This is a genomic window from Actinocrinis sp. (assembly GCF_035605935.1).
Classification (GTDB): Bacteria; Actinomycetota; Actinomycetes; order Streptomycetales; family Catenulisporaceae; genus Actinocrinis.
Genome location: NZ_DATNGK010000241.1, coordinates 1 through 57,671 on the forward strand (window position 1 = coordinate 1; position 57,671 = coordinate 57,671).

Here is a 57,671-nt window from a genome sequence, read left to right on the forward strand (position 1 = left end):
GGACACGCGTGCACAGGTTTTTCACCCGGCCACGCGCAAACGGGTGAAACACCGAAAACACCCGCCACACAACCCCGAAACCCCAGAAAATAGACACAGGGGAAAACACCCTCCCGCCATTCTATTTCCCGGGGAAAAGAACCATGCACACCACCGACGACCGCGCCGACCTGATCGACGCACTCACCGATACCGAAAGAAGCCTCGCGCAACTCCAAGCGGCACAGATCCGCCTGCTCGCCACCCTCGCCGCCTCGCGCGGCGCGGATCCCTTGGACTGCACGGAAGAGGAGATCACCGCCGCGCTGCGCTGGTCCCCCACCACCACCCGCACCCGCCTGCACACCGCGCACACCCTGGCCACCCGCTTCCCCGAAACCCTGGCGTTGATGGCCGCCGGCCAGATCTCCCACGCCCAGGCCAACGCCCTGGTGGAGATCACCACAGGACTCGACCCCGACACCGCCCGCGCCGCACAGGCACGCATCCTCCCCCGCCTACCCCACCAGAGCGTCGCCGCCACCCGCAAAGCCCTGCACCGCGCGGTCCTGGCCGTGGACCCGCAGGCCGCGCACCAACGCCACCTGCTGGAAACCAGGAAACGCCGCGTGACCCTATGCCCCGAACCGGACGGCATGGCCACCCTCGCCCTCTACACCCCCGCACAAACCGCAGCCGCCGTCATGGCCGCCCTGGACGTGCACGCCAAACCACGCACCCAAGACGACACCCGCACCCTGGATCAGCGACGCGCAGACACCCTCACCCACCTCGTGCTCGGCTCGGTGGGTGTCCCGTCCAGCGGGACACGGCAGGACAGCACCCAGGTTCCGGCCCTGGTGCACGTGGTGGTCGGCATCGACACCCTGCTCGGCGCGAGCGAGGAACCCGCGCAGTTGCGCGGTGTCGGGCCGATCACCGCAGGGCAGGCCCGGGAGATCGCGTACGGGCGCGATGCGACCTGGCGGCGGCTGCTGACCGCCCCGGACGGGGAACTGCTGCACACCGACCCGCACACCTACAAGCCGACCGCCAGCGTGCAGCGCCTCGTGCGGCTGCGGGACCGGCACTGCACCTTTCCCGGCTGCGCGATGCCCGCGGCGCGCTGCGATCTGGACCACATCGCACCGTTCGACCACCACAGGCCCGAAGCAGGCGGCGCGACGGTGCCGGAGAACCTGCACGCGCTGTGCCGCAGGCACCACCGGCTCAAGACCGCGGGAACATGGAAAGTCGTGCGTGGCAGTGAGGGTGAGGTGGTGTGGAGCGCACCGACCGGACACCGCTACCTCACGCGAGCGGAACCCTATGCGGCATGACACGGGAGAACCGGCGGGTCCGCTGGTACCCGCCTTTCTGAAAAATCCGTGCACGCGTGTCCCGCGTTACCCGCAACCGCCGTCGGCGAAGCTATCGCGAGACACCCAGCGCGCAAGGGCGTCTGTGCTCGAGAACCGTTGTGAACGAGACTCGCCGCTGTACTCCAGCCGCGTAGCGGAGATGTCATCGCGGGGGTTTATTGGGGGAAAAGCGGGACGGCGGCCGGCGGTAAGTGGGTGGGAAAAAGCAGGCTGTCCAGTTGAACGGGACAGTAAGACGTCTGATTGCCTCGGGCTGGGCTCAGGGGTCGATCAGGGTCCTACCGGGGCTAACCCCGATGCGCGAGGGTCTGATCGTGAGGAGGGTGGAGGTCACGCTCGAAGAGAGGACATTGCGATGCCCGGACGACGACGGGGACCCGGCACCGACCTCGTACTTTCACTTGGAATTCTCGCTGCGGCGGCCGGTGCCCTGGCGCTGAGCAGTTGCGCAGCCGCGCCGCGCGCTCAGAACGCCGCGGCGGCCGTGGTGCGACCCGCTGCGGTTTTCCGCGGCGGCGATACCGTTCACCTGGTGGATTACACCGACAATGACGGGCCGGACTCGGCAGTGATCCTCACTGGCGCGATCGCCGATTTTGGCAAAGCGGTCAGCGTCAACCCGGACGGCTCGGTCAATCCGGAGCACAACAGTCAACTGGAACTTCAGCTGAGCCGCGGCACCCTCAGGCTCGACGTAGCGGCACTGGATCGCACCTTCGTCGAGGTCATGGCCACGCAGTTCCCGGCGAACATGACCAACTGTTCGGGCAGCGTTTCCGCGTCCCACGCGGTGCCGATCGTGGCGGGCTCGGGTACTGGCGCCTACCAAGGCGCGAGCGGCCAGTTCGACCTGACCATCAAGCTGGATGAGGTGGACGCCACGGGTTCGAACTGTCAGGGGACAGCCTTGCTCAGCCAAATGCTGATCACGTCCGGTTCCGGACACGTGCGATTGCGCTGATCACTGCCCCGCGGCCGTGTAGAGGTGCTCGGGGCGGCCCGTTACGCCGTAGCGCAACTGGAGCCGCACGATTCCGTGCTGGGTCAGATAGCTGAGATACCTCTGCGCGGTGGCTCTGCTCACGCCGACCTGCTCGGCGACTTCGGCCGCTGAGATCGGGCCGGGAGCGGAGCGCACCGCGTCGCGGATCAGCTCCAGCGTCGGCGCGGAGTGCCCCTTCACCGGCACGGAGGGCAGCGTGGCGGGCCCCCGCAGCAGGCCGAACAGCGCGTCCACATCGGACTGATCGGCCTGATCTTTGAGCGCCTCCATCCGTAGTCGCATGCTGCGATACGCGGTGAGCTTGTCGTTCAGGGTGTTGAACCCGAACGGCTTGACGAGGTAGTGCACCGCGCCGAGCTGCATCGCGGTGCGCACGGTGTCGACATCGCGCGCCGCGGTGATGACGACGCAGTCGGGGTGCTCGTCCCGTTCCATCAGCTTGCGCACCACGCCGAGGCCGTCGCCGTCTGGGAGGTAGACGTCCATGAGCACTAGATCGGGACGCAGGGCCTCCACCGCCGCGAGCGCCTCGGCGGCTGAATGCGCGAGGCCGACGGTATCGAAGCCTTCGGTCCGGGCCACATATGCGGCATGGATCTTCGCGACCCGGTAGTCGTCGTCCACGATCAGCGTTCTGATTGGTGCGGCCGTCGAGTTCATGGGACAGCCACCTTCGCCAGGACCGGCGTGGCGTTGTGCGCGGGCTTCGGCAGCCGGACCGTGAACACCGCGCCTGGTCCCTCGGAAACGCTGATCTGGCCGCCTAGTCGCTGCACCAGCCGGTGGACCAGGGCCAGGCCGAGACCACGGCGCTGAGAGCCGGCCTCGGGCTTGGTGGTGTATCCGTCCACGAAGATCGAGTCGGTGGCGCCGGGCGGGATGCCGGGGCCGTCGTCTGCCACTCGAACGGTGATCTCGCTTTCGTCCTCGACGATTGTCACCTCGACCCGGCCAAAGGTTCCCGGAGCCGGCCCGCCGCCTGCCGCGCCGTTTCCGCAGAGGGCGTCAAAGGCGTTGTCGATGAGGTTGCCGAGGATCGTGGTGAGCGCCTGCGCCTTTTCCGGGGCGTGCCCGAGCAACGTATCGTCACTCAACACCAGATCGACGCCGCGTTCGCTCGCGACGGCGGCCTTGCCGAGGATGAGCCCCACGATGAGCGGGGACGCGACGCGTGAGCGCACTGATTCGGCGAACTCGGCCTCGGCGCCGCCCAGGTCCGTCAGGTAGTGCAGAGCCTCGTCGGATTCGCCGAGTTCGAGCAGCCCGGCAACGGTATGCATGCGGTTGGAGAACTCATGCTGTTGGGCACGCAACGCGTCTGTCAGGCCTCTAACACTGTCGAGTTCGCGCAGCAGTCCGGACAACTCGGTGCGATCTCTTAGTGTGACCACGGCGCCGTGCGAGCGACCGGCCAGCGTGACCGGCATCCGGTTGACCGTAAGGAGGTAGTCGTCAGTGAGCACCACTTGGTCCTGACCTTCGATCTCCCCAGAGAGCACGTCACGCAGCCGCCCGGCCGGCACCAGGTACTCGAGCCGGCCCCCTATCGCTGCGGTACCGAGGCTGAGCAGCCGTCGCGCCTCGTCGTTGACCATGGTCACCCGGCCGAGGCGGTCGAAGGCGATCACCCCCTCGCGGATGCCGTGCAGCGTGGCCTCCCGCTCCTGCAGCAGAGTCGTGATCTCGTCGAGTTCGAGCCCGAACGTGCGCCGCTTGAGCCGCCAGGCAAGCAACCAGGACACGACGGAGCCACCCGCGAGCGCGATGGCGAACCAACCCGCGTCGACGGGCAGTTCCTGCCAGAGCGCGCTGGTGATCGTGCTTTCCCGGATGCCTGCGGAGACTTCGCCCACCATTACGCCATCGGGTCCGTAGAGCGGCACTCTCCCGTTCGCGGATCGGCCGGTCGCGCCGTTATCCATCCGCACGTGGACCTTGCGGTCGACCGTAATGATCGACTCTTCGACCTGCTTGCCGATCAGCGCCGGGTCAGGATGCGAATGACGCACGCGGTTCATGTCGATCACGACCACATAGGAAGCGTCGGTCGTTTTCATCACCCGGTTGGCGATCTGCTGGATGCTGTCCCCGCAAGCCCCGCCCTCGGTTTCGAGACAGGCGCCGACCTCGGGAATCCCGGCGACCGTGCCCGCGATGTCCACCGCCCGCTGCTCGGTCTGGGCATCGAGCTGCCCGCGCTGCTGATAGGCGAACAGCGCGAAGCCGCCCAGCACCACCGCCACCAGGATCGCGATCTGGCTGACGAGGATCTGGGTGGAGAGCCTGCGCATCGGTGAACGCCGCATTTGCCCGATTGTGACGAGAAACCGCACGGCCCGACAAGAGGCCGGGAGACGCAGGCCCAAACGTGATGGTGTTGTTACGCGCGCATCCGCTTGATCAGCGGTTTTCCGTGAGCAGAACGCGCAAAACCGCGGTTAACGCGACTAACGCGGGATGTGCGCGAAACAGCGACGTAACCCGGCGCGCGATCTAGCGTCTGACCAATCCACCCGGCCGTAACACAGAGGGAACGGACAGATGGCTTCACGCAACCAACTCGCGAGCAAACCGATCGCCGACGGTTTCGCCCGGGACGCCTCCCGGGTCGAGGTGACCGGCCTCACTAAGCGGTTCCTGACCCCGAAGGGGGACGCGTTCACCGCGCTGCGCGACGTGACCTTCACCGTGGAGCCCGGACAGTTCTGCGCGGTGGTCGGCCCGACCGGCTGCGGCAAGTCCACGACTCTGAGCATGGTCTCCGGACTCGACCGGCCCAGCGAGGGCTCAGTGAAGGTCGGCGGCCGCGAGGTAACCGGGATCACCCAGGGCATCAGCTTCATGTTCCAGCAGGACGCGCTGCTGCCGTGGAAAACCGTGGTCGGCAACGTCGAGATGGGCCCGCTCTTCCGCGGCGTCGGCAAGCGGGACGCCCGCGAGCTGGCCCGCGACTGGCTGCGCCGGGTCGGCCTGGCCGGCTTCGAGGACCACCACCCGCACCAGCTCTCCGGCGGCATGCGCAAGCGCGTGGGAATGGCCGCGGCGCTGATCAACGAGCCGCAGATCCTGCTGATGGACGAGCCCTTCGGCGCGCTGGACGTGCAGACCAAGGCGATCATGCAGACCGAGCTGCTGGGGCTGTGGGAGCAGTTGCGGCCCTCGGTGCTGTTCATCACGCACGACCTGGACGAGGCCGTCGCGCTGGCTGACCGCGTCGTCGTGATGACCTCGGGCCCCGGCTCGGTCAAGGCGATCTACGACGTGGATCTGCCGCGTCCGCGCGGCTCGGTGCAGGAGATCCGGTACGAGTCGCGCTTCCTCGAGATCCAGCACCAGATCTGGGCGTCGCTGCGCGAAGAGGTCGAGCGCGCCTACGCACGCACCGCGGGAGTCAACGCATGAGCATCACATCCCCAGCAACCGAGCCGGTGAGCCCGAATCCAGCGCCCCCGGCCTCGGACACAGCCAACCGATCCGCCAGCGAGGCGGGCCGTCGCGCCCGGCGCAAGCGCATGTTCCTGCTGTGGTCCGCGCGCCTCGCCTTCGCCGTCATCGTGATCGGCGGCTGGCAGCTGTTCACCGCGCTCAAGATCGTCGACCCGTTCTTCTACGGCCAGCCCTCCGGCATCTGGAAGCGCACGATCGACCTGTTCGAGCACGGCACCGAGTTCGGCTCGTTCTGGACCGACATCTTCACCACGATCAAGGAAGCCGTCTTCGGCTTCGGCCTCGGCGCCGCGGCGGGCATCGTGTTCGGCCTCGCGCTCGGCCAGAACCGCTTCCTGTCCGACGTGCTCAGCCCGTACATCAAGATCGTCAACGCGATCCCCCGGATCGTGCTCGGCGTGATCTTCGTGGTCGCCTTCGGCATCGGGATCACCCCGAAGGTACTGCTGTCCGCGGTGCTGGTGTTCTTCGTGGTCTTCTTCAACGCCTTCCAGGGCGTGCGCGAGGTGGACCGCAACATCCTGGCGAACGTCAAGGTGCTCGGAGCCTCGCAGTTCCAAGTAATCCGGCACGTCACCCTGCCCTCCGCGCTCACCTGGATCATCGCCAGCCTGCACACCGCCTTCGGATTCGCCATCGTCGGCGCGCTGGTCGGCGAGGTGCTCGGCGCCGAACACGGCGTCGGCCTGGTCATCAAGACCGCCCAGGGCAACCTCGACCCCGACGGGGTGTTCGCCGGAATGCTGGTGATTTCGGTGATCACGCTGATCGCGGAGTTCCTACTCACCTTCGTCGAGCGCCGGCTGCTCTCCTGGCGCCCGCCATCTCCCTCAGAGGCCATCGCGATCTAGCCGGACCAGCCCCCGAGGAGCGCGCGGCCCCCGCGCCGCGCACGCACCACCGCACCATCCACACCCCGCACATCCAGTCAATTCATCGCCCCAGGCTCACTCCCTCAATGACGAAAGGACCCGAGTCATGATCAAGCGGACTCTCGCGCTTTCCCTGGCCGGCACTCTCGCCCTCGCCGCGGCCGCCGCGTGTGGAAGCAGCGGCGGCAACAGCGGGCAAAGCGCTGCCGGTGGCAACGCCCCCATGCCGACCGTGACGATGATGGTCGGCGGCATCGACAAGCAGATCTATCTGCCGTACGAGCTGGCCCAGCAGCTGGGCTACTACAAGAAGTACGGCGTCAACATGCAGCTGAGCACCGAGGTGGACGGCGGCGTCGGCGCCGAGGACGCGATGGCCTCCGGGCAGGTCAACATGGCCGGCGCCTGGTACAACCACACCATCGACTTCCAGACCAAGGGCAAGAACGTCATCGACGTCGTGCAGCTGTCCGGCGCGCCGGGCGAGCGGGAGATGTGCGGCAAGAACAGCGGCGTGCACTCGGCGGCTGACTTCGCCGGCAAGACTCTCGGCGTGACGGACCTCGGCTCGGGCACCGACTCGCTGACCAAGTTCCTGGCCGCGCAGAAGGGCATCAAGTCCTCGCAGATCCACCGGCTCGCGGTCGGCGCGGGCTCCACGGCGATCGCCGCCGTGCAGAGCGGATCCGCAGCGTGCGTCATGACCACGCAGCCGACGGTCACCGCGATGCAGCAGAAGGGCATCGCGTACTCGGCGATCGACCTGGCCACGACGACCGGCGCCACGCAGGCGCTCGGCGGCGCCTGGCCGGCCGCGGGCGTGCTGACGACGACCGATTGGGCCAACGCGAACAAGGCCACGGTGCAGAAGGTCGTGGACGCGCTGGTTGACACGATGCACTGGATCAACACGCACTCGGCCGCGGACATCGCCAACAAGCTGCCGCAGTCGTACGTGCAGAACAGCCTGGTCAGCAAGGCCGACTACATCGCGGCGCTGACGCAGGACAAGGGTCAGTTCCTGCCGGACGGCATCATGCCCGCCGGTGGCCCGAAGACGGTGCTGGCGATGGAGGAGCTGATCGGCTCGGCGACCTCCTCGGTGAACCTGTCCGCCACGTTCACCAACGACTACGCGATCGCCGCCAACAAGGCGGAGGGCTACACCGTCACCACGACCCCGGCCGGCCCTAACGGCTGACCGGTCAGCGCCGCGCCGGTGTTGGTAGGAACGGTGCCTCGGTAGCCGGGGCACGAAGCGCGGCGCATCCCCTCCGGGTGCCGGGCGCTGGCGACGAGCTGCCTCTCGTCGCTGGCGCCCGGCGCTAGTGTGTCTGGGCTCGTATATGCAGCTTCGCGACGGGCGACGCGGCGAGCGGCAACCAGGGTCAGGACTCTGCTGCCGAGTCGACGTCACAGGCGCAATCCCTCGCGCTCGAAGGCGTCGTCATCCAAGGCACGACGACGCGTGCGAGGCCATGGTGGTCCTCGCACGCGCTGCGCGAATCATTGCGCCGTGTCGGTGCGCATCAGCACTCGCATGCTCACGCGCACGGACACGGCTCGCCGACGTAAGGTATCTGTTAGCAGCTCAGGACCCTGATGGGAACCCGGCGGCCGCGGCCCAGGCGGCGAGTTCGGATTGCGCCGCCGCGCGCTGCGCCGCGGTCGCGCTCGACGAGCCATTCGTGATCAGCGCGAAGTGGAGGGTTCCGGCAGCCGAGCTGTCCGAGAGCAGCAGCCGGTTGGCTCCGGTCGCGCCCGGCAGCGCCGCGTACGCGATCGGCGTGCTCGTCGTCTGACCGTTGGCCGCATAAGCGGGAAGGCCCGTGACCGCGCCAAGGTCGGACACCACGGTGGTGCCTGCGGGTGTGAAGGCGGCCGGAAGGTGCAGTTCAGTCGGCGCGGCCGAGCCGGTGGAGCGCCAGACCAGCACGCCGTACTGGCCCGAGCCGACCAGCGCGGTCGTGTTCGGCAGGCTGGACGGAACCGGGTTCCAGGTCAGCGTGGTCGAACCGTCACGCGCGCGATCCTCATAGGTGAAGGCCAGGGTGTGGCCCGCGACGGCGAGCGGGTAGAGCCGGTCGAGCACCCGCACGTCCTGGCGCAGCTGGACCGCACCGGTCGAGTCGGTGTCGACCACCGAGAAGTCCTCACCGTTCCAGGCGTCGCCGCTCGTCTCCACCTTGCTCGAGTTGCCGTTCATCAGCTCGTTGTGCCGGCCGCTGTAGATGTCCCACTGCCACTCGGTGCTGCTGAGCACGCCGCCGGACTGCGCAGCCTGGGTCCACCAGTTCGCACCGGACACTCCTGAATCCAAGCCCTGATACATCGCCTTGAGCACGGTCGGGGTCTTGTCCGAGGTGTAGCCGCTCTCCGGGCTGCCGAACTCGCTGACCAGCGCCGAGGTGCCGAGGCTTGAACCGCGCTGGCGGATGGTGTCGAAGTTCGAGGTGTACTGGCCGTCCCCGGCCTTGCCGGGCATGAACACGCCCGAAAGCGCCGCCTCGTCGTAGAAGTGCGTGTTGAAGACGTACCGCGTGCCGATCGCGCCGACGTTGGCGAGCCCGCCGGGCTGCTGCTCGAAGGAGAGGTTCGCGTTCCAGAACAGGTTGGGCTCCACGAACGCGGGCTTGCCAGACCAGCCGGCGCCGTCCATCGCGGTGCGGAACTTCTGGAAGAACGGCCAGAGCTGGTCGCGCTCCCAGGTCTGGCTGGTCTGCCCGGAGTCGTACTTGCCGGCGAAGGGCTCGTTGTACGGGTCGGCGCCGAGAACCCGGGTGAACTCGTCGGAGCTGAGATGACCGCGCAGGTACGTGAGCGCCGCCTGCGCCTGTCCGAGATAAGCGTCCTGCTCCGCGATCTGACCGGCCGAGGTTGTCAGCACCCTGTTGTGCCAGAAGTCGTAGGTGGCGTCCTGCACGGCGGCGTTCTGGGTGATGTTCTGGCCCCAGTTGAAGCAGATGCCGCAGCTCTCCTGCGGGTAGCTGCCCGCGTTGATCAGCCATTGCGGCGCGCCGTCGCCGGTGTACCAACTGCCGGAGTTGAACAGATAGCGGGAGAAGAGGTCTTGATGGAAGTCGACGAGCACGTTGATGCCGTCGTCGAGGAACGGCTGCATCTGCGCCGTGACGTTCGCCAGGTAGGTGTAGTTGATCTGGTTCGGTTGCGGCTCGATATACGCCCAGGTGAGCAGGAACCTGATCGCGTTCGCTCCGGTCTGCTGGCGCATCGCGGCGGCTGACGTGCGCGCGTCGGCCACGCTGGCGAACGGCAGGCCGCTGTTTTCAGCCAGCTTCGCCTCGCCAGAGATATTGAATCCGCGCAGCACGACCTGGCGGCCGTAGCCGTCGACGAAGCCGCTCGGCGTGACGGTGAGCGTGGCGCTCGTGGTGTTGTCGAACCACTGCGTGCCGGTCGTCGCGGCGTCGGCCGCCCCGCCGCCCGCGCCCGTCGCCGCACCGGCGGCCGCGGCCAAGCCGATCGCCAGGGCCGTCGCCGTCGTCCTGCCCCGCAGCCGTAGCCGCCCGCCTCGTCCCGCCGCCATCGTTCATCCTTCGCGCCGTAGGTATCCCGGCAGTGTCGAGGAGCCCGGCGGTCAACGGAAGTACGCGGGTTGCCAATCTTGCGCGCATCGGTTGTCGCCCGGCGACAGGCCGGTCGACCGGAGACACGCCGCGGTGGCGACTGCGGTTCGGGCTATTGCGGTTCGGGCGGAAAACCGTGCGGCGGGGTGAAGTCCTGGACGGGCACGCCGGACAAGGCCCGGGTCATCGCCTCATGCCAGATCGGCGCGGAAATCGTCGCGCCGAAGATCTGTCCGGAGTAGTACTGGCCGCCGACCGACATGTTGCCCATGAAGTCGCCCTTGAGCGTGTCGGGGCGGATGAAGCCGGTCCACACGGCGGCGGCCAACTGCGGCGTGTAGCCGTCGAACCAGGTGGCGATGGAGCTTGTGGTCGTTCCGGTCTTGCCCGCGGCCGGGCGGTCGAGGCCGAGCCCGTCCGCGGTCGCGCCCGGCTGGTCGAGCACGCCGCGCAGCAGCGCCGTCAGCTCGTTGGCGAGGTTCGGGTCGAGCACGGCGCGGCAGTTCGGGTGCTGCGCCGCGAGCTTGCGGCCAGCGCCGTCGGTGACCGCGGTGATGACATACGGCTTGCAGTAGGTGCCTTGCGCCGCGATCGTCGCGTAGGCGCCGGCCATCTCGACCGGGGTGATCAGGTTCGTGCCGAGGGTGAAGGACGGGAACTGGTCCAGCGGATGACCGTTACCGCTGTCATTGTCCTGAGTCACGCCCATGGACTGCGCGATCTGCGCGGGCTGACACAGGCCCGTCTGCTCTTCCAGGGTCAGGAAGTAGGTGTTGACGGAGAACCAGAAGGCCTGGTCGAGCGGCCCGGAGAAGGGGTTCCCGTCGTCGTTCATCGGATGGTAATCGGGCGTCCAGAGCACCGAGTGCTGGCCGTTGCCCGGACAGGCGGCGATGCGCGTTCCGGCGTCGTCCATCGGACTCGGCACACTCATTACTTGGCTGGGATCGTGGCCGCCCTCGAGCGCCGCGAGCCCGACGAAGATCTTGAACGATGAACCGGCCTGGTAGCCACCGCTGCCCTCGTGCGCGGGGTCGCCGGCCAGGTTCAGGTAGGTGTCGCCGAGGTTACTGCCCATCGGTTTGGACTGCGCCATCGCCTTGATCTGCCCGGTGCCCGGCTGGATCATCGCCAGCGCGGAGGCGACCTTGTCGGTGGCGTAGGTGTGGCTGGAGATCGCCTTGTCGGCCGCCGACTCGTCCTTCGCGCTCATGGTGGTGTGGATGGTCAGGCCGCCCATGTTCCACAGCTGGATCCGGGCCGCCTTGGTCGGTCCGTAGTCCGGGTCGTTGATGAACGTCTGGTACACGTAGTTGCAGAAGAACGCGGCCGAGGCCTGCGCGACGATGCAACCGTGCTTCGGCGGGGTCGGCTTCAGGCCGAGCGGGGTCTTCTGCAGCTCGGCGACCTGCTGGTTCGTCAGATAGTTGAGCACCGGGCTGGCCATGTCCTGCAGGACGATGTTGCGGCGGGCCAACGCGGCGGCCGGGTGCAGCAGCGGGTCATAGTCGCTCGGGCTGTTGACGAGCGCGGCCAGCAGGGCGGACTGCGGGACGGTCAGCTTCGCGGAGGTGGTGGAGAAGTAGCGCTCAGCCGCCGCCTCCACGCCGTAGGCTCCGTTGCCGAAGTACACCAGGTTGAGGTAGCGCTCGAGTATCTGCTCCTTGGTGAGCGATTTCTCGACCGCCACGGCGTATTTGAGTTCGGTGACCTTCCGGGTGAAGGTGTCGGCGATGGCGGCCTGCTGCTTGGTTTTGTCCGTGCCCGCCTCGAGGATGAGCACGTTCTTCACCAACTGCTGCGCGATGGTCGAGCCGCCCTGCAGATTGCCGCCGTTGGAATTGTGCACGAGCGCGCGCAGGGTGCCTTTTATGTCGATGCCGCCGTGCTGGTAGTAACGCACGTCCTCAATGGCGACCAGCGCCTGCGGCATGCTCGGGCTTATCTGCGACATCGGCACTACGACCCGGTTGCCGTGCAGGTCGTCGCTCCAGGTGTACGCGATCAGGCTGCCGTCGTCAGCGAGTATCGTCGAACGTTGCGGCAGTACCGGCGTCTCGAAATCGCTGGGCAGGTCCTCGAAATGATCGGAGGCTGCCTTGGCTGCCAAGCCGGCGCTGCCGACCACGGGGAGGCTCAACCCGGCGAGCAGGATCCCGCCGAGCGCGCTGATCACGATGAATATCAGCAGGTTGCCGAGCAGCCGGCCCGCCCCCCGCAACCCCGTCCTACCTGCCGCCTTGCGCATGGGGATCAGCGTACTCGGGTCGCGATCTGCAGCAACTGGACTCGCTTGCGTAACGCAGCAGTTGTGTCGGGGCGGCTGGATCGGTCGGCTTCGTGGAACGAGGCGGCGCGCCGCGCAGCGCTATCCGTGACATTTCGGAAGTCACCCGGCTGATTTTCCGCCCCTTTCAGCTCGGAGGTTTCGCGCCCGGGCCGGCTTCGCCGATGCTAGCCTGGCCGGAAAGCGCCAGGTACGGGCTGCAACAGCGCCGGCTGCTCCGGAAATCCGGGCGCCGCCGCGCCGCGGCCGCGGTCACGAAGGGGAGGAGCCGTGGTGTCTGCGCAAGATGGGCCCAGAATCACCATGACCAGTATCGCCCGCGAGGCGGGGGTCTCGGTGCCCACGGTCTCCCGCGTGCTCAACGGCCGCTCAGATGTGGCGCCGGACACCCGCGAGCGCGTCGAGGAGCTGTTGCGCCGGCATGGCTATCGGCGCAGGGTCAATCGCACGCAGGAGCCGGCCGGGCTGATCGACCTGGTCTTCAACGACCTAGACAGCCCCTGGGCGGTGGAAATCATCCGCGGCGTGGAGGACGTCGGGCATGCCGCCTGCGTGGGCACGGTGGTCTCGGCGATCCACCGCCGCCCGACCGCGACCCGGCAGTGGCTGCGCAACGTGCAGGCGCGCAACACCGACGGCGTGATCCTGGTGACCTCCGACGTGCAGTCCCCGCTGCATGCCGAGTTGCGCCGCATCAACGTACCCACGGTCGTGGTCGACCCGGCGGGCGTGCCCGGACACGAGGTGCCGACGGTGGGTGCGGCGAACTGGTCGGGGGCGCTGGCCGCGACCGAGCACCTGATCTCGCTGGGCCATCGGCGCATCGGCTTCATCGCCGGGCCGCGCACGCTGGTGTGCAGCCGAACCCGTCTCGACGGGTACCGGGCCGCGTTGGAGGCTGCTGAGATAGCGGTGGACCCGCAGCTGATCGTGCAGGGCGATTTCTACCACGAGTCCGGTTTCAAGGGCGCCGCGGAACTGCTCTCGCTCGCCAATGCGCCCACCGCGATCTTCGCCTCCAGCGACCAGATGGCGCTCGGCGGCTACGAGGCGGTGCGCCAGCGCGGGCTGCGGGTGCCGGACGACCTGAGCATCATCGGCTTCGACGACCTGCCCGAGGTGCGCTGGTCCTCGCCGCCGCTGACCACGGTGCGCCAGCCGCTCAGCGACATGGGTGCGCTGGCCGCGCGCACGCTGCTGCGGCTGGCCGGGGGCGAGCGGATCGAGAGCCTGCGCTTCGAGTTGCCGACACAACTCGTGGTGCGCGACAGCACCGGACCGTTGCGTGTGTGACTGCGCCGTTGAGGTGTGACGGCTGGAGATCTGGGCACGCGGAACGCGGTTGAGATCATTGCTTAATTCGGCGGATTGCGCGGATCGATTTGTTAGGCAATCCTAAGTTAGGTTAGCCTTGCCGACTGGTCGCCCCGAAATGTCGGGCGGCGAAGGTACCGCGCACGCGCCGTCCAGCGCGCCTGATCCGCCGTGGAGGAATCCGGATGTCGTCGTCGCAGATAACGCTGCTGGGGGCGGTGGCCGGCTTCACCATCTATCTGGGCCTGCCGATCGGGCGGCTGCGCTCCCCCGCGCCGACACTGCGCGCGCTGCTCAACGCGGTCGCCACCGGCATCCTGATCTTCCTGCTGTGGGATGTGCTCACGCACGCCTGGGACCCGATCGACTCGGCGCTCTCCGACCACCGCTACGGCTCCGCGGCCGGCAACGGCGCGGTGTTCTTCGCCTGCTTCGGCCTCGGCCTGGTCGCGCTGGTGTACTTCGACCGCTACGTCGCCCGCCGGGCCACGCGATCGCGCAGCTTCGGGCCGGGCGCGGCGGCGGTCGACGAGTTGAACCCGCGCACCGGCTCGGCCGCGTTCACCCGGTTCTTCGACCTGGCGATGATGATCGCGGTCGGCATCGGCCTGCACAACTTCGCCGAGGGCTTGGCCATCGGCAACTCGGCCGCGACTGGACAGCTTCAGCTCGCCGTCCTGCTGATCATCGGCTTCGGGTTGCACAACGCCACCGAGGGCTTCGGCATCGTGGCCCCGATGGCCGCCGAGGGGCGGATGCCGACCTGGGCGCGGCTCGGCCTGCTCGGGCTCATCGGCGGCGGGCCGACCTTCCTGGGCACCCTGGTCGGCCAGCACGTGGTCAACGACACGCTTTCGATCGGCTTCCTGACCCTGGCGGCCGGCTCGGTCCTCTACGTCGTGATCGAGCTGCTCGCGGTCGCGCGCAAGATCGGCCGCAAGGAGCTGACCACCTGGGGTCTGCTGCTCGGGGTGTTCCTCGGCTTCATCACCGACGCGATCGTGACTGCCGCAGGGGCCTGATCCGCCCGCGGCCGTGCGCCCGAATTAACCGGAAATTAGGACGCACACAGGTTTATGTCGGCAACGAGGGCAAGTTTCACAGGGTTCTGAACTACTCGGGCCTGAGAACCGTTTCGCGCGTGATCCGGCGCTCGCCGGCGTACCCACCTCGAGACGGTGAACAGATGCGCAACGCCCTGTCCCTCAACCAGCACCTGACCTCCGTGTACCGCATCGTGCTCGGCCTTCTGATCTCTTGCCATGGCGCTTCGACGCTCTTCGGCTTCTTCGGCGGCTCCCTCGGCACCGGCAAGACGGTCTCCCCGACCCAGTGGCCTGGCGGCACCGCGGCCCTGATCCAGCTGGTCTGCGGACTGCTGGTCCTGGTAGGCCTGGCCACCAGGCCGGCCGCCGTGCTGCTGTCCGGTGCGATGGCCTACGCGTACTTCTCGGTGCACCAGAAGCACGCGCTGCTGCCGATCCAGAACGGCGGCGAGCCGGCCGCGCTGTTCTGCTGGGGCTTCCTGATGATCGCCATCCTCGGCGCCGGACCGTGGTCCGCCGACGCGGCGCTGGCGCGGCTGCGCGGCAGGTCCGGCGCGACCCGACCGGCCGTCAGCGAGGCGTGAGCGAACCAGTCGTCTGATTTCCGTTCGGCTCCCGGCCGGCGCGCCATGCAGCGCCGGCTGCCGCCGCACCACTGCTGCGCCGCCGCACACCTTGACAGCTTCCGGGCTGGGTCGTTTACTCCGGTGCGAATAAGTTTCGTTCCCTTACGAATTGTGTTCGCACGTGTTGAGTCGCCAGCGGAAGCTGAGAGGTCTGGAGCGGTAAATGCACCGACTGACCGGTCAAACAGGTCGTAAGAGGCGCGCGGCGCTGGTCGCCTTCGCGCTGATCACTTCGAGCGTGGGATACGCGAACCTCGTGTCCTCGCCCGCGTTCGCCGAGGACAACGGCGTGGGATCCGCTCCCGCGTTGGGCTGGAGCAGCTGGAGCTTCATCCGGCATGATCCGACCGCCGCGAAGATCGACGCACAGGCGGACGCCATGAAGAGCAGCGGCTTGGCCGCGGCGGGCTACCAGTACGTCAACGTGGACGACTTCTGGTACCAGTGTCCAGGCAGTCAGGGCCCGAATGTCGACGCGTACGGCCGCTGGGTCACCGATCAATCGAAGTTTCCGCCGAACGGGTCCGAAGACGGCGTCGCCGCGGTCGCCGATCACGTGCACGCCGACGGACTCAAGTTCGGCCTCTACGTCACGCCTGGCATCTCGAAGCAGGCGGTGACGCAGAACACGCAGATCCTCGGCACGCCTTACCACGCCAGCGACATAGCGACCACGGCCGCTGAGAAGAACTACAACTGCAAAGGCATGGTAGGGATCGACTACACCAAGCCCGGCGCACAGGAGTTCATCAACTCGTGGGCCGACCAGTTCGCGTCCTGGGGCGTGGACTATGTGAAGATCGACGGCGTCGGCCTCAGTGACGTGGCGGACATCCAGGCCTGGTCGGCGGCGTTGCAGCAGACCGGGCGGCCTATCCACCTGGAGCTGTCCAACAGCCTGGCGATCAGCGGCGCGGCTACCTGGGCGCAGTACTCGAACGGCTGGCGCACCGGCGGGGACGTCGAGTGCTATGGCTGCGAGAGCGGCGGCAACAGCTACCCGCTGACTGACTGGTCGCATGTGCAGTCCCGGTTCAACCAGGTCGCGAACTGGCAGCCCTACGGCGGTCCGGGCGCCTTCAACGACTACGATTCCATCGAGGTCGGCAACGGCGCGAACGATGGACTCACCCCCGACGAGCGCGAGACGCAGCTGAGCCTATGGGCCCTGGCCTCTTCTCCGCTGATCCTGGGCACCGACCTCACAAACCTCGACGCGGCGGATCTCAAGCTGCTGAAGAACCGCGCGGTGCTGTCGGTGGATCAGGACTCGATCGACGCGGCCCGGATCGCGCAGTCCGCCACCTGGCAAGTCTTCGCCAAGACCGAGAAGAACGGCGACGTCATCGTCGGGCTCTTCAACACCGGGTCGAGCGCCGCAGTCGTGTCCACCGCGTCCTCGGCGCTCGGCCTGCCTTCCGCGAAGGCGTATCTGCTCGACAACCTCTGGACGCATCGGACGACCGAGACGACGGGCACGATCGCCGCGGACGTCCCGTCGCACGGCGTAGCGCTGTTGCGCGTCACGGCGACCAAATTCCCGTACCTCGCGCCACCGGACGTCACTGTCGACGTCAGCGCTCTGACGAGTGCGTCCGCTGGACAGCCCGCCTCGGTCACCGAAACGTTGACGAACAACGGGATCGAGCCGATCGAACTCGCGCAGCTGAGCCTTGCGACACCCGCGGGATGGACCGCGAGCGCGACCTCGGGTAGCCGGTTCGCAATCGTGCAAGCCGGTCAGAGCGTGCAGACCGCGTATCAAGTCGTACCGTCAACACCCACCGCGCTCTTCGAGACCGACACGGTCACCGCGAGCGCCGAATACCGCTGGCATCTGCTGTTCCCAGGCAGCGCCTCGCTCGCCGAATCGGTGACGCTCGGCGCGCCGGTCCAGGCGCCGTATCAGACCTTTTCCTCGACCACGGCGAACTTCGCGCAGCTGGGCGACCGGCTCGGGATCCAGGCCGGCGGCGGCGACGTGTACGGCGGAACGAATCAGTACGGCGCTGCGTATGTGCACGGCGGCGAGCAGGACGGCACCGTGGCGACAGTCGAGATCACCGCTCAGGCGAACACGAACGCGTGGGCCAAGGCGGGGATCATGGTCCGTAACGACATCACGAACGCCAACGCCTCCCCCGGCTTCCTCATTCTCGCCGAGGCGCCCGGCCACGGATATGTCATGCAGTGGGACGCCAACGGCGACGGCCAGCTCGATTCCAACAGCGCGCCCAACAACCAGGGGCTCGGCACGGCCGCGTATCCAAGCTGGCTCAAGCTGGTGCGCAGCGGCACCAGCTTCACCGGCTACTACTCGACCGACGACGTCAGCTGGACCCTGATCGACACCATCTCGGTGCCGACCGCGGCCGCGACGCAGGACGTCGGGGTCTTCGCCACCGCGCACAACACGGGGGCGATCGGCGAGGTCGACTTCCAGGGCCTGACGATCGGCTAGCCGACGCTGGCGCGGGCCGCCTGCCGGCGCAGGCCGGTGAGCACGGAAAGCCGGTTCTCGGCCAGGATCCGCAGCGTGGTGGCCCGCGCCGGGAAGCGGCGCAGATACGTCGTGGTGAAGTGCGTGCCGTAATGCAGAAAGTCGTCACCGTGCAGGAAATCGTCACCGTGCAGGAAATCGTCACCGGACGGCTCCTGCAGCGGCCGGACGCAGCTCTGGAAGTTCGGTGCGTGGAAGTAGACCATGGCGTACCGATCGACTGCCTGCGGCCACAGTTCGCGCGGCGCGGACGGCAGCAGGCCGCAGGTCATGTATTGCATCAGCACCCCGGGAAAGACAGTCAGCGGCTCGGTATCGTCACGCCGCACGACGACGACCAGCAGGCCGTCGTCGATGCGCGCAGCCGCTGCGGCGCTCGCCTCCGGCCGGGCCGCCTGCGCGAACTTCGGCTCGAAATGCAGCGCGCGCAGCGAATGCCAGCCGCCCCAGGTAAGCCTCGCGAACACATCCGGGTCATCGGCGGCCAAGCCGAGCGCCACGAGCCGCAACACCCGATCGGCGACCTCGCCGAGCCGGTCGGAAAGAGCGAGCATGGCGCGGCGGTACTGCGCGTCCGGCCAGGGTACCGGGCCGTGGCAGGGCCAGAACTCCCTTACTCGCGGATCGTGCGGTGCAATGTCCTGGCACACGGTGAACGCCTCGCACCGGTCCGCCTCGGTCGCGTCCGCCTCCTCCCCCGCAGCCGCGTAGCCGGCGTAGGTGAGATTGCTGATATAGCGGGCCTTGGCCGTGGCGGGCCGGGCGAAGAAGCGTTCGCTGGCCGCGAAAGCGGGCCGCAATTCCGCCCGCACTTCGTCGGCGGCGACCTGGAAGGCACCCTGGGTGCGCCAGGACCGCACCAACGCCTCGCCGAGGTCCACCTCACCCTCAGCGGGCTGCGACGCGAACCTGTACGGCGCTTTCACGCCTTCCTCCTTAGACCGGGGCTCCCATGCGGAGGAGCCCCGGCAGTCATGGCGGATCCCAGATCGGCGAAGATCGGCATCCTGCGCTCGCCAGTCAGAACCCTGATGCGGTCGCGCATTGGCCCCGCCGGGCACACCAGCCGCAAGCCGCCGCCGAGCGCGCGGGCCCGGGCGTGCGCGCGCTCCAGCACGTGCAGGCCCGCGGCGTCGAGGAAGGCCACCTCGGATAGATCCACGACCAGGTCGGCGCAGTGCGGGCCGATCGCCCCGGAAAGCTTCCACTCCACACTGCCGGCCGCCGCGCAGTCGATCTCCCCCGACAGCTCAAGCACGGTCCAGCCGCCGATCAAGAGGCAGTGCGCGGTGTGCAGCGCGGGCGCGGGCGCTGGGCGCAGACCGGGGCCGATGATCAACCGAGTCTCCAATATCGCAGGTCAGCGTGCATGTCAGCGCGGTCGGCGAGTGCGCGGCCAGCTGCGCTCTACCTCGAATGCTGATGGTGTATGAGATACGATGGTCGGCCCGATGCGCCTCCCGCATGCTCTTATGCGGAATCGGCATACGCGATCACACGGCGAGCCCACCCCGGTGAGTTAGCGTGAGCTCACGGATTCCAGCCCCGCGGGGAGACCGATGCACAGGTCGATAACTGACGGCCATCAGACGCGGCCACAGCAACAGATCGCCGCGGCGCCGCGCGCCGGGTACCGCCCCGCGGCCGCCGGGCTCAGCCCGCTGCCGGCGCAGTTCTGGAGATCATGGGACGTGGCCCGCGCGGTGGCGGGCAACGCACCGGGCGCGGTCATCGCGCTCACCCGGCAGGCGCACGGCTTGAGCCAGGCCGAGCTGGGCACGCTGGCCGGATTCTCCCAGTCCGCGATCTCGCGGCTGGAGACCGGCGGGAATCTGGGCTACGACATCAGAGTGCTCAGATCGCTGGGCCGGCTGCTCGGCGTGCCGCCGCGGCTGCTCGGGCTGGCCGACGACAGCCCGCCCGCAGCGCTGGAATCGGTCCGGCTGCCGATCGTGGCGCGGCTGGAGGAACTGGCGACCGAGAGCGCCTCGGCGCTGCCGGGCACGGCGGTGGATCGCAGGACCCTGCTGGACGCCTGCATCGCCGCGGTCGTCGGCGCGCCGACTCAGGAGGCCTGGCGGCTGGTGGACGACGGCCGCGTCGCCGACCCGCAGACGGTGCACCGGCTGCTCGTGGTGCGCCGCCTGGTGAACGACGCCGACTCGTGGATCGGCGCGGACGGCCTCGCGCCAGCGGTCGCCGAGCTCTACCGGCTGATCGATCTGATGCGCCGGGCGGCCAGCGGCGGGATGCGGCAATGGCTGCTGGACGTGACCGCGCTGTACGCGGAGTTCTACGGCTGGCTGCGGCAGGAGGTCGGCGACCTGCGCGGCGCCGGCGAGTGGACCGAGCGTTCGCTGCAACAGGCTCAGGCCGCTGATGACCGAGAACTGGTCGCTTACGCGTATGTGCGCAAGGCACAGCTGGCCGAGGCGGACCGCGACGACGACCGGGTGATCGGCCTGTCGCGCGCCGCCTTGCGTGAACCCGGGATCTGCGCGCAGGTGCGCGCTCTGGCGTTGCAACAGGAGGCGCGCGGCCACGCCATCGCCGGGAACGCCGCGGCCTGCTTGAGCAAGCTCGACGAGGCGCGCGACCTCGATCTGCCGGATTCGGCGCCGTGGAGTGACCGCTACCGGGTCGGTTATTACTTCGACGCGAACCACTTGAAGATCCAGCACGCGTCTTGCCTGCTGGAGCTAGGTCGGGTCCGTGACGCGATCGCGTTCTACGAGGACCACGCCGACAGCCGCGAGCACCTGTGCCGCTGGGAGCAGGCGGTGCATGTCGCGCGCCTGGCCCGCGCCTACGCGCTGGTCGGCGAGCCCGACCGGGCGGCGGCGATCGGAACTCAGGCCCTTGAGATGGGCACCGGCACCTCCTCCACGCTGGTGGTCGAGGAGCTGCGCAAACTCGACGTCTGGCACGCGGTGCCGGCAATCGCCAGCCTCACCGCCGAGCTGGACCGGCTGCCGTAGTACGAGGATCGTGCAGTCATAGGATGTTTCATTGTTGTTTCAGCGGAGCATCCGTCGTGAGCTGGGCGAGTTCCCCATTGACGAACTCACTCATCCGATGATTTGTTGACCGCGCCTCGGCTCCGGTGTAAGAAGTCGCCGTGTATACGGCGAGGTCTATACCAGCAGGGAGGCGGCACTCGATGATGCGGCGATCCAGGACAACCGCGAAGCTCCTCGGCCCGCTCGCGGCGGCGGCGCTGTGCGCGGGAGTCGTCCAAGGCACGGCGTCCGCAGGGGCGCTGGGAAACACCTCGCCGTCCGGCGCGCCAAGCTTCGCGGCGCACCAGGACCTGCGGCCGCCGATGGGCTGGAGCAGCTGGAGCTCCTTCCACGGCGGGATCAGCGAATCGCTGATCGAGGCTCAAGCCACGGCGATGCACAACACGCTGCAGAAGTACGGCTACCGATACGTCAACATCGACGCCGGCTGGTCGGATCACGTGGACCAGTACGGCCGCGACGCCTGGAACGCGACCAAGTTCCCGGACGGGATCCCGGCGGTGGCCAAGTTCGTGCACTCCCTCGGACTCAAGTTCGGCATCTACCTCGTCCCCGGCATCCCGAAGGCAGCGCTGACCGCCAACTCGCAGATCGCCGGGACCGCTCTGCACGTCGCTGACATCGCGGACATCACCAAGCCGGGCAACACTGCCGCGGACGGTTCAGCCGCGATCGACTACGCCAAGCCGGGCGCGGCCGCCTACGTGCAGTCACAGGCCGATCTGCTGGCCTCCTGGGGCGTGGACTACATCAAGATGGACTTCGTCGGGCCCGGCGGCGGCAAGGTGGCGGCGGACAACCGCGCCGACATCGAGCACTGGCACGCCGCGCTCGCGCGCACCGGGCGCGCGATCCACCTGGAGCTGTCCAACTCGCTCAGCCTCGCCAACGCCGCGATCTGGGCGAAGTACAGCAACGGCTGGCGGATCGAGGGCGACGTCGAGTGCTACTCGCACTGCCCCGGGCTGACCAACTGGTCCGTGCGCGTGTCCAAGCGTTTCACCGACGCGCCGCAGTGGATTGCCTTCGCGGGGCCCGGGCACTGGAACGACCTGGACTCGGTGGAGGTGGGCAACGGCGCCGCGGACGGGCTCACGCCGGACGAGCGGCAGTCCATGGTCACCCTCTGGTCCATCGAATCCGCGCCGCTGCTGCTGGGCACCGACCTGAGCAAGCTCGACCCCGCCGACCTCGCGCTGATCACCAACCCCGAGGTCATCGCCGTGGACCAGGCGGGGCACCCGGCGCACCCGGTCTCGCAGGCCACCGCGCAGCAGGTGTGGATCGCGGCCAACCCTGACCACAGCTACACCGTCGCGCTGTTCAACCTCGGCGACAGCGCGGCCCCAGTAACCGCGACCTGGAGCGATCTCGGCTCCGGCGGCGCCAAGACGGCGATGGTGCGCGACCTGTGGCAGCACAAGAACCTCGGCCTCATCCGTGGCGGATACACCGCGACCCTCGCCCCACACGCCTCGCTGCTGTTCCGAGTCATCCCGCTGGGCAAGTGACCGGTTCACCCTGTCCGCAACAAGGGGGACGGAAGAAGGAAGTAGGACCTTGAAACGCATTCTGCTGGGCGCGAGCGCCGCTGTCGCCGCCGCGGTGACCGCCATCGCCGTCGCGACGAGCGCCCAGGCGACCCCGCCCGCGCCGCACACGGCGGCCGCGTCCGCCGCCGACCCGACCTCCGGGCTTACCAAGTACACCGACAGCTACAAGGTGCAGCACCCGTACAACCTGCCGCAGTCGGCTCGGTTCTCGGTGACCGGCGGCGAGTACAACCTCTGGATCCTCAAGGGCGACAAGGGGTTCACCTCCGGCACCTCCACCGGCGCGCGCACGGAGATGCGCTGGGTCACGAACTGGTCCAGCGGCGAGCACCTGTGGGAGGCCGACGTCCTGATCGACCCGGGCACCACCGGCACCTGCATCATGCAGGTCCACGTGAACGGCCCAGGCGAGGCGATCTACGTCCAGACCAAGAACGGCAACCTGTACAACAGCGTGAACACGCTGCTGGCCAAGAACATGGTCGGCAAGTGGTTCCACCTGGCCGCGGCGTACAACCCGAGCAACCACCTGGTGCAGATCTGGGTCGACGGCAACCTGGCCCTCTCGACGCACTACACCAAGCCCTCCGGCACCGCGTTCTACTTCAAGAACGGCGTGTACAACCTGAGCGGCAGCAAGTCCGAGACCCATTTCAAGAACATCGCGCTCTGGCACGGATGAGACCGCACGGCTGAAACACCGCCGTCCCGGCGCGTCGCCGCAGGCCAGCGGCGCGCGCCAGGACGTGACGCGTGTCTGTGATCGATCGGGGCATACTCCAGGCATGGCTGCGGCAACCCGGTCAGGCACGACGCCGACCTACGAGACCGCGTTCGTGCTGGGAGGAGGCGGGCACCTGGGCGCGTACGAGGTCGGCATGCTGCGCGCCCTGCTGGAGGCGGGCATAAAGCCGGATCTGGTGCTGGGCACCTCGGTCGGCGCGATCAACGGCTCGGTGCTCGCGGCCGATCCGACCGAGAAGTCGGTGGCCCGGCTGGCCGAGCTGTGGACCGGGCTGAGCAGCGGCGGGATCTTCGAGGCGAATCTGTTCACCAGGCTTGGCACGGCCGCGCGCACACGCACGCATATGTACTCCAACGCGGTGCTGCGCCGGATGCTCGAATCGGATCTGCCGGTCTCGCGGATCGAGGATCTGACGGTGCCGTTCCAGTGTGTGGCCGCGTCGATCGAACGAGCCGCCGAGCACTGGTTCGCCGAGGGACCGATCGCGGACGCGGTCCTCGCGTCGTGCGCGGTGCCCGGACTGCTGCCGCCGGTGGCCATCGAAGGCGAGCACTACCTGGACGGCGGGCTGGTCAACAGCGTTCCGGTCGGCCGCGCGGTGGCGTTGGGCGCGCGGACGATCTACGTGCTGCACGTCGGACGGCTCGAACAGCCGTTGCGGCCGCCGCGCCGGGCATGGGAGGTCGCCGCGGTGGCCTTCGAGATCGCGCGGCGGCATCGGTTCGCCCGCGACATGGCCGACCTGCCGCACGGCATCACGGTGCACCTGCTGCCGACGGGCGCGGACACCAACCGGGCCGCGACCTGGTCGCAGTACGTGCGCTATCGCTCCTTCGACGAAACCCGCAACCGGATCAGGCGGGCATACACGGCGTCCTGCGAGTACCTCGAACGAGCCCAGCAGAACCGGACCGGGCAATGAGGCGCTTGCTGCTGCGGCATACCGTGCTGCGGCGGCCGCTGACCATTGCGACGGTGCTGCTGCTGTGGATGCTGTTCGCGGTGCTGACACCGCTCCTCGCACTCGTCTGCGGACTGCTGGCGTTGCGGCCCGGTGGGCACGGCCGGCCGGCCCGGATCGCTGTGTTCGCGTTCTGTTATCTGAGCGCGCAGCTCGCCGGGCTGGGTTATGCCGCCTGGCTGTGGCTGCGCGCCGGTTTCGGCCGGCGGCTCGGCTCGCCGCGCATGCAGGAGGCGCACTACTCGCTGCTCGCGACGCTACTGGGCCGGCTCTACCGGATCGGCAGCACCCTCTTCGACGTCCGGATCAGCCCTCCGGCGACGGTCACGCCGCACAGCGACGCCTCGCCGACGCTGCCGCCGACGCCCGGACGTCCGCTGATCGTGCTCAGCCGGCACGCGGGTCCCGGCGACTCCTTCCTCCTCGTGCACGCGCTGCTCACCCTCGTGCATCGCAGACCTCGTATCGTGCTCAAGGAGGCGCTGGTCTTCGATCCGTTCATCGACGTGTTGCTCGGCCGGCTGCCGCACTGCTTCGTCAGTCCGGGTGCGGACGGCGGCGAGCGGGCCAAGGAGCAAATCGGGCGGATCACGAGCACGATGGGCGCGGCCGATGCGCTGCTGGTGTTCCCAGAGGGCGGAAACTTCACGCCGCGCCGCCGGTTGCGCGCGATCGCCAGCCTACGTCGCAGGGGTCTGTCGCGCGCGAGCACCCGGGCGCATCACCTGCGCAACCTGCTGCCTCCGCAGCCGGCCGGGGTCTTCGCCGCGATCGACGCGGCTCCGCACGCCGATCTGGTCTTCGTCGCGCACACCGGCCTGGATCACATGCAGTCGGTGCACCAGGCGTGGTGCGGCGTGCCGCTGACACATCCGGTCGAGGTGACCTGGTGGACGATCCCGGCCGAACGCGTTCCCGTCGAGGAGGACGCGCGGCTGCGCTGGTTGCACGACAACTGGGCCGAGATCGACGCGTGGATCAGCCGCGCGCAGCAGACCGAACCCATGACTTGATGCCTTGCTGGTGGCGGACAGGTGTCCGCCACCAGCAAGGAGTTATCTCAGTGTGCTGCGCAGGGGCGCCACATCGGGTACATCATGGTGGTCGCCGGAATCCCGTCGGGGAACGGGATCGGCTTGGGCAGGTCCCGGTAGCCGTGCCGCGCGTAGAGCCTGCGGCTGTCGATGCCCGCGGCCTCCACGTATGCCGCGAGCGGTTCCTCGCGCTGTGCCAGCACTCGATGATGCGCTTCGAGCAGCGCGGTGCCGATGCCGCGGCCCTGGAGCTTGGGATGGACCGCCAGGATCGCCAGGTGGTCGTGGCGTTCGCCGGTGGGGTGGTGCCGCTCCAATTGCGCGTCGAAGGCCCGGAAACGGTCCACCCGGGCGCCGGTGACCTCGGCCAGCCGCGTGTCGTAGTCGGCGCCGTCCTCAGAAGCCTCGTAGCCGTCGTGACTGTCGTCCCGGTAGGAGATCCACAGCGCCGCCGCGGTCCGGTCGGCGGTGGTGTACACCGTTCCGCTCGCTAGCGCCTGATCCACATACAGGCGGAAGTAGTCCGGGAACAGTTCCTCGCGCTCCGCCGCGTCGGGCACCAGCCAGAGCGAGGCCGGCAGGTCGTGGAACGCGAGGGCGATCAGGCTGCTGAGTTCAGCCGCGTCGGCCGGCTGCGCCTCGACCACCTCAGCCGTACACGGTTCGGGCCTCACGCGCCCTCCCCGGCCAGCGATCCGGCGGACGCCTTCGTGCCCGAGGCGACGCTGTGCGCGGTGGGCGCTTCGGGTCCGAGCCCGATCACCTCGTATACGTCGGGCCGCTTGGAGCGCAGGTAAAGCGCCCAGCCGACCCCGATCACGGCCGCCACCGCGAACAGCGAGGGCAGCACCTTGCCGGGCGTCGAGGGCGAGGTGTAGCCGAGCAGCAGCGAATAGTTGTTCGCACACAGATACACCATGACGAGCAGGATGAGCACTGATATACCTGGCGCGATCGCCCGGCGCCACAGATTCTCCTCGCCTGGATGCAGGGCGAAATGCCTGACTACCGCGATCGAGGTGAGCGCGAGCAGGATCAGGATGCCGAAGCCGCCGGTCGTGCCGAGCCAGAAGAACAGGTCGGTCTGCGGGTTCCAGCCTCCGGCGGCGTAGGCCAGGATCACCGCGAGACCGACCGCGCTCTGCAGCGCGGACGCGCTCCTCGGCACGCCGTTGACGCCGGTGCGGCCGAAGGAGCCGGGCAACACCTGCTCCCGGCCGAGCGAGAAGGCGTAGCGCCAGCAGGCGTTGTGGAAAGCCAGGGCGGCGGCGAACAGCGAGGTCATGAACAGCACCTGGCCCGCGTTGTTGAGGAAGTCCGAGCCCATCGCGAACAACATGCCAGGACCCTCACTCGCGGCGGTCTTGGCGACGTTTCCGACGCCGTAGTGGATTGACATCACCCACGAAGCCGCGGCATACACCACGCCGATGAGCGCCAGGGCGAAGTAGGTCGCGGCCGGGATGGTGCGCCGGGAGTCACGGGCTTCCTCCGCGTAGACGGGAGACTGCTCGAAGCCGACGTATCCGAGCACGGCGATCGCGAGGACCGCGCCGATGCCGCCCTTGGTCAGGTCGCCGGGGTTGAGCGTGGTGAACGTGACCTTCCCGCCGGCCGGGTGTAGGCCGCCGTCGATCGTCAGGGCGATGATGACCAGCACCTCGAGGGTCAGCAGCACGCCGAGCACGCGGCCGCTCAGATCGACGCGGATCAGGCCGAGCGCGGTGACCAGGGCCCAGGCGGCCAGCGCCCAGATCCACCACTTGATGTCGGTGCCGGTCTTCTGCTGCACATAGGCCTCGACGGTCGGGCCGAGAATCCCGTACAGGCCGACCTGCAGCATGTTGTAGGCGAGCAGGGCGATCAGCGCGCCGGCGACTCCCGCCTCCCGGCCGAGCCCGCGGGAGATGAAGGCGTAGAAGGCCCCTGCGTTGCTGATGTGCCGGGCCATCGCCACGTAGCCGACGCTGAAGAGGCTCAGCACGACGCCCACGACGATGAACGCGGCCGGGACGCTGGTCAGTCCGGTGACGGCGTAGGCGGTGGTGACCACGCCCGCGGTCACCGTCAGCGGGGCCACTCCGGCCAGCACGAAGTAGAGCACTGACGGAACGCCGAGCCGGTCGCGGGCGAGCGCCGCGGAGACGCTGCCCGGCTGCGCGAGTGTGCTTCTTGCCATGGTGGGTGCTCCTATCGGGGACGGACAGGGCCTTGATGGCGGGATCGCCGGACAGTGGGATCGGTCCGGCTCCTGTGTCGGATGGTGGTGGGTAGCGATTCCTCGCAGTCAGAAGCGGTGGGTGGCGATGGCGCTGCCGACCGCCGCCTCGGTCTGGATGAGCAGTTCGGTGAGCGACGCATCGAGGGAGCCGAGCAGCGCCCCGGCCCGCCGCAGCGCGTCCGGGGAGCTTTGCCGGACCTCCCAGAGAACCGGCTGGTCGAGCCCGGTTGCTCGCAGCAGGCCGAGCAGCACCAGGTCCCGGCGCTCTAGGCCGTGGCCCCGGATGAGCTGAGTGCACAACAACGCGGTCGGGCGCACGGCTACGGCCGTAGAGACGGGCAGCCAGCGACTTTCCTGCCACGGCCGCTTGCGCGTCTCGCGCACGAGCAGCCGGTCGTCGGCTAGCCGCCGGCCCACCTCGGTGCGCGCGCTCTGGCCGAAGAACGCCAGCCAGGTGCGCGTCGGATGCTGTTCCTGCTTGAGGAACTCCAGGACGCGGCCGGACAGGTCGTCATCGCGCGCACTCGAATCGAGCACCGCGACGGCGCCCTCGCGCAGCTCGATGCACTCGGCGAGGGCCAGCTCGCCGAGCAGCGCCGCGGCCAGGCCCAGGCCCGCGATCCGCTCCGCGAGCAGCAGCTTGCCGCTGGATTCCTCGTGTGCCATCAGGAAGAAGTCGTCGGCGAGCCGGCCGGTGCCGCTGGTCCGGGGGTCCTGACCATGCGGGTGGGCGGTCACGGCGCCGCCCATCCGTCGGCGAGCCGCGTGGTACGGCGTCGGCGGTCAGCCGGGCGCATGATCGGAGCCTCCAACTTCGGATGACGGCTCGGCCATCATCACGGAACGCATTGTCGTGGAGACTATCCGCTTAACCCGTACAGATTCCAGAGCCCTGACGGATCGGCTTCGAACTCTGCGATCAGACTGCGAGGACCCGCGGGCCGGTGCCGCCGTTTCCTGCTGTCGTACGCTGTCCGTGATCGGGCCCGGCGCACGGAGCCTGGCAAAACGGCGACCGGCACAGAGAGCGGACGAGCGCGCATGACGGAGCAGGCAGGCTGGAGTAAGCGGCAGGTCGATACCGGAAACGGCCTGACTTTCGATGTGGCCGAACAGGGTGACGCACGTGGCCGCGCGGTGCTGCTGCTGCACGGTTTTCCGCAAACGCATCGCAGCTACGACGCGCTCGCGCAGCGTCTGGCACCGCATGGCCTGCGATTGCTCGCACCGGACCAGCGCGGCTACTCCCCGGGCGCTCGTCCGGTCGAGGTCGAGGCGTACGCGGTCAGCGAGTTAGCGGCGGACGCGGCACGGATCCTCGACTCCTTCGGGATCGAACAGGCCGATGTCGTCGGGCACGACTGGGGCGCCGTGGTCGGCTGGGCGCTCGCCGCGACGCGGCCCGAGCGTGTACGTACGCTGACTGCGGTGTCGGTGCCGCATCCGCGGGCGATGGCCGCCGCTCTCGCGGATGAGAGCAGCGGGCAACGCGAGCGTTCGGCGTACATTCAGCTGTTCCGCCAGCCGGGCAAGGCCGAGGACGTGCTGCTGGAGGACGACGCGGCGCGGCTGCGCGCGGTGTTCGAGCCGTTGCCGCAGTCCGCGGCCGAGCCGCATGTTCGTGCCCTGAGCGATCCGGCAAGACTCACGGCGGCGTTGAACTGGTACCGCGCCATGCGGCCGGAGCAGTCGGCCGCACTGCCGCAGGTCACCGTGCCGACCACCTACGTCTGGTCTACCGGCGACATCGCGATCGGGCGCGCGGCAGCAGAGCACTGCGCCGCGCACGTGACCGGCCCTTACCGGTTCGTTGAGCTGGACGGAATCAGCCACTGGATTCCGGATCAGGCTCCTGACGCGCTGGCCGCCGCCGTGCTTGAGCGCATTAGCGGTTAGCGCGGTCGGTTAGAACGAAGACCTAGAACGGATACGGCGCGATCTCGGCGCGGACGGTGACCCAACGCGTCTCGGTGAACGCCTCGACGTTGGCTGCCGCGCCGCCGAAGCGCGCTCCGGTGCCCGAGGCAGCCAGGCCGCCGAAGGGCACGAGCGCCTCGTCGTTGACGGTCTGATCGTTGATGTGCACGAGACCGGTGGGGATCCGCTCGGCCAGGTCGAGGCCACGCATCACGTCGCGGGTCAGGATGCCGAGGGAGAGTCCGTACTCGGTGTCGGAGGCTAGCTTCGCGGCCTGGTCCAGCGTGGAGAACCGGGTGACCGGCGCGACCGGGCCGAAGACCTCCTGGGCGTATGCCGGGGCGTCCGGCGTCACCTCGGCGAGCACCGTGGGCCGATAGAAGAGGTCTTCGTAGGTGCCACCGGCTGCCAGCCGCGCGCCCGCCTCGACGCTCGCGGTGACCAGGCCGTGCACCTTGTCGCGCTGCCCGGCGTCGATCAGCGGGCCGAGTGCGACGGTTCCGCTCGCCGGGTCGCCGACCGGCAGGTGGTCGGCCTTCTCGGCGAGCGCGGCGACGTAGTCGTCGTATATGGCCTCGTGCACGAGGTGCCGGCCGGTGGTCATGCAGATCTGGCCCTGGTGCAGGAACGAGCCCCACGCCCCGGCCGATACCGCGCGCTCCAGGTCGGCGTCCTCGAGGACGATCAGCGCGCTGTTTCCGCCGAGCTCCAGGTGCGCGCGCTTGAAGTGCTCGGCGGCGAGCATACCGACGCGGCGGCCGGCGCCGGTCGATCCGGTGAACGAGATGACGCGCACGTTCGGGTCGGTGATCATCGCCTCACCGGCCGCGACTCCGCCGGGCAGCACGTGAAGCAGTCCCTCGGGCAGCCCGGCCTCCTCGAAGAGGCGGGCGAGCACCACACCGCCACACACGGCGGTGCGCGGATCCGGCTTGAGGATGACCGCGTTGCCGAGGGCAAGGGCGGGGGCGACCGAGCGGCTGGCGAGGATGAGCGGGAAGTTGAAGGGCGCGATCACGCCGACGACGCCGACAGGTACCCGGCGGGAGAAGCTGAGTCGCGGCTCGCCGCTCGGGATCAGCTCGCCGTAGGGGCGGGAGGGCAGCGCGGCGGCTTCGTTCAGCTCGCCGAGCACGAGACCGATCTCGAAGGCGGCCGCGCCGGGCACCTTGCCACCCTCGCGCACGAGCCACTGCTCGACTTCCGCGCGATTAGCCTCCAGCAGCGTGGCGGCACGGCGCAGTACAGCGGCGCGCTCGTGGTACGGAGCGGCGGCCCAGGCCGGTTGCGCCGCGGCGGCGAGCGCACTCGCGCGGGCGACGTCGGCGGGCGCGGCCGAGCCGATCCGGGCCAGCTGCGCGCCGGTAGCCGGTTCGACGACCGCGGCGTCGCCGCCCGCGGCCTCGGTCCAACCGCCGAGGAACAGCTGTCCGTTCCAGGTCGACTGGTCGAGGAATGCTTGGTCTGCCACGGCGGGTCTCCTGCTGCGGTGCGGCCGGGTGCGGCCGGTCGGGGCGGGCGGCACTCGCGGTGGCGAGTGCGCAGGGCGAACGTTCGTGCTGGCTGCGAACATAGGCCGGGACGCCTGAGTAGTCAACGGTTCAACTAGACGGTACAACTGGAACGCGTCGGGCGCGTCGGCGCAAGCCGTTGACCGGCAGTGGGAGCCGCCATACCGTGCGTGCGGATCAACACTGTGTCGGATACCGAGCGGGATGAGGCTGGAGGGGAGCGGATTGTCCGAACCGACGCCGGAAGCCATGCCCCAGCCGAGCCGCGACGCCGCGGGCGCGTTCGTGCAGTCGCTGGACCGCGGGCTCGCGGTGATCCGCGCCTTCGACGCCGAGCACCCGGAGCTGACCCTCTCCGAGGTGGCCAGGACCACTGGGCTGACCCGCGCCGCCGCCCGGCGCTTTCTGCTGACGCTGGTCGAGCTCGGCTATGTGCGCACCGACGGTCGGCTGTTCACGCTGCGGCCGAAAATCCTCGAACTCGGCTATGCCTACCTCTCCAGCCTGAGCCTGCCGGAGATCGCGCTGCCGCATCTGGAGCAGTTGGTGGAGCGGGTACACGAGTCGACCTCGGTCTCCGTGCTCGACGGCGACGAGGTGGTCTACGTCGCGCGGGTGCCCACCAAGCGGATCATGACGGTCTCGATCAGCGTCGGCACCCGCTTCCCCGCGTATGCGACCTCGATGGGCCGCGTGCTACTGGCCTGGCGCTCGGCCGAATGGTTGGACGGCTACCTGGCGTCGGCGAGGTTGAAGGCGCTCACCGCGCACACGCTCGCCGACTCCGAATCGCTGCGCGCGGAACTGGCGGCGGTGCGGGAACGCGGGTGGGCGATGGCGGACCAGGAACTGGAGGAAGGGCTGCGCTCGGTGGCCGCGCCGATCCGGGACCAGTCCGGTCAGGTCGCCGCGGCGATCAACGTCGCGACGAACGTGTCACGAACCAGCGCCGACGAATTAATCGAGCGGATCGTGCCGCAATTGCTGGCCACCGCGCGCCTTATCGAGCAGGACTTCACCCGGTCCACCGTCGCGCAGCCGTCAGCGGCTAGCCGGCAGCCGGTCCCGAAGCCCTGATGATGTCGAACCGCAGCAACACTCGCCGGTCACGCACCATCGCAGCGCGGTACTCACCCCAGTCGGAGTGTTCACCACTCAACGTGCGGTAATAGTCGACCAGTGCGTCAATGCGGTCCGGGCCATCCGCGAACTCGGCCTGCCCCTCGACTTGGACCCAGGGCCCGTAGAAGCTTTCGCCAAATACGCACAGCGCGACGCGTGGGTCGCGGCGGGCGTTCTTCGTCTTGGCGCGATCCTCGGTGACGCTCACGATGATGCGTCCTTGGGCATCGACGCCGGGCGTTACCGGCGACATCTGCGCCTGTCCGTCCCGGCGGTACGTCGTCAGCACGCCACGCGGATTCGCGGCCACGAACTCGCGCGCCCGCGCGATCCGTTCGACCTCGTCGCTCAACGGGTCTCCCCTCTCCCCTGGCTGCGCCGACTACCCATCAGTTCCCTTGTCGGCGGCTCGCCTCGGCGTCAACCGAAGTCAACCGGATCGGCGGGGCGGCGATTCCCGCGCCGCGCCGAGTCAGGCCTGAATTCCCCCGCGGGAGTAGCCGACCAGATAATCCGGCATGCGTATGCCCTCCGCGAGAGCCTCGTCCGGAACTGGCGCACCGGCGGTGAGGGTGAGTGGGATGAAGCCGGCCCAGTGCGGCAGCTCAAGATCTTCCGGCTCCTCGCCGATATGAGAGCCACGCGCCTTGAGTGAGACCTCGGTCAGTTCGATCGCCACGATGGCGGTCTTGGCGAGTTCCTTGCGCGTCGCCGGACGGGTGTCCTTCGACCGGCCCTCGGCGACGTGGTCGATGAGCGCGGCCATGGCGGCGAGCTTCTCCTCGTCGGAGCGCACGACGCGGGCGGTGCCGTGGATGACCACGGAGCGGAACGGAGCCGAGTGATGCAGCCAGGAGCGGGCGAACACAAGGCCGTCGATCAGTGTGATGGTCACGCCGACCGGTTCGCCGTCGAGGAGCGCGAAGCGGCTGCCGGAGGAGCCGTGGATGTAAAGGGTCTCGCCATTGCGCGCGTGGACGGTCGGCAGAACGACCGGGGCGCCGTCCCGAATGAAGCCGACGTGGCAGACCAGCGCTTCGTCGATCACCGCGTGGACGGCGGCGCGATCGTAGGTGGCGCGCGACGGGTAGCGGGTCGGAGTGCTGCGCTCGGTGCGTATGTACTCGTCTTCGTTGTAGTCGCTGTCGATCGCCGCCACCACTTGCTCCCTCGATTGTTCTAGTACATAATAAGATTTGTGTTGGAACAAAGCTCTTGGATCGCAGACTATGAGGTGACCGGATCTCGCGCAAGCGATATCGCGGCGAGCATCGAGGCGGCGATCACGCATGGCCGGTTGACGCCAGGCGCCGCGCTGCCGCCGGTGCGCGAATTGGCCACGCAACTCGGCGTGAACGCCAACACCACGGCGAGCGCCTATCGGCTGCTACGCGACCGCGGCACGGTCGAAACCCGCGGACGCAACGGCACGCTGGTGCGCGAACGACCAGCAACTAGTCCGGCCAGCCGCTCGCTCGCTCTGCCACTGGGCACCGTGGACCTGTCCACCGGCAACCCGGACCCGGCGCTGCTGCCGCACCTGAGCCCTCGTCCGGTGACGCGGCCTCATCTCTACGGCGAAGCGGTGCTCGACCCCACACTGCGCCGCCACGCCGAACGGCTCCTGACCCGCGATGGCATCGACTCCGAGTACCTGGCGTGCACGTTCGGCTCGCTTGACGGCATCGATCGCTTGCTGACCGCGCACCTGCGGCCCGGCGACACCGTCGCGGTCGAGGATCCAGGCTGGGCGCACCTGCTCGACCTGCTCGCCGCGGACCGGCTCACGCCACTGCCGGTGCCGGTGGACGACGAGGGTCCTGATCCGGCGGGCCTGGCCAGCGCGCTGGCCGCAGGCGCGAAGGCGTTCATTGTCACGACGCGCGCGCAGAACCCGTACGGCGCCGCGATCAGCGAACAGCGCGGGATGCAGTTGCGGGCAGTGCTGCGGGACTACCCCGACGTTCTGACGATCGACGACGATCACGGCGCGGACGTCACCGCCGGCCCGCCGCACTCACTGGCCGAGGCGACCCGGCGGTGGGCATATCTGCGCAGCGCGTCGAAGGCCTATGGCCCGGACTTGCGCATCGCGCTGCTGTCGGCGGACGCGATCACGCACGACTTGGTCGCGGGTCGGCTGCGCCATACCGCACGGCACGTTAGCCACATTATTCAGAGCACTTGGGTCGACGCCCTAGCCGATCACACGACGCAGAAGCTGGTGAGCAGCGCCGGGGAAAGGTATGCGGAGCGTCGTACCGCACTCCTCGAGGCGTTAGCGCAGCGCGGCATTCAGGCGCACGGAAGCAGCGGCCTGAACGTGTGGGTGCCGGTTCCCGACGAGAGCGCCGCGCTCAGCGCCCTGCTCGCAGCCGGGTTCGCGGCGGCTCCTGGTGCGTGGTTCCGAATTCGCAGCGCCCCAGGCCTGCGCATCACCACGGCGATCCTGGACCCAACTCAGTGCCATCGGGTCGCGGACGCGCTCGCCACCGCGATCCACCGACAGCCCGATCCGGGGACCGGCTGGAGCTGACCTAGCTGACCCCTCGTCAGAGGATTACAGCTCCGCGGGGCGCTCGTTGTAGATGCCCGCGTACTCCTGACCGGAAAGCTTCTGAATCTGCTCGATGACCGTGTCGGCCACCACTCGGCGCGCCCGCGAGTTCTCCGCCACGGCCTCGCCGGGAAAGTCCAGCTTGGTCGCGTCGATCGGCTCGCCGAACCGCACGGTGACCGGAACTCGCTTGGGGATCTTCGCCCCTACCGGTAGCACTTCGCGGGTGCCCTGCACCGCCAACGGCACGATCGGCGCGCCGGACTTGAGCGCCAGCCAGCCCACGCCGACCTTGGCCCGGTAGAGCCGGCCGTCCAGCGAGCGCGTGCCTTCGGGGTAGATCACGAACGCGCCGCCGCTGTTGATCACCGCGAGCGACTGGTCGAGCGAGTCCATCGCGGCCCGGTGGTCGCCGCGGCGCACCGGAATCGCGCCGATCGCCGTGAAGAAGGCCTTCATCGTCCGGCCCTTGATGCCTTTGGTCTCGAAGTACTCGGCCTTCGCGATGAAGGCGACGCGGCGCGGGGCGAGCATCGGGATGAGGAGGGAGTCGACGAAGGAGAGGTGGTTGGAGGCGAGGATCACCGGACCGTGGGTGGGGATGTTCTCCCGCCCCTCGACCTTCGGCCGCCAGATCAGCAGCGTCAAGCGGGTCGTCAGGGCCTTCAACACCACGTAGAACACGCCACGCCTCTCTAGTCCGTCACGGCGCCGTTGTCCGTGTTGTGCGCGCGGGGCCGGAATCGAAGGATACGGCCTCGCCTCGTTCGGGTGACAGCCGCCCGACACGTCCGGCGCAGTCTGGCACCGGCCCCGTCGCATCTGCCAACCTCACGTTCACTGTGCTTGATACAGCGGCTGTCGTCGATGCCGATGACATGATCAATACCGGTGGCGGCGGGCCGCTGCCGGCGCGGGTGTACGCGTCCCGGTTGCCGCGTGACCGCCCTGCGCTCGGCCCGGACGGCGGGCCGGCGACGCGCTGGACCGACCCGCGAGTCGCGGCGGCTTACGCGGAATGTGACGACCAGATCGAGCGCGATGTGCTCTGGCCACTGCTCGCTGACGCGGTACGCCCGGAGCAGGCCAGGCGCGTTCCTGGGCGCCCGGACGGCACGGTGCTTGACCTGGGCTGTGGCCTAGGCGGTCTCGCGCAGTATCTGGCGGACCGTCATTGGCTGCGCGTCTACGCATTCGATGTCTCCCCGGCGATGCATCGGATCGGAGCGAGGCGGTTCCGGGACGCGTGGGTCGTACGCACGCTCCCGGACTCGCGAGGTCGCATCCCACTGCGGCGGGCGCAATGCACCGCAGCCATCGCGCACCGGCTGTTGCTCCATCTGGAGCATCCCTGCCTGATCGTCGGATTGCTGACGGAGGCTCGCAGAGTGCTGCGTCGCGGCGCGCGTCTAGCGGTCGTCGAGCGCGATACGCGCGGATGCGTGCGTGACGCGACACTGAATGCGGACCGCTCGGCTGCGCCGCCCCGCTCGGACGGCGCCGCGTACATCGAGTACTACCGGCTGCGCGACGGTTCGGCATTGCCGACGACCGCGTGGTGGTACTCCCCCACGGCCATCGTCGACTGCATGGCCACAGCCGGGTTCCGCATCGAGGAGATCCGGGTTCTGCCATGCCCGGACCGTCCGCTGCTCTATCGCGCCGCGGCGATCTGACGGCCGGCCCCTCGGTGTTCGCCTTGAGTTAGCCGCCGGCCGCGCGCAGCGCTTGCGTGATCCCGTTCTCGTGCGGGCCGAGGAAGGTCGGCTTCGGCGTGAAGATGCCCTGGTACATCGCGCTCGCTCCGGCCAGGATCTCGCGGGCCTCGTCGTTGAGGTACTCGTCATGGGCGAGCCGCCATCCGGCGGTGCCGTCGCCGACCCCGTAGGTCTCGATCCCGGCCGCGCGGCACAGGTACACCGCGCGCGGCACGTGGAAGGACTGGCTGACGACGATGGCACGGTTGACTCCGAAGACCTGCTTGGCCCGGTCGCAGGTCTCCCAGCTGTCGAACCCGGCATAGTCGAGCACGATCAGCCGGCTCGGCACGCCGCGCGCCTCAAGGTAGTCGCGCATGGCCTTCGGCTCGTCGTAGGTGGGCGTGGAATTGTCGCCGGAGACGAGAAAGACCTTGATCTTGTGTGCCCGCCACAGCGTGAGGGCCACGTCCAGGCGTGAAGCGAGGTACGGGCTCGGGGTGTCACCGAAAACCCCCGCGCCGAACACGATGCCGACCGGCTCGGCGGGGACGGTGGAAACGGAGCGGACGTATTGCTCGCCGTTGAGCCGTACGAAGGACACCGGTAGGAAGAGCAGTACGGTCGCGACGCAGATCAGTTGGTAGGTGCGACGCAGCCGCCGACGCCAGTCGATCGGGCGCCGAGCGCTGTCCGTACTCGCCGAGTCGGCCTGGTTATCCGGCTGCTGGGCGTCGGCCTCCACAGCGGGCACACCGGCTACTGCATCGTTGTCGTCAGGAACCTGCGTCACCGTCCGCCGCCTCCCCCACTACCCGGCCTCGACCCGCAAGGTCATCTGCCGGAATGGACTCGCGGAACGCCGAACCGGTTGCGATTGCGGTTGCGGCTCACACCGCGCGGGACCGGCGGCGCACAGCCAACTCGTCGACGACTCCGTGGCCGAGCAGCGCGGCGGGCGGCTCGGCTGCCGCGCCATCCACCGGCTCGCCGGGCAGTTGCGTGAGCACCGCCTCGACCTCACGCCACACCGCGCCGACCGAAATACCGAACACGCCTTGTCCGGCGTGCACCAGTTCCACGACCTCCTCGGCCGAGGTGCACTCGTACACAGTCGCGCCGTCGCTCATCAGCGTGATGCCGGCGAGTTCCGCGCTGCTGCGCGCGTGGACGTGCGCGACGGCGGCCCGGATGTTGTGCAGCGAGACGCCGGTGTCCAGCAGCCGCTTGACGATCTTGAGAATGAGGATGTCGCGGAAGTTGTAGAGCCGGCCGGCGCCCGAGCCAGCTACCGGAGTCAGCGAGGGGCGCACCAGGTCGGTCCGGGCCCAGTAGTCAAGCTGCCGGTAGGTGATCCCCGCTGCGGCACACGCGACCGTACCCCGGTATCCGTACGTGTCGAAGGGATCCGGGGCAGCGCCCCGCGCTCCAGTGGGAACCGCGCTCAACGCCGACCTCCGTTCCGCACGCCGTACTTACCGCTGACTGCTTACCGCGTTAGTTGCCGTCTGCCGTCTTCGTTCGCCGTCTGTCGTATACCGCGCACCGCCCGACCCACACCACCGGCCGCCGCGACGCCCGTTGCGCCTCTCGGCCGAAAACCCGCCCCGTCAGTTGTCTTCCCATCCCAAGCCGGTCCGGCAAACCCTCCGAACCGGTGACCGGGCCCGCCCGGACGGCCGCCCAGCCGTCCTCGCGCGCCCCGCGCACGCATCCGTTCCTGCAGGCTCTGCCGACCGTACGCAGTAGCCCCTCCCTCGTCAACGACCACCGCGTTCGCCACGCCGGGCGACCGGGAGCACGCCGACCGGATCAGGCCTCGAAATCCTCCGGCGAGATCTGGTCGAGGAACTCGCGGAACCGCTCCACCTCGTCCTCCTGGTCGTCCGGCAGCAGGATGCCGGCCTCGGCGAGTACCTCCTCGGCGGCGAAGATCTTCGCCCCGCAGCGCAGCGCCATCGCGATGCCGTCGGAGGGGCGGGCCGAGACGGTGACCCCACCGTCGAAGACCATCTCGGCGAAGAAGGTGCCGCCGCGCAGCGAGGTGATCCGCAGCGCGGTGAACCGCCGCCCGAGCGCCTTGAGGGTGTCGCGGAACAGGTCATGGGTCAGCGGCCGAGGCGGCGCGGCCCCCTCAAGCGCGGCCGCGATCGCGCTCGCCTCGCCCTGGCCGATCCAGATCGGCAGGAACCGCTCCCCCGAGCTCTCCCGGAGCAGCACGATCGGCAGATTGGACGGCAGTTCGACGCGAACGCCGACAACGTCGAGTTCGTTCACGATAGACACCCTAGCGCGCGCCGGGGCGCACAACCGCTCCAGGCGGTTGATTCCAAGGCCTGGCGGCCGAAACGGCCAACAGGCCTCGTTCAGGCATGGTGCGCAGCGGGAAAAGGCACGGGAAAACCGGTCGAGGAGGCTAGGGAATTCGAGACACGGGCTAGGCCCGCGCGACCGCGTTCCGGCCCACTGCCGGCAGCCCTGGGCCGAGACAGCCGGGCGCTATGGCCTTGGCTCGGGCGCGCCTTCAGCCGCGCAGGAGGGCGGCGCGGACCAGCGCGGCGTGCAGGCGCACCGCGGCGGCTGCGGCCTCGGCGCTGCGGCCGGGAGCGGCCAGCAGGGTGCGCTCGCGCCGGGCCGCGTCACGAGCGGGGCCGGGCGAGGTCGCCGAGGCGATGAGTTCCGCGACCCGGGCGGCCGACGCGGCCACCGCGCGCAGGTGCCGCGGCTCCATGCCGAACTGGGCCAGTTCCGCGGCCGCGCGCGCGACCAGCAGATCCGCTCCGCCCGCCGACCGGTTTCCGGAGAGCAGGCCGTACTCCACCAGCCCGTCCACCCAGGCCCGGTCCGTGCGCGCCGCCGCCGCGAGCTGATCGCGGTCCAGCGCCACCTCGCCCAGGTCGGGGGCGAAGAATTCGGGGTCCGGCCAGCGGCGCTCGGCGCGCCGGGACGCGGCCGTCGACGGGACGGCGCCGTTCGGCGTCGTGCCATTCGGGCGTGCGGCGCTCGATCGGGACGTATCACTCAGGGCTGTGCCACTCAGCGTTGTACCGCGCGGAACTGCGCCGTTCAGCTGCGCAGCATTGGCGGCGGACGCACTGGGCGCCGCGGCTCGCACCGCAGCATCCGTGGACGGGGTCCCGGGCACGGCATCCGGCGCCGCCTCGGCGCCAGCCAGATCAGAACATTGCGATGGATGTGAGACGCCCTTCGGCGGGACATCGAAAAGCGCTTCCGTCGTCGGCCGCAACGCGCCCTGATGCCGGCTCGCAGTGCCCTGTAGGTCGTCCACCGCGGCCGAGCGTGCCGCCGGCACGCGGGAGGAGGCGGCGCGGCCGCTACGCGCCGTCGTGCGGCCCGCAGCGGGAGCCTGCGGGCCCGGGTGGCCCCCGTGGTGCGCCGCGCCGGACGTGAGATCCCGCGCCACACCCACCGCCGCGAGCGGCTCCTCAGCTTCGGAGTGTCCGGCAGCCGGATGCGTCAGCGGGTGTTCAGCTCCGGAGAGGTCGGCGGGATCGGGGCTGCCCGGCCAAGTCGCCCGCTCGGCGCCCGCGGCCGGATGCCCGGCCTGCTCCTGGTCCGGCAGCTGGGCGGACTGATTCGTCAGCACGATCCTGATGAGCTCGAGGTCCGCCTCCGAATAGCGGCGGTACCCCGAGGAACTGCGCGCCGGCACGAACTGCCCCGACGCCTCCAGCCGCCGCAGCACAGCCGCGGTGACCCCGGGAAACTCGCCGGACAGCGCGGCCGCCGCCTCGCCGATCGTCAGCGTGCGCCGAGCCAGCCGGCCGTAGGAGGAAGGGGCGGCGTGCGCCCGCCCTCCGGTGGCGACTCGGCCCTCGGCCGCACCGCGCGCAGTGCGCGTGCCAGCTCCACTACCGTTCGTCGACCCGCGCGTGCCCGCCATGGTGTCTCCCGGTCCTCGTGGTGCCAGATGCTGCTCGGTGCCCTCACCGCTTTCGGATCCAGTATGTCGGGCCCCTCCGACAAGATCGGAGGACTGCCGGTCGAACCGGATCCAGCCCGGCCGTTCCAGCTTGCCGGGTGCTGCGGGCGTGCGTCCACGCCACGCGCCGCCGCTTTACCGCTTTGCGGGGCGCCTTTAAGTCAAATCAGCGCTGCACGAGACCAAGCGACGTTGCACCACTACCGCCGCGTTAGCGCGCGCCGGTGAGGAACACCAGCCGGTACTTGCCGATCTGGACTTCGTCGCCGTCCGCGAGCAAGACCTCTTCGATCCGCTCTCGGTTGACGTAGGTGCCGTTGAGGGAGCCGACGTCGCGGACGAGGTAGCCCTGAGAGGCGCGGGTGAATTCAGCGTGCCTGCGGGAGACCGTCACATCGTCGAGGAAGATGTCGCTGTCCGGAGCACGGCCGGCCGAGGTCACCTCGGTGTCCAGCAAGAAGCGGCTGCCCGCGTTCGGCCCGCGCTGCACCACGAGCAACGCAGTGCCCGCTGACAGGTCCTCGGTCACCCCGACCTGCGGGTCGGCAAGCTCACCGGCGGCCGGTTCCCCGGTGTCGGTCAGGTTGACGGCGCCGAGCGCGAGAGTGGAAGTCACCTCGGCAGGCCGTTCGCCGAAGCCCGAATCCGTCGGCACCGCGCCGGGTACCAGCGGGTTGCCGCAGTTGGAGCAGAAACGGCTGCCTTCCGAGTTGGCGTGCCCGCAGCGGGCGCACAACGGCATCGATCCGACCTCCCGCCGCGGCTCCGGCGCGGCAGCTCGTGACTGGCTGTGGGCGCCGCCGGGAGCGGGAGGCGGCGACGCATCGAAACCTAGGCGTCCGTCCGGCTCCGGGTCAACCGACCCGCCGGGCGGCGCAGGGACCGGGTTGTCGCCCCGGCTGCGGCCGAACCGACCGAACAGCGCCACTGAACCCTCCGCCGCCCTTCTTCCGGCCGCCGACTACTTTTCGGCGACGGCGCGGTAACCGGCGGCGTCCAGCAAGCCGTCCAGCGCCTCGGGTCCGGATACCTCGACCTCGAACATCCAGCCCTCGCCGTAAGGGTCTGAGTTCACCAGCTCCGGGTTCGCGTCCAGGGCGCCGTTGACGGCGCTGACAGTGCCGCTGACCGGCGCGTAGATGTCGCTGACCGACTTGGTGGACTCGAGTTCGCCGCACGGCTCGCCCGCCTGGATCTCGACCCCGGACTGGGGCAGCGTGACGAACACGATGTCGCCGAGCGCGTCCTGCGCGAAGTCGGTGATGCCTACCCGCAGCACCGTTCCGGAGTCCGCCCTGACCCACTCGTGCTCAGCGGTGTACTTCAAGTCCTCGGGGATGTCAGCCGTGGCCACTGCGCTGCTCCGTTGCTGGTTGTGGCGCCGGACCGGTGCCCCGGCGGGTCTCGCCGGTGTGCCCCCTTGCCGCGCGTCCGTGGTTTGCACTGTCAGGTAGCTGGTGTCGCGACCATACACGGTGGCCAGGCCGACCGACCACACAGCCACAATGCCTGTGGCCGGTCCGCCTGACATGTGTCTTATGCGCCCGTTACGCACCCGCCTGTTCTACGACCGCCGCCCACAGACCGAGCAGTTCGTCAGCCGATTCGGGATCCGGCCCCTCGGCCCACAGGTGCGTTACCGCCTCTGCCGGATCGGGCAGCACGAGCGTCCAGCGGCCGTCGGATTCGACGATGCGTACGCCGTCGGTCGTGTCGAGAACGCGATCCTGCGCGGCCTCGACGACCGTGCGCATCACCATGCCCTTAGCGGCCCACGGCGTCGGTACGTCCATCCGGCGCACGTACGCGCGCGGAATCCGGGAGTCCGCTTGAGACAGCGTCAGATGCGTGCGTGCCAGCAGACCGAGCAGCCGCGTGAACGCGGCGATGCCGTCCAAGGAGGCGTGGAATTCCGGGATGACGAATCCGCCGCGTCCGTCGCCACCGAAGATCACACCCTTTTGCGCGGCGACGCGGGTCAGTTCGTCCGGCGCGGTGGAAACCCACTCGAGACCGACCTTGTGGAAGGCAGTGACTTTTTCAGCCACGCGCGTCGACGTCACGGGCAGCGCAATGGTGCCTCCGACCCGCTCGGCTGCCACCAGGTCCATGAGGACCAACAGCGCGCGCTCGTCGTCGATGCGCGCTCCGGTCTCGTCCACGAGCCAGATCCGCTCGCCGACCGGATCGAACCGAACGCCGACCGAGGCACGGGAGGAGGACACCAACTCGCCGAGCCGGCGCAGCGCCGCGGCCTGCTCGGCGGGCGACTCGGTCGGGTGTGCCTCATCCATGCCGAGGTTGACGGTGAACGCGTCGACGCCGATCCGGCCCAGCAGCGCCGGCAGCACCAGTCCCGCGGAACCGCCGCCGGAGTCGACGACGATCTTCATTCCGGACTCCGGAACGCCGGACACGTCGACCCGGCTGAGCAACTCCTGGACGTAACTTTCAAAGATCCGGGACGGGGTGGCCAAGTCGCCGATCTCGCCGGGGAAGGCGCGGCGGAACTCGGCGCGCGAGTACACGCGGTCGAGTTTGCGTTGTGCGGCCGGCGAAAGATCGGCTCCGGTCGAGTCGAGGAATTGAATCTCGACCGAGTCGGGCACTCCGGGAGTGGTTCGGATGGCGACTCCGCCGACCGTGCCTCGTGCGGTCTGGAGCCGCGCCACGGGCATCGGTACGCACTCAAGGTCGCGCACGTTAAGCGCACTCGATGTGAGCGCCGCGATAACTGCTCGCTTAAGGGCACGCGCGGCACGCGAACCATCGCGGGCGGCAGTTACTGTCGCCCCCTTTTTCAAAGTGGTCGCATAAGCACTGGCGAGACGCACCGCGAGTTCCGGCGTGATTTCGACGTTGACTACGCCACTCACTCCGCGCGGCCCGAACAGCGAGCGCTGGCTGCGCTGTTCCCAAATCACGTCGGTGTTGACCACCGCGCCGGCCTCGACCGTCTTGAAGGGGTAAATGCGCACCCCCGCGGCGAGGATCGACTCCTCTTCGATCAGGCATTCGTCGCCGACGACGACGCCGTCCTCGATTCGCGCGGCGCGCATCACGTCGGTGTTCTTGCCGACGACACAGCCGCGCAGATTGGCCTGCGGTCCGATGTAGACGTTGCCGTGGATGACGGCCCGGTGCAGGAACGCCCCGGTCTTGACCACGACGTTGGAGCCGATGACCGTGTGCTCGCGGATTTCTACCCCGGCCTCGACCTTCGAGTAATCGCCGACGTAGCACGGACCCTTGAGTACCGCGGCCGGATCGATCTCAGCGCCTTCGGCCACCCACACCCCGGGCGCGGTCTCGAAACCGTCGATGTCGGTCTCGACCTTCCCGGTGAGTACATCCGCCTGGGCCTTGATGTACGACTCGTGAGTGCCGACATCCTCCCAGTAACCCTCGGCCACGTAGCCGTAGATCGGCTTGCCCTCGGCCAGCAGCCGCGGAAAGACGTCGCCGGACCAGTCCACCTGCTCGCCGGGTGCGATATAGCTGAGGACCTCGGGTTCCATCACGTAGATGCCGGTGTTGACCGTGTCCGAGAAGACCTGGCCCCAGGTCGGCTTTTCCAGGAACCGCTCGACCCGGCCGTCCTCGGCGGTGATGGTGATGCCGAACTCCAGCGGATCAGGCACGCGGGTCAGGCACACCGTCACCAGCGCGCCCTTCTTGCGGTGGTACTCGATCAGCGCGGTGAGATCGATGTCGGTGAGCGCGTCCCCGGAGATGACCAGGAAGCTGTCGCCATCCAGCTGCACCTCGGCGTTCTTCACCGAGCCCGCGGTGCCAAGCGGGGTGTCCTCGTTGGCGTAATACAGGCTCATACCGAGCTCTTCGCCATCACCGAAGTAGTTGCGCACCAGCGAGGCGAGGAACTGCACGGTGACGACGGTCTCGGTCAGCCCGTGCCGCTTGAGCAGCCGCAGCACATGCTCCATGATCGGGCGGTTCACCACGGGGAGCAGCGGCTTGGGCATCGACGAGGTCATCGGTCGCAGCCGGGTCCCCTCTCCCCCGGCCATCACGACGGCTTTCATGATCCGCTGGATCCTCTTTCCCGATGTCAAGGCGCGCGAAAAGCGCGCGGTCGCCCCCGTCGCCTTCTTCCCTCCCCCGTTCGATCTCCCTTAATCAGCGAAGCGGCGCTCAGGGACAGATGTAGTCAAGATCACGTGAAGGACGGCTAGAGAGCGGCTGGCGCCCGGTTAAACGGCGTTACAAGGCCGCGTCAGCCAGCGCGATCGCCCGGCGCGATAAGCCTGCGCACCTGCACGACGTAGAGTCCCGCGGCCAGGTAGTACAGCGCCGTTCCCCAGATCGCGAAGGCCCAGCCGATTTCGCCCGCCGTGTCGTGCAGCCACCCGGTCCCGTCCCCGAGCAGCAGCAACGGGAAGGCGTAGAGCAGGTTGAAAGTGGCGGCCTTGCCGAGAAAATGCACCGGCGGCGGCCCGAAACCGTGCCGCCTGAGCACCGCGAGCGGAATGGCCATCAGGACGTCGCGGCCGACCAGGATCACCGCGAGCCACACCGGAATGATCTGGCGGGCCGCGAGGCCGGCCAGGGTGGCGAGGATGTAGAGCCGGTCGGCCGCCGGGTCGAGCAGTTGGCCGATCCGGCTGACCTGCCCGAAGGCGCGGGCGATCTTTCCATCGAGGTAATCGGTGGCGCCGCTGACCGCGAGCAGCAGGATCGCCCAGCCGTCGTAATGCGGCCCGTCGAAAACCGGTTGCAGGATCAACCACAGAAACACCGGCACGCCGAGCAGTCGCAGCAGGCTGAGCGCGTTGGGAATGGTCCAGACCTGGTCGCCCGGCGTCGGCTCCGTCATGGCAGCGAAGTCTACGGGTTGCCGCACGTCGCGGGTGCGTGCGGCCGGAGTGCGGCAAGTGACCGGGTGATCCGCTGACCGGACCTGTCGAATGCCAAGGGCGGGCAAAGCTTGTGCCAAAGCCCGCGCCGCGGGCTTCCGGCCAACAACGGCGGGCCGTAGCGTTAATTCCGAACCGGCCAGCAGATGACACGTCCATCGGCGGTCGCGAGCACAGAGCACAGCCGTCCGCGCGTCCACGCTTCTCCCCCCTTGGCGTGGCCCCGCGGGCGGCTGTCGTCCTTTTCCGGCCGCCGGGTTTCCGCCGCGCCCGGTATGGAAGAGTATTCGCTCATGGACTCAGCGAAGACGGCGCCCGGGGCGGATGCAATTGCGGCCAACGGAACCGATCAGCTTTCGGCCGCGCCCGCGACGCACCCGACGGGTCGGCAATTCTCGCTGACCGGCGGCGGATATCGCGCCGTGGTCACCGAGGTCGGCGCCGGACTGCGCGAACTGGAATTCCTCGGCGGTAATGAGCCGCGGCCGCTGGTCCATGGATTCCACGCGCACGAGCCGGCGCAGGGCGGCGCGGGCCAACTGCTCGCGCCCTGGCCGAACCGGGTGGCGAACGGGTACTACCGCTTCGATGGGGAGGAGCGGCACCTCGATCTGAGCGAACCCGCGCGCGGCAACGCGATCCACGGGCTGGTGCGGTGGGCGGCGTGGCGAGTTGAGGACCAGTCAGCCGAGCGCATCGTGCTCGGCCACCGGCTGTACCCGCATCCGGGCTACCCGCACATTCTCGATCTCACGGCGACTTACGCCCTGTCAGACGCAGGGCTCGAAGTCGAGGTGACGGCCCGGAACATCGGCGAAAACGTTGCGCCGTACGGCTATGCCGCGCATCCGTATCTGCTGCCGGGCATCGCCGCGGAAGCGGGCGCCGCCGACCAGTGGACGCTGCACGTTCCCGCGCAGCACTGGGTCCAGGTCGACGAGCGGATGAACCCGGTAGGACTGGCGGACGTCGATGGAAGCGGATACGACTTCCGCGTCCCGCGGCAGCTCGGCCAAAGCGAGCTGGATACCGCTTTCGGCGGCCTGCAAAGGGAATTGGACGGCATCGGCAGGGTGCGGCTGAGCGAGCCCGGCGGAGGGTCCGTCACCCTGTGGATGGACCGTGGTTTGGAATGGATCCAGGTATTCACGGCGGACCCGCTCGGCGGGGAAAGACACCGCGCCGCGGTGGCCGTGGAACCGATGTCCTGCCCGCCGGACGCATTCAACAGCGGCACGGATCTGATCCGCTTGGAATCTGGTGTGACGGTTGGCCACCGGTGGGGAATTCACGCGGGTTGAGGTGCATCTGCATGTGCACGCCGAAGCGGACCTGACGGGGCGTCAGGGTAACAACTCGCAGGCCGTCTCGTCCAGTGCCTTGATCTCATGCTCGCTGATATCAGTGTTTTTTCTGACTATGGTTCCTGGCTGCTCCATTCGGGTTTATCATGGCCTGGAGAGTGAGCGACGGCGCTGCCCCGTGCTCTCCCCCGCACCGCACGGACGGGGCATCGGAGCAGCTAGGGGCGCGCGGGGCGATGGTCGCGTACATCGTCAAAGCTCTGCGACAACGCCGTCCGGAGTAGCGCATCAGGATGCGAAGGGGTCAGTAATGAGTACAGCGACTAAGAAATCAACCCTGTTACCGGTCTCGGGCGGCCGGTCGGCGCGTCGCGCCAGGGCGGTGGCGGAGGCGGAGCAGGTACGGGCGGCGGAGTCGTCCTACCGGCCGGCCAGCGGGTACCTCTCCTGGCTGTTGACGCGGGCGAATCGTGAGCTTGGCCGGCAGATCGACCGAGTGCTCGACGAGGTCGACCTCACCGAGGCGCAGTACGGGGTGCTGCAGGCCCTCATCCACCTCAAGAGCGCGTCGTCGGCGACCCTGGCCCGCTCCGTGCAGGTGACTCCGCAGGCGATGGTCGGCCTGGTCGCGGCGCTTGAGCGCAAGGGCTACATCGCGCGCACGTCGCACCCGGGGGCCGGACGGGTCATCACCACCACGGTGACCCCGATGGGCCAGGAGGCGTTCGACACGGCTAAGCGCCGGATCCGCAGCCTGGAGCGCAACGTGCGCAAGACGCTGACCGACGACGAGTACGACCTGGTCGTCTCGAAGCTGGAGAAGCTGAGCACGATAATCTCCGAGGTCTGATCCGCCCCCGGTGAACCGACCGCAGTGATCCGCCCCGGCGGACCCACCCACCCACGGGTCCCGCCCGGCGCGCGGCGAGGTTGGCTTGGAGCCGCGTCGTGCATCGTCCGCCCCCCAGTCCGGCGATGCGCGGCGCGGCTTTCGTATTCCCGCTTTTCGGTACGAATCCGGATCTTCCGGAGCCGCTGCGCCTCACCTTTCCGAACGATCCGGTGAAAGCCCCTGTCGCCGGACGCCGAAGAGGCGATGATGATGTGGAACAGCACACGGACGCCGGCGCGGGCCCGGATCGGCGCCCGTGAGCCACGCGGGCTAGGCGGCGTTCTGGAGCTGTCGCCGGGGCCGGGGCGCGCGCCGGTTGGATCGCCGCCGCCGAGGGAACAACCTTCACCGCGTGGCTGTACCCAAATCGGGCGGAGGCGAGGCGCTCAGGTGGACCCCGTGGCTGACGGAGTCGGGCTCGGCGTTCATCGCGGCGCGCTCTCGGCGCACTCGCCGGAGGCCGTCTTCGCCCCGGAGCGGATCGCCGCGCTGGCCGCCGCGATCGCCCGGAGCGGTGATCAGGTCGGGTCGATGGAAGGGGCCGCGCGGTACGCGGCGGCCGCGATGCGCGGCGCTTTCCCGACAGCCGAAGGCGACCCCGCGGTTGTGCTGGTGCGGATCTTCCAGACCACCCGCTTCGAGCGGTTGACGCCCCAACTGCGCTCGTACGCGCTGGCGCGGATGGCCCCAGGGTCGAGCGGTGAGGGCACCCGCTGTCTGGCGCTACTGGCCACGCTCGGCGACCGGCCCACCTGGTGCGACCGGCACGCCTCCCGCGATCATCAGGCGCTGCCGCTGGCCGGCACCGAAGTCGTGCGACGGGTGCCACTGGGCCTGACCGTGCTGGACCACCTCGTCGGCGCCGACGCGCAGCGCGCAGCGCATCCGCCGCATAGCAGCCAGCCCGATGCCGACGCCTGGCGCGGCGACCCCGGCGGCCACGGGGACTTCGCGCAGGGCGAGGTCACCTATCACGGCGAGCCCAGGCCGACCCGGGTCGCCGTCCACCTCGTTTCCCAGGTGGCCGGCTCCCCGCTGGTTCCGGCGCAGTGGCTCGTCGAGGCGCATGGCGTGGCCTCGGCGCTCGGGCTGGGCGGGATCCTGCCCAGCGGCGAGCTATTCAGCGTCGTGCTTTTCTCCCGGGTGCCGATCGACACGGTCACGGCGCACCGCTTCGGCGCGGTAGCCGAGGCGCTGTGCGCGACGCTTGCACCGTTCGCGCATCTTCCACTGTTCGATCCCGCACCTCCGGTGGGCCGGGTCGTGCCGCGCATCGACACCGGCTCAACGCTCGATGAGCGTTACCAGGCCAGCCCGATCATTCCGCCAAGTCCGGTGGACGGTTCGGCCGGCTGGTCCATGCAGCCGCGTCCCACGGTCGAAGCGGCGCTGCGCGAACAGCGGGAACGGCTGGCGCAGGAGTCGCGGATCGTCGAGACGCTGTACTCGGTCGGCCAGTCCCTAGCCCGGCAGCTGGACCTCGGCAAACTCGTGCAGCATGCGATCGAGGCGGCCAACAGCGTCGTCGGGGCGGGTTTCGGCGTGTTCTTCTATACCGCCTTCGCTGAGGATGGCACGCCGCGGCGCCGTTACGTGCTCGCCGGTTCCCCGCCGGAGAACTTCGAGCGGCTTGAGCAACCGCAGGGCACTGCGTTGTTCGCCACCGATCCGCCGAACCGCTCGACCGTCCGGTGTTCCGATGTGACCCGCGATCCGCGTTACGGTGGCAGCTCGCCGCATCACGGCATGCCGGCCGGGCACCCGCTGGTGCGTTCATTCCTCTCCGTGCCGGTGATCGCGGCCAGCGGCGAAGTGCTGGGCTCGTTCTATTTCGGTCACCCGGACGCGGGTGTCTTCACCGAGCGGGACGAGCAGCTGGCGCAGGGCATCGCGGCGCAAGCGGCCAGCGCGATGGAAAACGCGCGGTTGTACCGGCACGAGCGCGCCACGGCGATGCGCTTGCAGCGATCGCTGCTGCCGGCCGCGCCGTCCCGGATGGGCGACCTGGACGTGGCCACCGCGTACCTGCCTGGCGAGCAGGGCGCGCGGGTCGGCGGCGACTGGTTCGACGTGATACCGCTGTCCGCGGACCGGGTGGCGCTGGTGATCGGCGACGTGATGGGGCGCGGCATCGGTGCGGCCGCGGTGATGGGCCAGCTGCGCGCGGCGATCCAGGCCTACGCGGTGATGGACCTGCCGCCGGCGCAGGTGCTCGACCAGCTCAACAACCTGGTGTGCCGGCTGCCGCGCGAGCAGATCGCCACGTGCGTCTACGCGGTTTACGACCCCTGCGACGGCACGGTGCGGTGGGCCAATGCCGGGCACCTGCCCCCGGCTCTGGTCTGCCCGAACGGCTCGGTGACGCTGCTCGAAGCGGATCTGGGCATGCCGCTCGGCGTTGACGGCGCGGTGTTCGCGGACGCGGTCAAGCCGCTGCCGGAGAATGCGCGGCTGCTGCTTTACACCGACGGGCTCGTGGAGTGCCGGGACCAGTCGCTGCACGACCGGTTGGCCATGCTGCGCTCGGTGCTCGCCGCGCTGTGTCGGCCGGAGGCGCCGGTTAACGTGCAGGAGGGTACGGCGCGGCTGGCTGAGGCGATGCTGACCGGTGCCGAGCACGACGACGTCGCGGTGCTCTACGTCGCTGCGCACCCGGCGGAGACGCAGAAGGCTGCGATTACGCTCTCGCCCACACTCGAGGCGGCCCGCGCGGCCCGCCGGTTCGCCAAGAAGACCACCGCGGACTGGGGTCTCGAGGAGCTGACCGACTCGCTTCTGCAGATCGTCAGCGAACTGGTGACGAACGCTGTGGAGCACGCGCGCACGCCGATGGAACTGCGGCTGCGCCGACGGCCCGCCGCACTGCTGATCGAGGTCGCGGACGGGGACGGCCGGCTTGCCAGGCCGACGCCGACTGACCGGACCGACGAGCGGCACCGCGGGCTGATGATCGTGCAAACGCTCTCGGAGCGCTGGGGAGTGCGACCCACCGGCAATGGCAAGGTGGTGTGGGCGCAGATGGCGAACCCGTATGAGAACGAGGCTCCGAAACCGGCCGCGCCGCAGGACGACGCCCGGAGCGCCCCGAACCAGGCGCCGGATCAGACGAGCGACCAGACCCCGGCGATCAGAACTCGGACCGGCCGGAGGGCAGCAGCGGCCGCAGTTCCTCACGCACCCGCCGCTCGATGACCGCCAGGTAGAGGTTCGCGTCCTCCTCGGCGAAGCGGTCCGTGCCGGGCTTGGCTGCCACGGCCTCGCGCACGTCGTATTGCGCTCCGGCGGTCACGGTGAGGCCGGAAGCGGCGGCGCGGCCGAGCAGTGAGCGGTGGCGGCGTCGGCGTACCGGGTCGCCTGCGGTGCGCAGGACCCCGCGCGGAGCCGTGAACACAGCGATCGGCAGGTTACGCAGGGCACGCACCGCACATGTGAGCGCGGTAGCGGCGTCAAACGGTGCGGTACGGTCCGGGACGCGGTAGCGCTGCGCGATCGGCCCGAGGACGTGTCCGTAGAGCTCGACTTGGAGCAGCCCCGCGCCGGCGGTGGCGTTGATGTATCCGGTCACGGTCAGTCCGGCCGGATCACCGCCGATGCGCACGCGGCGGAAGACCCGCGGTCCGCTGCCGCGCAGTGAAGGATCGGGCGCGTCGGGAAGCAGCCGGACCTCGTTGTCGCCGAGCCGGGTCGCCAGCGCGGGCACGGTCGAGATCGCGCAGTCGTCGATGATGACCGTGCCGCCCTTCTCGGACGGGTCGGCTGGGTCGAGCGAGCCGAGGCCGTCGGCCAGCCGCTCGGATATCCGATCGAGCAGATCCCCCACGTCGAAGGAGCCGGAGCGGGATGCGGCCGGGCCGAGGTCGACCAGCCAGCGGCGGCGCAACGCCTGCGGTCCCGAGCCGACGAACGGGTTCGCCGGGTCGGTCACCGGGTGCTGTTCGAGCCGCCCGTCGGCCAGGCGTTCGCCGAGGACGCCGAGGGCGTGCTGCGCCCACGTCGGCTCGGCGGAGAGCCAGCGGCTGGGGGTGAAGCCGTCGCGACGCAACCGTTCGGCGACGGTGACGTACGCGGCGACCTCCTCGGTGAGCGCGGCCAGCCAGCAGCACAGGGCGGCCGCGGCCGGAGCGCCGAGCCGCACGGCCACGTCGGTCGCGTTCGGGGTGGCCAGGTGCCAGGTCTCCCGCAGTCCGAACGGATCGCAGCTGGTGACGGCGAGACTGAGCAGCACCAGCGCGGCGAAGCCCCACAGCAGCCCGGCCAGCAGCCCGACGTTGCGCGCGACCGGACTGGCCGCGGGGCGCCGGGTGGTGCGCAGGATCAACCAGAGGCCGGCCAGAGAGACGTACCAGGCGGCGACGCTCCAACCGGCGACCGCTACGGCCAGCGCGAGAACGATCACGATCGCGGCGTCCCGGTACAGCCTGCGGGCTCGCGCCGCGATGCAGTGGCGTAGCACGGTGGGCAGATCGAGCTCGGGATGCGGTACGGGCAGCCGGTGCTCATCGACCAGCAGTTCGCGCACCGCGCGGCGGGCGAACTCGGGATCGAGGTGGGCCGCCGCGCACAGGTAGCGGGTGGCGTCCTGGTCCGCAGGCCGGTGCGGCTCCACGGCGGGGCCGCTCATCGGCTCGCCCTTCTACTCCTTGACAGCGGCTCCCATTGTCGCCCGCAAGGGCGCTGCCTGCGGCGTCTCCCGGCGCTTTTGACCAATAGTTTGCCACTCAGACGCCCTACCGTGTCCGCGGCCGCGGACTGCCCGGCACGTCCAGGACGTGGGAGCCATCCGCTCGACAGGCGGGATTCGAAGACTTATGTCCGGGTATGGCGTAGCTGTCGACGGTTCGCTGCGCGTTGCGGCACCTGCGGGGGAACAAGACTGCGGTCCGCGACGTTGGAACCACACGATAGAGACGATGCGGAAGGCGCTGCGGCGCGCGCCGCAGGCAGGAGGAGACCGGACGATGAGCGAGCGAGCGCTTCGGGGCACGCGGCTCGGCGCGACCAGCTATGAGACGGACAGCGGAATAGATCTCGCGCCCCGCCAGGATATCGAGTACAGCTGCCCCAACGGTCACCGGTTCGAGATGCCGTTCTCCTTGGAGGCCGACGTCCCGGCGATGTGGGAGTGCCGGGTGTGCGGCGCGCAGGCGCTGCGCGTGGATGGTGTCGCCCCGGAGGAGAAGCAGGGCAAGCCGTCGCGCACGCACTGGGACATGCTGATGGAGCGGCGCACGATGGCGGACCTTGAGGAGGTCCTGGCCGAGCGGCTCGAGGTACTGCGCACCGGCGGGATCAGCTACGCCCCGCCGACGCCCGCACCGGCCACGAAGACGGCCACCAAGGTGGCGCCGACGAAGAAGAGTTCGAGCGCCGCGCCCGGGTCCAAGGCGCCGGCCACGAAGACGGCCGGTAAGCCAGCGGCGCGCCCGGCGAAGAAGGCACCGGCCAAGAAGTAGCCCGCAAGAGCGGCGAGCGTCTTGTCCCGTTGAGCGGGACAAGACCGGAGCGATGCGAGGCACGGCGCATTCGTCCCGCTCAACGGGACAGATCGGTGTCTGATCAAGCGGCGTGGTGGATCGCCGTCTGCGGCTAGACCTGCCGACGGCGAATGAGCTTCGCGGTCCGGTCCTGGAAGCCCCACACGGTGCTGCGCCACAGCGCCTCGGTCACGATGTTGCCGGACATCTTCGAGACGCCGAACTCGCGTTCGATAAAGGTAATCGGCACCTCGACGACCCGGAATCCGGCCCGCACCGCGCGGCGGGCCATGTCCACTTGGAAGCAGTAACCGGCCGACTCGACGCCGTCGAGGCCGAGTCCTTCCAGAGTCGCCCTGCGGAAGGCGCGGAAGCCGCCGGTGGCGTCGCGCAGCCGCATCCCGGTGGCGATGCGCACGTAGAGGTTGCCGCCGCGGGAAAGCACCTCGCGCGACTTCGGCCAGTTCACCACCCGCCCGCCGCTGACCCAGCGCGAGCCGAGCACCAGGTCGGCGCCCTGCTCCTCGAGCGCGGCGAGCAACCTCGGCAGGTCTTCCGGGCGGTGTGAGCCGTCCGCGTCCATCTCGACGAGCACGTCGTATCCGGCGTCCAGTCCCCAGCGGAATCCGGCCAGGTAGGCGGCGCCGAGGCCCTCCTTGCCCTTGCGGTGCAGCACTTGGATCCGGTCGTCCTCGGCGGCCAGCTTGTCCGCGATCTCGCCGGTGCCGTCGGGGCTGTTGTCGTCGGCGACCAGGACGTGTACCTGCGGATTGTGCTCATGTAGCCGGCCGACGATCCGCTCCAAGTTCTCCGACTCGTTGTACGTCGGGATGATCACCAGGGTCTGGGCGGTCACGTGCGGGCCTTTCGTTGCCGGTGGCGTGGCTCTGCGGCGGGCGGTTGCGCGGCGGACAGATTATCGGAGCTTCGCGTCTCGTTTGGCGCGGGCTATGCCCAGCGCCCACGCGGCGAGCGCGGCGGCGGCCATCACGAACTCGGGCCAGGCGCCGACCCGGTCGGCGAGAGTCAGTCCGGTGCGCGGGGTGACTTCGGCGGCGACCACGGCCGGGGTGAACTGGCCGGTCTGCTGCTGGATGTTGCCGTCCGGGGTGATGTATCCGGAGATGCCGCTGGTGGCGGCGATCATCACGGGGCGGCCGTGTTCGACGGCGCGCAGCTGGCTGATCGCGAGCTGCTGCTCGGGCTGACCGCTCCAGCCGTAAGTCGCGTTGTTCGTCTGTACGACCATCACGTCGGTCTGACTGTTGACCGAGGAGCGTACGTTGTCGTCGTAGGCGACTTCGAAGCAGATGACGTCGGCGATGTGCACGCCGCCCACGGTCAGGATGCCTGGCTTATTGCCGGCTACGTCATCCTTCGGAACGCGGGAGAGCTCCGAGATGTACCGCGTCAGCAGCGAGCGGTACGGGATGTACTCGCCAAACGGCACCAGGTGCCGCTTCGTGTATGTCGCGCCCGGGCCGGTCACTGGATCCCAGACGATGCCCTCGTTGCGCGCCAGCCCCTTGCCTACCGAGACGACCGTTCCGACCAGGATCTGGGTGTGGACGGACTCGGCGGCCTGGGAGAGCTCGGCGGAGGCGATCGGATCCTGGAAGGGGTCGACGTCATCCGAATCCTCGGGCCAGAACACGGCGGCAGGCGGCGGCCGCTTGCCCGCGGCGACCTCGGCGGCGTACTGCTCGGTGACCCTGAGGTGGTTGTCGAGCACCGCTGAGGCCTGCCCGTACGCATCGAGACCGGTGCGCGGCACGTTGCCCTGAATCGCGGCGAGCTGAATGGGCTTCCCGGCGGTCGTCTGAAGCGGAGTCAGAATGCCGGCAAGCGGGATGAGCACAGCCAGCGCGATCCAACCCGTGACCTGGGCCCAGACTCGGTTTGGTGAGAGCTCAGTCCCAGAGCGCAGGACGTGATGAGCCGTCAGCAGCAGGGCCGCCAGCGCGGTGCCGACAAGCGCGGTGGCGAAGGTAACCAGCGGCGCGCCGCCGAGTGCGGCGAGGGGGGTGAGGACCGTGTGGCTCTGACTGAAGGCGAGGCGGCCCCAGGAAAAGCCGTTGAGCGGCCACCGGTCGCGCAGTGTTTCCTCGGCGACCCAGAGCAGCGCCTGCCAGAGCACCGCGCCGCGCAACCTGCCGACCGCCGCGGTGGCCGCGCCGAGCGGCACGAAGTAGAAGGCCTCCACGATGGCGAGCACGATCCAGGCGTCGGTGCCCACGGTCGTGACCCACTTGAAGGAAAGGAAGCAGAAGGCCAGGCCGAACCAGAGGCCGCACCAGGCCGCGGCGGTAGCTGGCCGACGCAAGCCGCGACGGGCACGCAGGTGCGCGGCGCTGTGCGAGCACAGTACGAAGCCCGCGACGCTGATGGGCGCCAGCCACCACCAGCCGACCGGCGGGAACGCGGCGACGAGGAGGAACCCGAAGCCGATCGCGGCCAGTTGCGGCAGCCAGTGCACACCAGGACGTGGGCGGCGAAGACGAGGCCGGCGCAGGCGCGGGATGGGCAGGCGACGGCTTCGCGTCGGCGATTCTTCGCTCACGCTCGCTATTGAGGCCGGCACCGTGTCCACTTTGCGGAACTATACCGCCGTCGTCTGAGACAACCGCTGATCAGTCCGTGCCGGCAGCGCGCTGACGATCGAGATCGTGCCCAGAGACGGTCGATCGCCAATCCTCGACAGGCTGTCTCGCTCAACCGGACAACCGCTTCTTCCTCCCCGGTCAACCGCCGCCCGCCGTCCCGCTCTTCCCGGATAAAACCCCGCGATCACATCTCCGCTACGCGGCTGGACTACAGCGCTGCGTTTCGTTCACAGCACCACTGGACTACAGACGCCCTTGTGCGCTGGTGGTCTCGCGATAGCTTCGCCGACGGCGGTTGAGGGTTACGCGGGACACGCGTGCACAGGTTTTTCGCCCCACCACGCGCAAACGAGGTCAGCAGAAAATCCGTGCACGCGTGTCCCGGTCTTGCCTCATCCGCCGTCGGCGAAGCTATCGCGAGACCCGCGGTGTACAAGGGCGTCTGTGGTCGGGAGCCGCCGTCAACGAGACTCGCCGCTCCAATGCGGCCGCGTAGCGGAGATGTCGTCGCGGGGTTTTATGGGGAAGAGCAAGCTGGCGGGCGGCGGTTAGCGGGTGGGAAAGCCGGTTGTCCAGCTGAGCGGGACAACCTCCAGGAGACAGGGCGCTTGATTCGGGGAACTCTGCTGAATACGGCGGAGCCAACGGCACGATCAGCTAGCCAAGATCACGATGTGCGGCTATTGGGCGAGCAGGTCGTGGATCGGTCGGCCACGGACTGCGGTCCGGAGGCAGCGGGGCAGGTCAAGCCCGGGAGTCAGGTCTGGCAGGCCGGGCACTCCCGCTCGCTCGTCCGTTGACCAAGCGGCGACGCGTTGGTCGGGCGTCTGCACGACGAGGTCGCCCGCCTCCCACACGGCGTATGTCGCCGGAGCTCCCGGTGTCAGCACGCCGGTTTCGTCCTGTGGAACGCGCGCCATGGCCGGGTTCAGCGCGCGCCATCCGCCTCGGGTGTGCGCGGCGAAGGCGGCGCGGGCGGTCATCCGCGAGGCGGGCGTGCGGTGGAAGACGGCGGCGCGCACCGCCTCCCACGGACCGAGCGCAATGACCGGCGAGTCGGAACCGAACGCGAGCACGACGCCAGCCGCGCTCATCGCCGCGAATGGATTCATGCCGAGCGCGCGGCCGGGTCCGAGCCGCTGGACGTACATGCCGTCGGTCCCGCCCCAAGCCGCGTCGAATCCGGGCTGCGCCGAGATCACCACGCCGTGATGGGCGAACTTCTTGATGTGCTCGCTGTCGGGCAGTTCGGCGTGTTCGGCGCGCACCCGCATGGCCCGCAGCCGCTTCTCGCCCACCAGTTCGTGCGTCAGATCAAGACCGGCGACCAGCAGGTCAAGCCCATAGTCGCCGATGACGTGGAAGCCGGGTTGTACCTGTGCCTCGACGCAGGAGACGAGGAACGCGCCGATCTGTTCGGCCGTCAGATACGCGGCTCCGGCGTAACCGGCGGTGGTCGCGCCGCCGAGTCCTGATTCGGCGGCGTCTGCGTAGGGCTCTCTTAGGCAGGCTGTGTGCGAGCCGATCGCGCCGTCGATGAAGAGGTCTCCGCCGGCCCCGACGCCGCCGAGTTCGACGGCCTTGACCGGATCGGTGAGCTCTCCCCAGTACCCGAATACGTAAGGGCTCGCGTTATCCGAATCGGCGGCGAGCGAGAGCAGACCGGTGAAGTCATCCTCGCCGGAGATCTGCGGGCCGCCGCACTCGTGGAGTGCGCCGATGCCGAGTTCGGCGGCGCGACGAAGGGCGGCGCGTTGGGCGTCAGCGCGCTGCGTCGCGGTGATAGAGGCGAGTGCGGCGGCGCGTACCGCGTGGTGGGCATCCCGCGACAACGGGCCATCGTCGGCGTAGCCAGCGACCGAGCGTGCTTCTGGTGCCGCGTCGAGAAGCGCGCTGGAAATGACAGCGCTGTGCACGTCGACGCGCGAGAGGTAGGTACGGCGGCTGCCTGCCGCGCGGTCCAGCTCGGATCTGGTCAGCGGTTTTTGTCCGTCCGAAGAGGTGCGGTCCCAGTCGGTTTCGTCCCAGCCGGTGCCGAGCACGACGCCATCTTCGGGAAGAGCTGCCGCGTACGCGGCGATCCGGTGCAGCGCTTCGGTGCGAGATTCACAGCCGGAAAGGTCGAGGCCGGTGAGCGCCAGGCCGGTGGAGGTGGCGTGTACATGGGCGTCGACGAAGGCCGGGGTGACGAGCGCGCCGT

The 57,671-nt window shown here is 69.1% G+C and carries 46 protein-coding genes and 1 pseudogene (1 of these 47 running past the window's edge); 22 read left to right on the top strand and 25 right to left on the bottom strand.

All coding sequences use genetic code 11. The annotated features are described in order from the left end of the window. Positions 1–143: 143 nt before the first annotated feature. Together VN779_RS19220 and VN779_RS19225 are read left to right on the top strand one after the other, a co-directional pair. Positions 144–1,319 (top strand): HNH endonuclease signature motif containing protein, encoded by a 1,176-nt coding sequence (locus VN779_RS19220; protein ID WP_325725290.1) that lies wholly within the window; start codon positions 144–146, stop codon positions 1,317–1,319. A gap of 574 nt (positions 1,320–1,893) precedes the next feature. Further along, positions 1,894–2,322 carry a hypothetical protein gene (locus VN779_RS19225; RefSeq protein WP_325725292.1) on the top strand — a complete coding sequence of 143 codons (429 nt, stop codon included), beginning with the start codon at positions 1,894–1,896 and terminating at the stop codon, positions 2,320–2,322. Here VN779_RS19225 and VN779_RS19230 read toward each other — a convergent pair whose 3' ends face one another. Both VN779_RS19230 and VN779_RS19235 read right to left on the bottom strand, forming a co-directional pair. Continuing rightward, positions 2,323–3,024: a response regulator gene (locus VN779_RS19230; protein WP_325725294.1), complete on the bottom strand. Its 702-nt coding sequence runs from the start codon at positions 3,022–3,024 to the stop codon at positions 2,323–2,325. Then, positions 3,021–4,670, bottom strand: coding sequence for a sensor histidine kinase (locus VN779_RS19235; protein ID WP_325725297.1), 1,650 nt, complete (start codon positions 4,668–4,670; stop codon positions 3,021–3,023). Before VN779_RS19235 ends, VN779_RS19230 begins: the two co-directional genes overlap by 4 nt. A gap of 235 nt (positions 4,671–4,905) precedes the next feature. On the opposite strand from VN779_RS19235, the gene VN779_RS19240 reads away from it, so the two are divergent. The 3 genes from VN779_RS19240 to VN779_RS19250 all read left to right on the top strand — a co-directional run bounded on the left by VN779_RS19240 (position 4,906) and on the right by VN779_RS19250 (position 7,884). Continuing rightward, on the top strand, positions 4,906–5,766 hold the full coding sequence (locus tag VN779_RS19240) for an ABC transporter ATP-binding protein (RefSeq protein WP_325725299.1): 861 nt from the start codon (positions 4,906–4,908) through the stop codon (positions 5,764–5,766). Beyond that, the gene (locus tag VN779_RS19245) at positions 5,763–6,662 is read left to right on the top strand and encodes an ABC transporter permease (protein ID WP_325725301.1); all 900 of its coding nucleotides are present in this window, start codon (positions 5,763–5,765) and stop codon (positions 6,660–6,662) included. The genes VN779_RS19240 and VN779_RS19245 overlap by 4 nt, the downstream gene beginning before the upstream one ends. 127 nt (positions 6,663–6,789) lie before the next feature. Further along, the gene (locus VN779_RS19250) at positions 6,790–7,884 is read left to right on the top strand and encodes an ABC transporter substrate-binding protein (RefSeq protein WP_325725303.1); all 1,095 of its coding nucleotides are present in this window, start codon (positions 6,790–6,792) and stop codon (positions 7,882–7,884) included. A 390-nt stretch (positions 7,885–8,274) separates the two neighbouring features. Here the strand turns inward: VN779_RS19250 and VN779_RS19255 are convergent, their stop codons facing one another. Together VN779_RS19255 and VN779_RS19260 are read right to left on the bottom strand one after the other, a co-directional pair. Beyond that, on the bottom strand, positions 8,275–10,230 hold the full coding sequence (locus VN779_RS19255) for a cellulase family glycosylhydrolase (protein ID WP_325725305.1): 1,956 nt from the start codon (positions 10,228–10,230) through the stop codon (positions 8,275–8,277). Positions 10,231–10,382: 152 nt separating this feature from the next. Further along, the gene (locus VN779_RS19260) at positions 10,383–12,518 is read right to left on the bottom strand and encodes a transglycosylase domain-containing protein (protein WP_325725307.1); all 2,136 of its coding nucleotides are present in this window, start codon (positions 12,516–12,518) and stop codon (positions 10,383–10,385) included. 342 nt (positions 12,519–12,860) lie between these two features. Here VN779_RS19260 and VN779_RS19265 point away from each other — a divergent pair, with 342 nt between their 5' ends. The 4 genes from VN779_RS19265 to VN779_RS19280 all read left to right on the top strand — a co-directional run bounded on the left by VN779_RS19265 (position 12,861) and on the right by VN779_RS19280 (position 18,004). Beyond that, positions 12,861–13,850: a LacI family DNA-binding transcriptional regulator gene (locus tag VN779_RS19265; protein WP_325725308.1), complete on the top strand. Its 990-nt coding sequence runs from the start codon at positions 12,861–12,863 to the stop codon at positions 13,848–13,850. A 206-nt stretch (positions 13,851–14,056) separates the two neighbouring features. Then, complete coding sequence (locus VN779_RS19270) at positions 14,057–14,893, top strand: ZIP family metal transporter (RefSeq protein ID WP_325725310.1); 837 nt, start codon at positions 14,057–14,059, stop codon at positions 14,891–14,893. Between the two features lie 164 nt (positions 14,894–15,057). Further along, positions 15,058–15,501 carry a DoxX family protein gene (locus VN779_RS19275; protein WP_325725312.1) on the top strand — a complete coding sequence of 148 codons (444 nt, stop codon included), beginning with the start codon at positions 15,058–15,060 and terminating at the stop codon, positions 15,499–15,501. 205 nt (positions 15,502–15,706) lie between these two features. After that, entirely contained in the window at positions 15,707–18,004 is a 2,298-nt protein-coding gene (locus VN779_RS19280; protein ID WP_325725314.1) for an NEW3 domain-containing protein, read from the top strand. Here the strand turns inward: VN779_RS19280 and VN779_RS19285 are convergent. Continuing rightward, complete coding sequence (locus VN779_RS19285; protein WP_325725316.1) at positions 18,001–18,969, bottom strand: 2-oxoglutarate and iron-dependent oxygenase domain-containing protein; 969 nt, start codon at positions 18,967–18,969, stop codon at positions 18,001–18,003. The two genes, VN779_RS19280 and VN779_RS19285, sit on opposite strands and share 4 nt — an antisense overlap. Next, positions 18,966–19,382 (bottom strand): STAS domain-containing protein, encoded by a 417-nt coding sequence (locus VN779_RS19290; RefSeq protein ID WP_325725318.1) that lies wholly within the window; start codon positions 19,380–19,382, stop codon positions 18,966–18,968. The genes VN779_RS19285 and VN779_RS19290 overlap by 4 nt, the downstream gene beginning before the upstream one ends. A gap of 220 nt (positions 19,383–19,602) precedes the next feature. On the opposite strand from VN779_RS19290, the gene VN779_RS19295 reads away from it, so the two are divergent. The 5 genes from VN779_RS19295 (at position 19,603) to VN779_RS19315 (ending at position 25,335) form a co-directional block, all read left to right on the top strand. Continuing rightward, positions 19,603–21,021: a helix-turn-helix transcriptional regulator gene (locus VN779_RS19295; RefSeq protein WP_325725320.1), complete on the top strand. Its 1,419-nt coding sequence runs from the start codon at positions 19,603–19,605 to the stop codon at positions 21,019–21,021. A gap of 182 nt (positions 21,022–21,203) precedes the next feature. Next, positions 21,204–22,574, top strand: a complete 1,371-nt coding sequence (locus VN779_RS19300) for a glycoside hydrolase family 27 protein (RefSeq protein WP_325725321.1) — start codon at positions 21,204–21,206, stop codon at positions 22,572–22,574. A gap of 49 nt (positions 22,575–22,623) precedes the next feature. After that, positions 22,624–23,298 (top strand): polysaccharide lyase family 7 protein, encoded by a 675-nt coding sequence (locus VN779_RS19305; RefSeq protein WP_325725323.1) that lies wholly within the window; start codon positions 22,624–22,626, stop codon positions 23,296–23,298. Positions 23,299–23,401: 103 nt separating this feature from the next. Continuing rightward, the gene (locus VN779_RS19310) at positions 23,402–24,283 is read left to right on the top strand and encodes a patatin-like phospholipase family protein (protein WP_325725325.1); all 882 of its coding nucleotides are present in this window, start codon (positions 23,402–23,404) and stop codon (positions 24,281–24,283) included. Then, positions 24,280–25,335, top strand: coding sequence for a 1-acyl-sn-glycerol-3-phosphate acyltransferase (locus VN779_RS19315; RefSeq protein WP_325725327.1), 1,056 nt, complete (start codon positions 24,280–24,282; stop codon positions 25,333–25,335). The genes VN779_RS19310 and VN779_RS19315 overlap by 4 nt, the downstream gene beginning before the upstream one ends. Positions 25,336–25,382: 47 nt before the next feature. Here VN779_RS19315 and VN779_RS19320 read toward each other — a convergent pair whose 3' ends face one another. The 3 genes from VN779_RS19320 to VN779_RS19330 form a co-directional block, all read right to left on the bottom strand. Next, on the bottom strand, positions 25,383–26,030 hold the full coding sequence (locus VN779_RS19320) for a GNAT family N-acetyltransferase (RefSeq protein ID WP_325725329.1): 648 nt from the start codon (positions 26,028–26,030) through the stop codon (positions 25,383–25,385). Then, positions 26,027–27,535: an APC family permease gene (locus tag VN779_RS19325; RefSeq protein WP_325725331.1), complete on the bottom strand. Its 1,509-nt coding sequence runs from the start codon at positions 27,533–27,535 to the stop codon at positions 26,027–26,029. The genes VN779_RS19320 and VN779_RS19325 overlap by 4 nt, the downstream gene beginning before the upstream one ends. 108 nt (positions 27,536–27,643) lie before the next feature. Beyond that, entirely contained in the window at positions 27,644–28,315 is a 672-nt protein-coding gene (locus VN779_RS19330; RefSeq protein WP_325725333.1) for a GOLPH3/VPS74 family protein, read from the bottom strand. Positions 28,316–28,618: 303 nt separating this feature from the next. On the opposite strand from VN779_RS19330, the gene VN779_RS19335 reads away from it, so the two are divergent. Further along, on the top strand, positions 28,619–29,473 hold the full coding sequence (locus VN779_RS19335) for an alpha/beta hydrolase (protein ID WP_325725335.1): 855 nt from the start codon (positions 28,619–28,621) through the stop codon (positions 29,471–29,473). A 22-nt stretch (positions 29,474–29,495) separates the two neighbouring features. Here the strand turns inward: VN779_RS19335 and VN779_RS19340 are convergent, their stop codons facing one another. Further along, complete coding sequence (locus VN779_RS19340; protein ID WP_414639723.1) at positions 29,496–31,067, bottom strand: benzaldehyde dehydrogenase; 1,572 nt, start codon at positions 31,065–31,067, stop codon at positions 29,496–29,498. A 187-nt stretch (positions 31,068–31,254) separates the two neighbouring features. Between VN779_RS19340 and VN779_RS19345 the strand changes: the two genes are divergently transcribed. After that, on the top strand, positions 31,255–32,082 hold the full coding sequence (locus VN779_RS19345; RefSeq protein ID WP_325725338.1) for an IclR family transcriptional regulator: 828 nt from the start codon (positions 31,255–31,257) through the stop codon (positions 32,080–32,082). Here the strand turns inward: VN779_RS19345 and VN779_RS19350 are convergent. Together VN779_RS19350 and VN779_RS19355 are read right to left on the bottom strand one after the other, a co-directional pair. Beyond that, entirely contained in the window at positions 32,054–32,479 is a 426-nt protein-coding gene (locus VN779_RS19350) for a PPOX class F420-dependent oxidoreductase (protein WP_325725340.1), read from the bottom strand. The two genes, VN779_RS19345 and VN779_RS19350, sit on opposite strands and share 29 nt — an antisense overlap. Before the next feature lie 120 nt (positions 32,480–32,599). Continuing rightward, positions 32,600–33,286 carry a pyridoxamine 5'-phosphate oxidase family protein gene (locus tag VN779_RS19355; RefSeq protein ID WP_325725342.1) on the bottom strand — a complete coding sequence of 229 codons (687 nt, stop codon included), beginning with the start codon at positions 33,284–33,286 and terminating at the stop codon, positions 32,600–32,602. A gap of 75 nt (positions 33,287–33,361) precedes the next feature. Here VN779_RS19355 and VN779_RS19360 point away from each other — a divergent pair, with 75 nt between their 5' ends. After that, on the top strand, positions 33,362–34,663 hold the full coding sequence (locus VN779_RS19360; RefSeq protein WP_325725344.1) for an aminotransferase class I/II-fold pyridoxal phosphate-dependent enzyme: 1,302 nt from the start codon (positions 33,362–33,364) through the stop codon (positions 34,661–34,663). Between the two features lie 24 nt (positions 34,664–34,687). Here VN779_RS19360 and VN779_RS19365 read toward each other — a convergent pair whose 3' ends face one another. After that, positions 34,688–35,368: a lysophospholipid acyltransferase family protein gene (locus tag VN779_RS19365; protein ID WP_325725346.1), complete on the bottom strand. Its 681-nt coding sequence runs from the start codon at positions 35,366–35,368 to the stop codon at positions 34,688–34,690. A 194-nt stretch (positions 35,369–35,562) separates the two neighbouring features. Between VN779_RS19365 and VN779_RS19370 the strand changes: the two genes are divergently transcribed. Continuing rightward, entirely contained in the window at positions 35,563–36,360 is a 798-nt protein-coding gene (locus tag VN779_RS19370) for a class I SAM-dependent methyltransferase (RefSeq protein WP_325725348.1), read from the top strand. A 28-nt stretch (positions 36,361–36,388) separates the two neighbouring features. Here VN779_RS19370 and VN779_RS19375 read toward each other — a convergent pair whose 3' ends face one another. The 8 genes from VN779_RS19375 to VN779_RS19410 form a co-directional block, all read right to left on the bottom strand. Further along, positions 36,389–37,174, bottom strand: coding sequence for a SanA/YdcF family protein (locus VN779_RS19375; protein WP_325725350.1), 786 nt, complete (start codon positions 37,172–37,174; stop codon positions 36,389–36,391). Between the two features lie 97 nt (positions 37,175–37,271). Further along, positions 37,272–37,829, bottom strand: a complete 558-nt coding sequence (locus VN779_RS19380) for a MerR family transcriptional regulator (RefSeq protein ID WP_325725352.1) — start codon at positions 37,827–37,829, stop codon at positions 37,272–37,274. A gap of 364 nt (positions 37,830–38,193) precedes the next feature. Then, the gene (locus VN779_RS19385) at positions 38,194–38,658 is read right to left on the bottom strand and encodes a bifunctional nuclease family protein (RefSeq protein ID WP_324843285.1); all 465 of its coding nucleotides are present in this window, start codon (positions 38,656–38,658) and stop codon (positions 38,194–38,196) included. 247 nt (positions 38,659–38,905) lie between these two features. Next, a complete protein-coding gene (locus tag VN779_RS19390; protein ID WP_325725355.1) occupies positions 38,906–40,285 on the bottom strand; it encodes a MerR family transcriptional regulator in 1,380 nt (459 codons plus the stop codon). Positions 40,286–40,535: 250 nt separating this feature from the next. Next, entirely contained in the window at positions 40,536–41,066 is a 531-nt protein-coding gene (locus VN779_RS19395) for an FHA domain-containing protein (RefSeq protein WP_325725357.1), read from the bottom strand. 219 nt (positions 41,067–41,285) lie between these two features. Continuing rightward, complete coding sequence (gcvH, locus tag VN779_RS19400; RefSeq protein ID WP_325725359.1) at positions 41,286–41,678, bottom strand: glycine cleavage system protein GcvH; 393 nt, start codon at positions 41,676–41,678, stop codon at positions 41,286–41,288. A 193-nt stretch (positions 41,679–41,871) separates the two neighbouring features. Continuing rightward, positions 41,872–44,367 carry a mannose-1-phosphate guanyltransferase gene (locus VN779_RS19405; RefSeq protein ID WP_325725361.1) on the bottom strand — a complete coding sequence of 832 codons (2,496 nt, stop codon included), beginning with the start codon at positions 44,365–44,367 and terminating at the stop codon, positions 41,872–41,874. A gap of 191 nt (positions 44,368–44,558) precedes the next feature. After that, positions 44,559–45,158, bottom strand: coding sequence for a CDP-alcohol phosphatidyltransferase family protein (locus VN779_RS19410; RefSeq protein WP_325725363.1), 600 nt, complete (start codon positions 45,156–45,158; stop codon positions 44,559–44,561). A gap of 333 nt (positions 45,159–45,491) precedes the next feature. On the opposite strand from VN779_RS19410, the gene VN779_RS19415 reads away from it, so the two are divergent. From VN779_RS19415 to VN779_RS19425, 3 genes are all read left to right on the top strand, one after another. Then, entirely contained in the window at positions 45,492–46,499 is a 1,008-nt protein-coding gene (locus VN779_RS19415; protein ID WP_325725367.1) for an aldose 1-epimerase family protein, read from the top strand. A 313-nt stretch (positions 46,500–46,812) separates the two neighbouring features. Next, positions 46,813–47,352, top strand: a complete 540-nt coding sequence (locus VN779_RS19420) for a MarR family winged helix-turn-helix transcriptional regulator (RefSeq protein WP_325725369.1) — start codon at positions 46,813–46,815, stop codon at positions 47,350–47,352. Between the two features lie 441 nt (positions 47,353–47,793). Further along, the gene (locus VN779_RS19425; protein WP_325725371.1) at positions 47,794–50,586 is read left to right on the top strand and encodes a SpoIIE family protein phosphatase; all 2,793 of its coding nucleotides are present in this window, start codon (positions 47,794–47,796) and stop codon (positions 50,584–50,586) included. On the opposite strand, the gene VN779_RS19430 is transcribed toward VN779_RS19425, so the two are convergent. Next, positions 50,522–52,015 carry a hypothetical protein gene (locus VN779_RS19430; RefSeq protein ID WP_325725373.1) on the bottom strand — a complete coding sequence of 498 codons (1,494 nt, stop codon included), beginning with the start codon at positions 52,013–52,015 and terminating at the stop codon, positions 50,522–50,524. The genes VN779_RS19425 and VN779_RS19430 overlap by 65 nt on opposite strands. A gap of 337 nt (positions 52,016–52,352) precedes the next feature. On the opposite strand from VN779_RS19430, the pseudogene VN779_RS19435 reads away from it, so the two are divergent. After that, positions 52,353–52,694 (top strand): annotated as a pseudogene (locus VN779_RS19435) (RNA polymerase-binding protein RbpA); the annotation flags it as partial. Positions 52,695–52,980: 286 nt separating this feature from the next. Here VN779_RS19435 and VN779_RS19440 read toward each other — a convergent pair. From VN779_RS19440 to VN779_RS19450, 3 genes are all read right to left on the bottom strand, one after another. Then, positions 52,981–53,724, bottom strand: coding sequence for a polyprenol monophosphomannose synthase (locus VN779_RS19440; protein ID WP_325725375.1), 744 nt, complete (start codon positions 53,722–53,724; stop codon positions 52,981–52,983). Positions 53,725–53,784: 60 nt separating this feature from the next. After that, positions 53,785–55,344: an apolipoprotein N-acyltransferase gene (gene lnt / locus VN779_RS19445; protein ID WP_325725377.1), complete on the bottom strand. Its 1,560-nt coding sequence runs from the start codon at positions 55,342–55,344 to the stop codon at positions 53,785–53,787. 807 nt (positions 55,345–56,151) lie between these two features. Then, positions 56,152–57,671 carry the 3' portion of an amidohydrolase gene (locus VN779_RS19450; protein ID WP_325725379.1) on the bottom strand. The gene runs 157 nt beyond the window's last position, so 1,520 of the gene's 1,677 nt are visible here — the last part of the coding sequence; its start codon lies beyond the right edge, outside the window; the stop codon is at positions 56,152–56,154.

Bases quoted from the DNA above. Each gene is read 5' to 3' on its own strand.
- VN779_RS19220 (WP_325725290.1), top strand. From the start codon at position 144: ATGCACACCACCGACGACCGCGCCGACCTGATCGACGCACTCACCGAT.
- VN779_RS19230 (WP_325725294.1), bottom strand. From the start codon at position 3,024: ATGAACTCGACGGCCGCACCAATCAGAACGCTGATCGTGGACGACGAC.
- VN779_RS19235 (WP_325725297.1), bottom strand. From the start codon at position 4,670: ATGCGGCGTTCACCGATGCGCAGGCTCTCCACCCAGATCCTCGTCAGC.
- VN779_RS19240 (WP_325725299.1), top strand. From the start codon at position 4,906: ATGGCTTCACGCAACCAACTCGCGAGCAAACCGATCGCCGACGGTTTC.
- VN779_RS19245 (WP_325725301.1), top strand. From the start codon at position 5,763: ATGAGCATCACATCCCCAGCAACCGAGCCGGTGAGCCCGAATCCAGCG.
- VN779_RS19250 (WP_325725303.1), top strand. From the start codon at position 6,790: ATGATCAAGCGGACTCTCGCGCTTTCCCTGGCCGGCACTCTCGCCCTC.
- VN779_RS19255 (WP_325725305.1), bottom strand. From the start codon at position 10,230: ATGGCGGCGGGACGAGGCGGGCGGCTACGGCTGCGGGGCAGGACGACG.
- VN779_RS19260 (WP_325725307.1), bottom strand. From the start codon at position 12,518: ATGCGCAAGGCGGCAGGTAGGACGGGGTTGCGGGGGGCGGGCCGGCTG.
- VN779_RS19265 (WP_325725308.1), top strand. From the start codon at position 12,861: ATGACCAGTATCGCCCGCGAGGCGGGGGTCTCGGTGCCCACGGTCTCC.
- VN779_RS19270 (WP_325725310.1), top strand. From the start codon at position 14,057: ATGTCGTCGTCGCAGATAACGCTGCTGGGGGCGGTGGCCGGCTTCACC.
- VN779_RS19275 (WP_325725312.1), top strand. From the start codon at position 15,058: ATGCGCAACGCCCTGTCCCTCAACCAGCACCTGACCTCCGTGTACCGC.
- VN779_RS19280 (WP_325725314.1), top strand. From the start codon at position 15,707: ATGCACCGACTGACCGGTCAAACAGGTCGTAAGAGGCGCGCGGCGCTG.
- VN779_RS19295 (WP_325725320.1), top strand. From the start codon at position 19,603: ATGCACAGGTCGATAACTGACGGCCATCAGACGCGGCCACAGCAACAG.
- VN779_RS19300 (WP_325725321.1), top strand. From the start codon at position 21,204: ATGATGCGGCGATCCAGGACAACCGCGAAGCTCCTCGGCCCGCTCGCG.
- VN779_RS19310 (WP_325725325.1), top strand. From the start codon at position 23,402: ATGGCTGCGGCAACCCGGTCAGGCACGACGCCGACCTACGAGACCGCG.
- VN779_RS19315 (WP_325725327.1), top strand. From the start codon at position 24,280: ATGAGGCGCTTGCTGCTGCGGCATACCGTGCTGCGGCGGCCGCTGACC.
- VN779_RS19325 (WP_325725331.1), bottom strand. From the start codon at position 27,535: ATGGCAAGAAGCACACTCGCGCAGCCGGGCAGCGTCTCCGCGGCGCTC.
- VN779_RS19335 (WP_325725335.1), top strand. From the start codon at position 28,619: ATGACGGAGCAGGCAGGCTGGAGTAAGCGGCAGGTCGATACCGGAAAC.
- VN779_RS19340 (WP_414639723.1), bottom strand. From the start codon at position 31,067: ATGTTCGCAGCCAGCACGAACGTTCGCCCTGCGCACTCGCCACCGCGA.
- VN779_RS19345 (WP_325725338.1), top strand. From the start codon at position 31,255: ATGCCCCAGCCGAGCCGCGACGCCGCGGGCGCGTTCGTGCAGTCGCTG.
- VN779_RS19370 (WP_325725348.1), top strand. From the start codon at position 35,563: ATGATCAATACCGGTGGCGGCGGGCCGCTGCCGGCGCGGGTGTACGCG.
- VN779_RS19390 (WP_325725355.1), bottom strand. From the start codon at position 40,285: ATGGCGGGCACGCGCGGGTCGACGAACGGTAGTGGAGCTGGCACGCGC.
- VN779_RS19395 (WP_325725357.1), bottom strand. From the start codon at position 41,066: ATGCCGTTGTGCGCCCGCTGCGGGCACGCCAACTCGGAAGGCAGCCGT.
- VN779_RS19405 (WP_325725361.1), bottom strand. From the start codon at position 44,367: ATGAAAGCCGTCGTGATGGCCGGGGGAGAGGGGACCCGGCTGCGACCG.
- VN779_RS19410 (WP_325725363.1), bottom strand. From the start codon at position 45,158: ATGACGGAGCCGACGCCGGGCGACCAGGTCTGGACCATTCCCAACGCG.
- VN779_RS19415 (WP_325725367.1), top strand. From the start codon at position 45,492: ATGGACTCAGCGAAGACGGCGCCCGGGGCGGATGCAATTGCGGCCAAC.
- VN779_RS19420 (WP_325725369.1), top strand. From the start codon at position 46,813: ATGAGTACAGCGACTAAGAAATCAACCCTGTTACCGGTCTCGGGCGGC.
- VN779_RS19430 (WP_325725373.1), bottom strand. From the start codon at position 52,015: ATGAGCGGCCCCGCCGTGGAGCCGCACCGGCCTGCGGACCAGGACGCC.